The sequence below is a fragment of the Pseudomonas sp. genome, from assembly GCF_035277045.1.
Lineage (GTDB): Bacteria > Pseudomonadota > Gammaproteobacteria > Pseudomonadales > Pseudomonadaceae > Aquipseudomonas.
Map to the genome: position 1 here is coordinate 1 of NZ_DATELE010000145.1, position 56,071 is coordinate 56,071.

The 56,071-nt window shown below is 63.8% G+C and carries 49 protein-coding genes and 4 pseudogenes; 24 read left to right on the plus strand and 29 right to left on the minus strand.

The window, feature by feature from the left end:
- Positions 1–82 precede the first annotated feature (82 nt).
- Genes mksB through mksF form a run of 3 tightly spaced genes read left to right on the plus strand, consistent with a single transcriptional unit; the run spans position 83 to position 4,894 of the window.
- Positions 83–1,363: an Mks condensin complex protein MksB gene (gene mksB, locus VJS90_RS06390; RefSeq protein WP_178076666.1), complete on the plus strand. Its 1,281-nt coding sequence runs from the start codon at positions 83–85 to the stop codon at positions 1,361–1,363.
- Positions 1,353–2,066: an Mks condensin complex protein MksE gene (gene mksE, locus VJS90_RS06395; RefSeq protein WP_085715994.1), complete on the plus strand. Its 714-nt coding sequence runs from the start codon at positions 1,353–1,355 to the stop codon at positions 2,064–2,066. The genes mksB and mksE overlap by 11 nt, the downstream gene beginning before the upstream one ends.
- A complete protein-coding gene (gene mksF, locus VJS90_RS06400; protein ID WP_324120172.1) occupies positions 2,063–4,894 on the plus strand; it encodes an Mks condensin complex protein MksF in 2,832 nt (943 codons plus the stop codon). Before mksE ends, mksF begins: the two co-directional genes overlap by 4 nt.
- 132 nt (positions 4,895–5,026) lie before the next feature.
- Here mksF and VJS90_RS06405 read toward each other — a convergent pair whose 3' ends face one another.
- The 5 genes from VJS90_RS06405 to rplU all read right to left on the minus strand — a co-directional run bounded on the left by VJS90_RS06405 (position 5,027) and on the right by rplU (position 8,712).
- Positions 5,027–5,440, minus strand: a complete 414-nt coding sequence (locus VJS90_RS06405) for a CreA family protein (RefSeq protein ID WP_324120255.1) — start codon at positions 5,438–5,440, stop codon at positions 5,027–5,029.
- Positions 5,441–5,493: 53 nt separating this feature from the next.
- Positions 5,494–6,612 (minus strand): glutamate 5-kinase, encoded by a 1,119-nt coding sequence (gene proB, locus VJS90_RS06410; RefSeq protein WP_324120174.1) that lies wholly within the window; start codon positions 6,610–6,612, stop codon positions 5,494–5,496.
- Positions 6,613–6,696: 84 nt separating this feature from the next.
- Positions 6,697–7,917: an Obg family GTPase CgtA gene (gene cgtA / locus VJS90_RS06415; RefSeq protein ID WP_324120175.1), complete on the minus strand. Its 1,221-nt coding sequence runs from the start codon at positions 7,915–7,917 to the stop codon at positions 6,697–6,699.
- 190 nt (positions 7,918–8,107) lie between these two features.
- Positions 8,108–8,365, minus strand: a complete 258-nt coding sequence (gene rpmA, locus VJS90_RS06420) for a 50S ribosomal protein L27 (RefSeq protein ID WP_101316402.1) — start codon at positions 8,363–8,365, stop codon at positions 8,108–8,110.
- 35 nt (positions 8,366–8,400) lie between these two features.
- The gene (gene rplU, locus VJS90_RS06425) at positions 8,401–8,712 is read right to left on the minus strand and encodes a 50S ribosomal protein L21 (RefSeq protein ID WP_158460469.1); all 312 of its coding nucleotides are present in this window, start codon (positions 8,710–8,712) and stop codon (positions 8,401–8,403) included.
- Positions 8,713–8,959: 247 nt separating this feature from the next.
- Between rplU and VJS90_RS06430 the strand changes: the two genes are divergently transcribed.
- From VJS90_RS06430 to VJS90_RS06440, 3 genes are all read left to right on the plus strand, one after another.
- Positions 8,960–9,928 carry a polyprenyl synthetase family protein gene (locus VJS90_RS06430; RefSeq protein WP_324120178.1) on the plus strand — a complete coding sequence of 323 codons (969 nt, stop codon included), beginning with the start codon at positions 8,960–8,962 and terminating at the stop codon, positions 9,926–9,928.
- 98 nt (positions 9,929–10,026) lie between these two features.
- A complete protein-coding gene (locus VJS90_RS06435; protein ID WP_324120181.1) occupies positions 10,027–10,368 on the plus strand; it encodes a zinc ribbon domain-containing protein YjdM in 342 nt (113 codons plus the stop codon).
- Positions 10,369–10,458: 90 nt separating this feature from the next.
- The gene (locus VJS90_RS06440; RefSeq protein WP_324120183.1) at positions 10,459–10,704 is read left to right on the plus strand and encodes a hypothetical protein; all 246 of its coding nucleotides are present in this window, start codon (positions 10,459–10,461) and stop codon (positions 10,702–10,704) included.
- 43 nt (positions 10,705–10,747) lie between these two features.
- Here VJS90_RS06440 and VJS90_RS06445 read toward each other — a convergent pair whose 3' ends face one another.
- The 5 genes from VJS90_RS06445 to VJS90_RS06465 all read right to left on the minus strand — a co-directional run bounded on the left by VJS90_RS06445 (position 10,748) and on the right by VJS90_RS06465 (position 15,423).
- A complete protein-coding gene (locus VJS90_RS06445) occupies positions 10,748–11,365 on the minus strand; it encodes an FKBP-type peptidyl-prolyl cis-trans isomerase (RefSeq protein WP_324120184.1) in 618 nt (205 codons plus the stop codon).
- Between the two features lie 85 nt (positions 11,366–11,450).
- The gene (locus VJS90_RS06450; RefSeq protein WP_324120186.1) at positions 11,451–11,756 is read right to left on the minus strand and encodes a DUF6482 family protein; all 306 of its coding nucleotides are present in this window, start codon (positions 11,754–11,756) and stop codon (positions 11,451–11,453) included.
- 133 nt (positions 11,757–11,889) lie between these two features.
- A complete protein-coding gene (locus tag VJS90_RS06455; protein WP_324120188.1) occupies positions 11,890–12,378 on the minus strand; it encodes a TIGR00645 family protein in 489 nt (162 codons plus the stop codon).
- A gap of 106 nt (positions 12,379–12,484) precedes the next feature.
- Positions 12,485–12,826 (minus strand): hypothetical protein, encoded by a 342-nt coding sequence (locus tag VJS90_RS06460; RefSeq protein ID WP_324120190.1) that lies wholly within the window; start codon positions 12,824–12,826, stop codon positions 12,485–12,487.
- A 158-nt stretch (positions 12,827–12,984) separates the two neighbouring features.
- Complete coding sequence (locus VJS90_RS06465; RefSeq protein ID WP_324120192.1) at positions 12,985–15,423, minus strand: Lon protease family protein; 2,439 nt, start codon at positions 15,421–15,423, stop codon at positions 12,985–12,987.
- Positions 15,424–15,659: 236 nt separating this feature from the next.
- On the opposite strand from VJS90_RS06465, the gene VJS90_RS06470 reads away from it, so the two are divergent.
- The 3 genes from VJS90_RS06470 (at position 15,660) to VJS90_RS06480 (ending at position 18,741) form a co-directional block, all read left to right on the plus strand.
- The gene (locus VJS90_RS06470) at positions 15,660–16,148 is read left to right on the plus strand and encodes a DUF3015 domain-containing protein (protein WP_324120194.1); all 489 of its coding nucleotides are present in this window, start codon (positions 15,660–15,662) and stop codon (positions 16,146–16,148) included.
- Between the two features lie 78 nt (positions 16,149–16,226).
- Entirely contained in the window at positions 16,227–18,080 is a 1,854-nt protein-coding gene (locus tag VJS90_RS06475; RefSeq protein WP_324120196.1) for a DUF4105 domain-containing protein, read from the plus strand.
- Between the two features lie 160 nt (positions 18,081–18,240).
- Positions 18,241–18,741 (plus strand): GreA/GreB family elongation factor, encoded by a 501-nt coding sequence (locus VJS90_RS06480; RefSeq protein ID WP_324120198.1) that lies wholly within the window; start codon positions 18,241–18,243, stop codon positions 18,739–18,741.
- Here the strand turns inward: VJS90_RS06480 and gdhA are convergent.
- From gdhA to VJS90_RS21815, 3 genes and pseudogenes are all read right to left on the minus strand, one after another.
- The gene (gene gdhA, locus VJS90_RS06485; RefSeq protein WP_324120200.1) at positions 18,738–20,078 is read right to left on the minus strand and encodes an NADP-specific glutamate dehydrogenase; all 1,341 of its coding nucleotides are present in this window, start codon (positions 20,076–20,078) and stop codon (positions 18,738–18,740) included. The two genes, VJS90_RS06480 and gdhA, sit on opposite strands and share 4 nt — an antisense overlap.
- Positions 20,079–20,296: 218 nt before the next feature.
- On the minus strand, positions 20,297–21,964 hold the full coding sequence (gene ettA, locus VJS90_RS06490; protein WP_324120202.1) for an energy-dependent translational throttle protein EttA: 1,668 nt from the start codon (positions 21,962–21,964) through the stop codon (positions 20,297–20,299).
- A 339-nt stretch (positions 21,965–22,303) separates the two neighbouring features.
- A pseudogene (locus VJS90_RS21815) lies at positions 22,304–22,486 on the minus strand (hypothetical protein); the annotation flags it as partial.
- Positions 22,487–22,722: 236 nt separating this feature from the next.
- Between VJS90_RS21815 and VJS90_RS21820 the strand changes: the two are divergent.
- The 3 genes and pseudogenes from VJS90_RS21820 to glyA form a co-directional block, all read left to right on the plus strand.
- Positions 22,723–23,041 (plus strand): annotated as a pseudogene (locus tag VJS90_RS21820) (hypothetical protein); the annotation flags it as partial.
- A gap of 533 nt (positions 23,042–23,574) precedes the next feature.
- Positions 23,575–26,559 (plus strand): annotated as a pseudogene (locus VJS90_RS06500) (sensor domain-containing protein); the annotation flags it as partial.
- Between the two features lie 122 nt (positions 26,560–26,681).
- Positions 26,682–27,935, plus strand: coding sequence for a serine hydroxymethyltransferase (glyA, locus tag VJS90_RS06505; RefSeq protein WP_324120208.1), 1,254 nt, complete (start codon positions 26,682–26,684; stop codon positions 27,933–27,935).
- Positions 27,936–28,095: 160 nt separating this feature from the next.
- Here glyA and yjiA read toward each other — a convergent pair whose 3' ends face one another.
- The 3 genes from yjiA to VJS90_RS06520 form a co-directional block, all read right to left on the minus strand.
- A complete protein-coding gene (gene yjiA / locus VJS90_RS06510) occupies positions 28,096–29,067 on the minus strand; it encodes a GTPase (protein WP_324120210.1) in 972 nt (323 codons plus the stop codon).
- Positions 29,068–29,153: 86 nt separating this feature from the next.
- Entirely contained in the window at positions 29,154–29,351 is a 198-nt protein-coding gene (locus VJS90_RS06515; protein WP_324120212.1) for a YbdD/YjiX family protein, read from the minus strand.
- A 17-nt stretch (positions 29,352–29,368) separates the two neighbouring features.
- Positions 29,369–31,435 (minus strand): carbon starvation CstA family protein, encoded by a 2,067-nt coding sequence (locus tag VJS90_RS06520; protein WP_324120214.1) that lies wholly within the window; start codon positions 31,433–31,435, stop codon positions 29,369–29,371.
- Positions 31,436–31,605: 170 nt separating this feature from the next.
- Between VJS90_RS06520 and VJS90_RS06525 the strand changes: the two genes are divergently transcribed.
- Both VJS90_RS06525 and VJS90_RS06530 read left to right on the plus strand, forming a co-directional pair.
- On the plus strand, positions 31,606–31,971 hold the full coding sequence (locus VJS90_RS06525; protein WP_324120216.1) for a PilZ domain-containing protein: 366 nt from the start codon (positions 31,606–31,608) through the stop codon (positions 31,969–31,971).
- Between the two features lie 259 nt (positions 31,972–32,230).
- A complete protein-coding gene (locus VJS90_RS06530; RefSeq protein ID WP_324120218.1) occupies positions 32,231–33,748 on the plus strand; it encodes a nucleobase:cation symporter-2 family protein in 1,518 nt (505 codons plus the stop codon).
- A 25-nt stretch (positions 33,749–33,773) separates the two neighbouring features.
- On the opposite strand, the gene radA is transcribed toward VJS90_RS06530, so the two are convergent.
- Positions 33,774–35,141 carry a DNA repair protein RadA gene (gene radA / locus VJS90_RS06535; RefSeq protein WP_324120220.1) on the minus strand — a complete coding sequence of 456 codons (1,368 nt, stop codon included), beginning with the start codon at positions 35,139–35,141 and terminating at the stop codon, positions 33,774–33,776.
- Positions 35,142–35,317: 176 nt separating this feature from the next.
- Here radA and mscL point away from each other — a divergent pair, with 176 nt between their 5' ends.
- Positions 35,318–35,737: a large-conductance mechanosensitive channel protein MscL gene (gene mscL / locus VJS90_RS06540; RefSeq protein ID WP_324120222.1), complete on the plus strand. Its 420-nt coding sequence runs from the start codon at positions 35,318–35,320 to the stop codon at positions 35,735–35,737.
- Between the two features lie 153 nt (positions 35,738–35,890).
- Here mscL and VJS90_RS06545 read toward each other — a convergent pair whose 3' ends face one another.
- Positions 35,891–36,667 carry a ferredoxin--NADP reductase gene (locus VJS90_RS06545; protein ID WP_324120224.1) on the minus strand — a complete coding sequence of 259 codons (777 nt, stop codon included), beginning with the start codon at positions 36,665–36,667 and terminating at the stop codon, positions 35,891–35,893.
- 225 nt (positions 36,668–36,892) lie between these two features.
- Between VJS90_RS06545 and VJS90_RS06550 the strand changes: the two genes are divergently transcribed.
- On the plus strand, positions 36,893–38,017 hold the full coding sequence (locus tag VJS90_RS06550) for a methyltransferase (protein ID WP_324120226.1): 1,125 nt from the start codon (positions 36,893–36,895) through the stop codon (positions 38,015–38,017).
- Between the two features lie 52 nt (positions 38,018–38,069).
- On the opposite strand, the gene VJS90_RS06555 is transcribed toward VJS90_RS06550, so the two are convergent.
- The 3 genes from VJS90_RS06555 to VJS90_RS06565 are packed head-to-tail and all read right to left on the minus strand — an operon-like array spanning position 38,070 to position 40,679.
- Positions 38,070–38,219: a DUF2474 domain-containing protein gene (locus VJS90_RS06555; protein ID WP_324120229.1), complete on the minus strand. Its 150-nt coding sequence runs from the start codon at positions 38,217–38,219 to the stop codon at positions 38,070–38,072.
- Between the two features lie 12 nt (positions 38,220–38,231).
- The gene (gene cydB / locus VJS90_RS06560) at positions 38,232–39,239 is read right to left on the minus strand and encodes a cytochrome d ubiquinol oxidase subunit II (RefSeq protein ID WP_324120231.1); all 1,008 of its coding nucleotides are present in this window, start codon (positions 39,237–39,239) and stop codon (positions 38,232–38,234) included.
- A gap of 3 nt (positions 39,240–39,242) precedes the next feature.
- Positions 39,243–40,679: a cytochrome ubiquinol oxidase subunit I gene (locus VJS90_RS06565; RefSeq protein WP_324120233.1), complete on the minus strand. Its 1,437-nt coding sequence runs from the start codon at positions 40,677–40,679 to the stop codon at positions 39,243–39,245.
- Between the two features lie 352 nt (positions 40,680–41,031).
- Between VJS90_RS06565 and VJS90_RS06570 the strand changes: the two genes are divergently transcribed.
- The 3 genes from VJS90_RS06570 (at position 41,032) to trmA (ending at position 44,841) form a co-directional block, all read left to right on the plus strand.
- Positions 41,032–42,294 carry an MFS transporter gene (locus tag VJS90_RS06570; RefSeq protein WP_324120238.1) on the plus strand — a complete coding sequence of 421 codons (1,263 nt, stop codon included), beginning with the start codon at positions 41,032–41,034 and terminating at the stop codon, positions 42,292–42,294.
- A gap of 169 nt (positions 42,295–42,463) precedes the next feature.
- Positions 42,464–43,759 (plus strand): NCS2 family permease, encoded by a 1,296-nt coding sequence (locus VJS90_RS06575; protein ID WP_158460500.1) that lies wholly within the window; start codon positions 42,464–42,466, stop codon positions 43,757–43,759.
- Positions 43,756–44,841 carry a tRNA (uridine(54)-C5)-methyltransferase TrmA gene (gene trmA / locus VJS90_RS06580; protein WP_324120240.1) on the plus strand — a complete coding sequence of 362 codons (1,086 nt, stop codon included), beginning with the start codon at positions 43,756–43,758 and terminating at the stop codon, positions 44,839–44,841. The genes VJS90_RS06575 and trmA overlap by 4 nt, the downstream gene beginning before the upstream one ends.
- A gap of 109 nt (positions 44,842–44,950) precedes the next feature.
- On the opposite strand, the gene pcaG is transcribed toward trmA, so the two are convergent.
- Together pcaG and pcaH are read right to left on the minus strand one after the other, a co-directional pair.
- A complete protein-coding gene (gene pcaG / locus VJS90_RS06585; protein WP_324120241.1) occupies positions 44,951–45,556 on the minus strand; it encodes a protocatechuate 3,4-dioxygenase subunit alpha in 606 nt (201 codons plus the stop codon).
- Between the two features lie 11 nt (positions 45,557–45,567).
- Positions 45,568–46,287: a protocatechuate 3,4-dioxygenase subunit beta gene (gene pcaH, locus VJS90_RS06590; protein WP_324120242.1), complete on the minus strand. Its 720-nt coding sequence runs from the start codon at positions 46,285–46,287 to the stop codon at positions 45,568–45,570.
- Between the two features lie 200 nt (positions 46,288–46,487).
- On the opposite strand from pcaH, the gene ypfJ reads away from it, so the two are divergent.
- The 3 genes and pseudogenes from ypfJ (at position 46,488) to VJS90_RS21830 (ending at position 49,428) form a co-directional block, all read left to right on the plus strand.
- Positions 46,488–47,366, plus strand: a complete 879-nt coding sequence (gene ypfJ, locus VJS90_RS06595; protein WP_324120243.1) for a KPN_02809 family neutral zinc metallopeptidase — start codon at positions 46,488–46,490, stop codon at positions 47,364–47,366.
- 277 nt (positions 47,367–47,643) lie between these two features.
- Positions 47,644–48,573: pseudogene (locus VJS90_RS21825) on the plus strand (methyl-accepting chemotaxis protein); the annotation flags it as partial.
- Entirely contained in the window at positions 48,565–49,428 is an 864-nt protein-coding gene (locus VJS90_RS21830; RefSeq protein ID WP_414704901.1) for a methyl-accepting chemotaxis protein, read from the plus strand. The pseudogene VJS90_RS21825 and the gene VJS90_RS21830, both read left to right, overlap by 9 nt.
- 39 nt (positions 49,429–49,467) lie before the next feature.
- Here VJS90_RS21830 and ggt read toward each other — a convergent pair whose 3' ends face one another.
- The 3 genes from ggt to VJS90_RS06615 form a co-directional block, all read right to left on the minus strand.
- Positions 49,468–51,150: a gamma-glutamyltransferase gene (gene ggt, locus VJS90_RS06605; RefSeq protein WP_324120245.1), complete on the minus strand. Its 1,683-nt coding sequence runs from the start codon at positions 51,148–51,150 to the stop codon at positions 49,468–49,470.
- 118 nt (positions 51,151–51,268) lie between these two features.
- Positions 51,269–52,165 (minus strand): LysR family transcriptional regulator, encoded by an 897-nt coding sequence (locus VJS90_RS06610; RefSeq protein ID WP_324120246.1) that lies wholly within the window; start codon positions 52,163–52,165, stop codon positions 51,269–51,271.
- 67 nt (positions 52,166–52,232) lie between these two features.
- Complete coding sequence (locus tag VJS90_RS06615; RefSeq protein WP_324120247.1) at positions 52,233–52,823, minus strand: NAD(P)H-dependent oxidoreductase; 591 nt, start codon at positions 52,821–52,823, stop codon at positions 52,233–52,235.
- A 195-nt stretch (positions 52,824–53,018) separates the two neighbouring features.
- Between VJS90_RS06615 and VJS90_RS06620 the strand changes: the two genes are divergently transcribed.
- Positions 53,019–53,333, plus strand: a complete 315-nt coding sequence (locus tag VJS90_RS06620; RefSeq protein ID WP_324120248.1) for a putative quinol monooxygenase — start codon at positions 53,019–53,021, stop codon at positions 53,331–53,333.
- On the opposite strand, the gene VJS90_RS06625 is transcribed toward VJS90_RS06620, so the two are convergent.
- Complete coding sequence (locus VJS90_RS06625; protein ID WP_324120249.1) at positions 53,323–54,087, minus strand: sulfite exporter TauE/SafE family protein; 765 nt, start codon at positions 54,085–54,087, stop codon at positions 53,323–53,325. The two genes, VJS90_RS06620 and VJS90_RS06625, sit on opposite strands and share 11 nt — an antisense overlap.
- Before the next feature lie 160 nt (positions 54,088–54,247).
- Here VJS90_RS06625 and VJS90_RS06630 point away from each other — a divergent pair, with 160 nt between their 5' ends.
- Positions 54,248–54,592: a cupin domain-containing protein gene (locus tag VJS90_RS06630; protein ID WP_324120250.1), complete on the plus strand. Its 345-nt coding sequence runs from the start codon at positions 54,248–54,250 to the stop codon at positions 54,590–54,592.
- Between the two features lie 31 nt (positions 54,593–54,623).
- Here the strand turns inward: VJS90_RS06630 and mmsB are convergent, their stop codons facing one another.
- Positions 54,624–55,517, minus strand: coding sequence for a 3-hydroxyisobutyrate dehydrogenase (mmsB, locus tag VJS90_RS06635; RefSeq protein WP_324120251.1), 894 nt, complete (start codon positions 55,515–55,517; stop codon positions 54,624–54,626).
- Positions 55,518–55,528: 11 nt separating this feature from the next.
- A partial coding sequence (locus VJS90_RS06640; RefSeq protein WP_324120253.1) for an aldehyde dehydrogenase family protein occupies positions 55,529–56,071 on the minus strand: 543 nt, incomplete at its 5' end.

A 56,071-nucleotide genomic window follows, 5' to 3' on the forward strand; every position in this document is an offset into this window, starting at 1 on the left:
ACAGCCCGTCCCGAGAGTGAATCGCATTGCCCCCGATGCAGTACAATCGCGGCTTTTAATCGCCAACCAGCCGGCCATTCCGATGATCGAACCCAAGCGCGTCTTGCGCGCCCTCGCTGAACACTGGGCACTTCTGGAGCCTCTGTGCGAGCACTTCGACCAAGGCACACTGAGCCTGAACGAACTGCGCACGCAACTGGCCGCCCAGCAACTCGACAGTACGCCGCAGGACATCACCAGCCTGCTCGACGTGTGGATTCGCCTCGACATCCTGGTTCCCGTGGCCAAAAGCCCGAACCGTTTCGAGCTCAATGCGCAGATTCACGACTTCCTCGCCTATCTGCGCCGTGAACACCGGCTGGGCCTGTGCCTGGAGATTGAAGCCTACCTGCGCCACCTGGAGCGTCTGGCCGGTTATATCCAGGACGCGTTCGATATCCGCGACGGCAATGACCTCGCCCGCCAGTTGCGCCTGCTCGACATGCGCGTGCGTGACGTGCTGAAAAAGCTCGATAACGACGAACAGGCACTGGTGGCCGTCGCCGAACGGGCGAAAACCAGCGACCGGCAGATTCCGTTGCGCCAGCGCTACGCCGAAGTGCTGGCGACCTGGGACGAATACGTCGAGCCGATGATTGATCTGGTGAACGCCGACGGCGCCTTCGAACAAGGTGTACGCAAGGTCGAAACCGTCTTGCTGAAAATGCTCAGCGAACAGCAACGCCTCGGCCACCTGGTCGACGACGACATGCTGCTGCGCACCCACGCACGCATCCTCGAAATGCAGACCAGCGCCCAGTTGACCCTGCGTCATGCCCGCGAACTGCTGCTGCCGCTGCGTGAAGAAGCCCGCCGGCACAACGCCGTGACCCGTGGCGCGGCGCTGGCCTTGTCGATGATCCGTCGCAAGGGCCTCGACGCGGTGCCACAAGCGGCGATGCCGATGTTCACCCGCCCGCAAAGCACCTTCCTCGGCAGTGCCAGTCAGGTCGAAGCCTACGTTTATGCCCTGGCGCGTTTCGAACCGAAACCGGCGCGTTTCCCCAAGGCGCACAAGTCTCACAAGGGCGGCGATGCACCACGGGCGCCGCGCACGGTTCGGGAAATGCTCGAACGCTGCGAAGACGCCTTGCCGATGCCGGACCTGATGACCTGGCTGCTGGAGCAGGAACCAGACGGCGCCACCGACGAATTGCTGTACTGGTTCTCGCGCCTGTCGCGGGAAAAACGCTTCACTCGCGAGCGTCTGGAACGTCGCGAATACCATACTCACGAGCATCAGGTCAGCCTGCGCTCCTTCGCCCTGCTCTCGGTCAGCGATGACGCCGCCGAGAATTCTGCGAGCACCCCAAATGCATCTTGATCTTTCCGAACTGTCCCAACTGGCGCCGATCTTTCGCGAGCTGTTCAAGGGTTACCACGTCAGCCGCCGCGATCCGGAACTGTACGCACAGTTGTCGAACTTCCAGGACCAGTACCGCACGCTGTTCAAGGCCCTGGGCTTTGAACTGGTCTGCGACACCCGCGGCTTCTACTACTTCGTGCCGGACCTCGCGGCAGCGGCGGTGAACAAGACCGCCCAGCGTCTGGCCCTGTTCACCTTCATCCTCGTTGAGCACCTGGCCGATCAGGGCCGCGACCCGATCGCCGTGCTCGACGGCGGCAGCCTGGGGCGCGATGAGTTGCCGTCGCTGCTGGAAAAATACCGCGACCTGTTCATCCAGGCCGAAGTGCAGACCCAGGACGAGCTGGAAGAAAAGATCATGCGGCGCATGACCCAGCTCGGTTTCGCCAGCGAAGAAAACGGCATCTACCGTTTCCTGCCGCCGATGCACCGTTTCCTCGATGTGTGCCTGTCGGTGCAGCAGGACCGCGATCTGGCCGCCAGCCTGCACAGCGTCCTGCCGTTGCCGGTGCCGGTACTGATCGACGAAGACAGCGACGAAAAACTGCTGCAGACCGATGACCCACTCGACCTCGCGGGTTTTGAAGAAGACAGCGAAGATGAAAGCGAAGAAGACGCCTTAGCCCGGGCCATTGCCGAAGAACAGGAGCTCGACGCATGAGCAAGGAACGTTACGGCATCCGCCGCTTTGCCCTTTTGAATACCGCCGGCTACAGCCTTGGCCTGTTCCCGCTGGAAGAGCCGCTGTCGGTGTACGGCGCAAACAACCTCGGTAAGTCCGCCTCGATCAACGCCTTGCAGTTCCCGATCCTGGCGCGCATGTCCGACATGAGCTTCGGCAAGTACAGCCTGGAGCAGTCGCGGCGCTTCTACTTCGCCACCGACACCAGCTACATCCTCTGCGAAGTCAGCCTGCCCCATGGCCCCCACGTGATCGGCGTGGTCGGCCGGGGCCCGGGGGGCGGTTTCGGTCATCAGTTTTTCGCCTACGCAGGCGAACTGGACCTGGCGCACTACCAGAAGGACGATACCTGCCTGCGCCAGAAAGAGCTGTTCACCAACCTTGAACGCAACGGCCTCAAGGCCTACGAGCTCAAGCCCGACGAGTTGCGCCGGCTGCTGGTCGGCGGCCATACCTCGGTACCGCTGAACCTGACCCTGATCCCGCTGCGCTCGACCAGCGAGCAGAGCCTGAAGACCTTCCGCGCGCTGTTCATCAACCTGCTGCACATGCGCGAGATCACCGCAGCCAAGCTCAAGCAGCTGTTCCTCGATGCGTTCGAGCACAGCCTGCGCTCGGGCAGTGTCGACTACATCGCCGCCTGCGATGAGGCCTTCCGCGACGTGCGCCGCATGGAGCAGGACTACAACGCCCTGGTGTCCGCAGGCCCTCTGGTCGAGGCGCTGGCCAATGGCGTGGCGCAGCGCGACATCCTGCGCGGCAAGCTGCACCGCATCTCGCCGCTGCTCGACACCCTGCTGGGTACCTGGCAGGACTACGCCCTGGCGCGCAAGGAAGAGCTGCTGATCCAGGTCGAGCACTACCAGAACCAGCAGGACAGTCTGCAGAACACCCAGCGCAACGGTACCCAGGAGCTCATGCGCCTGGAGCGCGAGATCACCGGCATCCAGCGCTGGCTGGGCGAGCTCTCGGTGCTCAAGCACCGCTTCGCCCTGGTCAGTGACGTGAAGGTGCTGGAGCAGCAGTTGCTGGCCGCCAAGGACGCCCACGACGAGCTCGCCGGCGCCCTCGCCCAGTCGCGCCAGTTCAGCGCCGAGGACCTCGACGAGCGCCTGCGCGACCTGTCGCAGCGCCTGCGTTCGGTCAGCCAGCAGCTCGACCACGCCGACAACAACAGCTACGCCCGCCTGCGCGAGGAGTTCTCCCAGCCGGATGTCGAGCGTCTTATGCGCCTGTTCAACGGCGCGCTGTTCAGCCTGCCCCCGGGCGAACATGGCATCTCGCTGGACGATGACGACAAGTGGGTCAAGTCACTCGAAGCGGTACTGGCCGGCTTCAAGGGCGAGCGCTTCGAAGTGCCCGGCCTGTCCATCGACCTGTCGCACATCGACCCGCCTGCCCTTCAGGCCCTGGCCGATCGCGCCGGGCTGCGCGACCAGAAGGAGCGCCTGGAAAAAGAGCTCAAGCAGCTGCGTACCCAGCAGGCCGTGGCCGCCGACCGCGCCGCCAGCAAGACCCAGACCGAAACCCTCTACCAGCAGGTACTCGACGCGCAGAAAGCCCTCGAGGACTTCCGCCGCACCCAGACCCTGGCCGCCGAAGAACCCGACAAGCTCGAGCAACTGGCCCAGCTCGAAGCCAGCCAGGATGAGCTCAAGCGCTCAAGCGATGCGTTCACCGAGCGCGTCCAGCAGCTGTCGGTCAAGCTGCAGCTGGCCGGCCGGCAGATCGCCGACATGGAGGCCAAGCAGCGCACCCTCGACGACGCTCTGCGCCGCCGCCAGCTGCTGCCGGCCAACCTGCCCTTCGGCACGCCGTTCATGGAGCCGGTGAATGACTCGATGGACAACCTGCTGCCGCTGCTCAACGACTATCAGGACAGCTGGCAAGGCCTGCAGCGTGTCGACGGGCAGATCGAGGCGCTATACGCCCAGGTGCGCCTCAAGGGCGTGGCCAAGTTCGACAACGAAGACGACATGGAGCGCCGCCTGCAGCTGTTGATCAACGCCTACGCGCACCGTACCGATGAAGCCCTGACCCTGGGCAAGGCGCGCCGCGCGGCGGTCACCGACATCGCCCGGACATTGCGCAACATCCGCAGCGACTACGACAGCCTCGAGCACCAGCTGGCGCTGTTCAACCGCGAGATCAACAAGCGCCAGGTTTCCAACCTTGCAAGCTTCCGTATCGTGCTGGCGCCAAACAAGGAAGCGCTCAAGCATATCGACCAGATCATCCACAGCGCCGGGCAGTACGAAGAAGGCGAGACGCTGTCGGTGTTCGACCTGAGCCAGAGCGCCGAACAGGACAACAGGAACGAAGAAGCCAAGGAGTACCTGGCGCGGCTGGTGGCGGCCAACCACAACCAGCTGGGCCTGAAGGACCTGTTCGAGCTCGCCTTCGAGATCACCAAGGTCAATGGTCAGCCAGTGATCCATACCGACATCGATGGCGCGGCGTCCAACGGCACCACCATGACCATCAAGGCGCTGACCAACATGTACCTGTTGCTGCACCTGATGGACCGCGACCAGGCCGGCCGTGTGCGCCTGCCCTACTACCTGGACGAAGCGGCCGACATCGACGAACGCAACCAGGCCGCGTTGCTCGAGACCAGCCAGCAGCTGGGCTTCGTGCCGATCCTGGCGAGCGTGAAGCCGCAGGTGTCGGCGCATGTGGCGATCGACCTGGAAGGCGGGAGCGGGCCGAATGGCATCTACATCGATGAGGATGACTGGAAGTACATCAGTCGGCTGGAGGAGTTGAAGGTCGAGGTGCCGGAAGAAGAAGCCGAGCCGGCGGTGTAATGCCGCTGGACCGCGGCGGCCCTTTCGCGGGCAAGCCCGCTCCCACAGATCTGGCGGCGTCCTCGAGAGCAGGACCGTACCTGTGGGAGCGGGCATGCCCGCGAAGACGTCACTACAAATGCCGGATCCGGATCACTGCGCCCAAGGCAGAATCGGAATCGCCGTCACCGCATTCTGCGGGCTGCCTTCGATCAACCGGTCGCTATACACCAGGTACACCAGCGTATTGCGCTTCTTGTCCAGGAAGCGCACTACCTGCATGGTCTTGAACACCAGCGAGGTGCGCTCCTTGAACACGACCTCGCCGTCCTTGAGCTCCCCATCGAACCGGATCGGCCCAACCTGGCGGCAAGCAATCGACGCCTCCGCACGGTCCTCGGCAAATCCCAGCCCGCCCTTGAGCCCGCCCGTCTTGGCCCGCGACAAATAGCACGTCACCCCTTGGACCTTGGGATCATCGAACGCCTCGACCACGATGCGATCGTTGGGCCCGACGAACTTGAACACGGTCGAGACCTGGCCGATCTCCTCGGCGCCCGCCAGCATCGGCACGGCCAGCGCGGCGACGGCAAGCAGCCGTTTCAGCACCTTGACGCCACTCACACCAGCACCAGATTATCGCGATGGATCAGCTCCGGCTCGGCGCTGTAGCCGAGCAGGCTTTCGATCGCCTCCGACGACTGGCCAATGATCTTCTGCGCCTCCAGCGCGCTGTAGTTGGCAAGGCCACGGGCCACTTCAAGACCATCGGGGCCGACGCAGACCACCATTTCGCCACGCCGGAAGCTGCCCTGCACGGTCTTGACGCCGACCGGCAGCAGGCTCTTGCTGGCTTCGCGCAGGGCGCGCACGGCGCCGTCGTCGAGCACCAGGGTGCCGCGAGTCTGCAGGTGCCCAGCCAGCCACTGCTTGCGCGCCGCGATCATGCCGCGCTCGGGCGAGAGCAAGGTACCCAGTTGCTCGCCGGCCTTCAGGCGATCGAGCACGCGCTCCAGACGGCCGCCGACAATGATGGTGTGAGCGCCCGAACGGGCCGCCAGGCGCGCGGCGCGCAGCTTGGTCTGCATGCCGCCACGGCCGAGGGCGCCGCCGGTGCTTCCGGCCACGGCGTCGAGGCTCGGGTCATCGGCACGGGCCTCGGAAATCAGCTGGGCATCGGGGTTGTTGCGCGGGTCGGCGTCGAACATGCCGTCGCGGTCAGTGAGGATGACCAGCAGGTCGGCCTCGACCAGGTTGGCCACCAGCGCCGCCAGGGTGTCGTTGTCGCCAAAGCGGATCTCGTCGGTGACCACGGTATCGTTTTCGTTGATCACCGGCACCACGCCCAGCTCCACCAGCGTGCGCAGGGTGCTCCGGGCGTTGAGGTAACGCTTGCGGTCGGACAGGTCGTCGTGGGTAAGGAGGATCTGCGCGGTGTGCTTGCCGTGCTCGGCAAAGCTCGATTCCCAGGCCTGCACCAGGCGCATCTGGCCCAGCGAGGCGGCCGCCTGCAGCTCGTTCATCGCGCTCGGTCGCTTGGTCCAGCCGAGCTGGCTCATGCCGGCCGCCACCGCCCCGGAGGACACCAGCACCAGCTCGACGCCCGCCTCGCGCAACGCCACCATCTGTTCGACCCATACGGCCATCGCCGCCCGGTCAAGGCCCTTGCCATCGCCCGTCAGCAGGGCGCTGCCGATCTTGACCACCCAACGCCGCGCACCCGTCACCTTGCTCCGCATCTTCTTCCAACCTATGTCGATCTGTAGATACCGTAGATACAAAAACGCCGCTCGAAAGAGCGGCGTTCAGTGTACTGCAACCGGTCAGTCGCGCACGTAAATGATTTCCGGACCGTCTTCGTCGTCCTCGTCATCCCAATCGTCATCGTCGCCGATGTCGTGCACGCTCTTGACGCCGGTACGGCGCAGGGCGCGGGCGTCATCCAGTGCCTGCAACTGGGCACGGGCTTCGTCTTCGATGCGCTGGTCGAGCTCGGCCAGCTCCTCGGCGTAGGCCGGGTCGTTGGCGAGGCGGTCGGCGCGGTCTTCGAGGTAGCGCATGATGTCGCGGCTGAGCTGCTCGGTGCCCTGCTTGGAGATGGCCGAGATCACATGGACCGGCCCTTCCCACTGCAGGCGCTCGACCACTTCCTTGACGCGCTCGTCTCGCTCGTCGTCCATCAGCATGTCGGTCTTGTTAAGCACCAGCCAGCGGTCGCGCTCGGCCAGCGACGGGCTGAAGCGGGTCAGCTCGTTGACGATGACTTCGGCGGCATCGGCGGAGCTGCTTTCATCCAGCGGCGCCAGGTCGACGAGGTGCAGCAGCAGGCGGGTACGCGCCAGGTGCTTGAGGAAGCGGATACCCAGGCCGGCACCGTCGGAGGCGCCTTCGATCAGGCCGGGGATGTCGGCGATGACGAAGCTCTTCCAGCGGTCGACGCTGACCACGCCCAGGTTTGGCACCAGGGTGGTGAACGGGTAGTCGGCAACCTTCGGCTTGGCGGCCGAGACCGAGCGGATGAAGGTGCTCTTGCCAGCGTTCGGCAGGCCGAGCAGGCCGACGTCGGCCAGTACCTTCATTTCAAGCTTCAGGTCACGCTGGTCGCCCGGCTTGCCTGGCGTGGTCTGGCGTGGCGCACGGTTGGTGCTGGACTTGAAGCGGGTGTTGCCCAGGCCGTGCCAGCCGCCTTGGGCGACCATCAGCTTCTGGCCCGGGGTGATCAGGTCACCGATCACTTCCTGGGTGCTCGCATCGATCACGGTGGTGCCGACCGGCACGCGCAGGAACAGGTCTTCGCCTTTCTTGCCGGTGCAGTCGGTGCTGCCACCATTGGCGCCACGCTGGGCATCGAAATGCCGGGTGTAACGATAGTCGACCAGGGTATTGAGGTTGTCGTCGGCCACCAGGAACACCGAGCCACCGTCGCCGCCATCACCGCCGTTGGGGCCACCGTTCTCGATGAACTTCTCGCGACGGAAGCTCATGCAACCGTTACCACCGTCACCGGCCTTGACCCGGATCGATACTTCGTCAACAAACTTCATAAAAAAACCGCCTCTCGTCGGGTGACGAGCTCAATGACTCAAAGACATAAGGCTCTTGCAAAAATGAGCGCGGCGGCCCCCGTTCGACCGTAGATCCAGCGCCGGCAGCCCATACAAACAGCTTTGCAAGAGACTCACCACAAACGAAAAAGCCCCGTCGCATGACGGGGCTTCTCCAGCGACAGCGCGATTAGCCCGCGACGACGCTTACATAACGGCGGTTGAACTCGCCTTTCTTCTCGAACTTGATCACGCCTTCGATTTTCGCGAAGAGGGTGTGATCCTTGCCCATGCCAACGCCGTAGCCAGCGTGGAACTGGGTGCCGCGTTGGCGAACGATGATGTTGCCGGCCTTGATGACCTGGCCGCCATACATCTTCACGCCAAGGCGTTTCGATTCTGAGTCGCGACCGTTACGGGTACTACCACCAGCTTTTTTGTGTGCCATGGTTCAATTCTCCAAAGATTGGGGATTAAGGCTAATTAAGCCTGAATACCGGTGATTTTGATCTCGGTGAACCACTGGCGGTGGCCCATACGCTTCATGTGGTGCTTACGGCGACGGAACTTGATGATGCGCACTTTATCGTGACGGCCTTGCGACACGACTTCAGCGACAACCGTGGCGCCAGCAACGACAGGAGCGCCGATGTTCACGTCGTCACCATTGGCGACCAGCAGAACGCGATCGAAGGTCACGGATTCGCCAGTGGCGATTTCCAGTTTTTCGATCTTCAGGTATTCACCTTCGGCGACTTTGTACTGCTTGCCACCGGTAACAATTACTGCGTACATGGGGTATATCTCCGTTAATCCTGCTCACCCAGCTCTTTATAAGAAGAGTATTGGCTGGCATGGCTGCATGGGGCTGGAACGGCCCGGTGCATTGCGTAAGGCAGGTGATGCCCAGGGAAGTTCAGGGTGCGCGATTGTACGCAAGGCGCCAACCCCTTGCAAGTCCCGCCCAGGCCCCACGGGCACCGCGCCTTGACACACCGGGACCCGCGACCTAGCATGCCGCGCAACCTCAATGGAGCAGCCGATGCAACCCCAAGCTTTCTACCGCGCGGTAGCTGAAGATTTCAGCGCCGTCGACGAGATCATCAAGAAGCAGCTGACCTCGCGCGTGCCGCTGGTATCGAAGATCGGCGACTACATCACCTCGGCCGGCGGCAAGCGCCTGCGCCCGCTGCTGGTGCTGCTCTGCGGCAAGGCCCTGGGCCGCGAAGGCGATGACCTGCGCCTGCTGGCCGCGACCATCGAGTTCCTGCACACCGCGACCCTGCTGCACGACGACGTGGTCGACATGTCAGGCATGCGCCGCGGCCGCGACACCGCCAATGCCAAGTGGGGCAACGCCCCGAGCGTGCTGGTCGGCGACTTTTTATATTCGCGCTCGTTCGAGATGATGGTCGAGCTGGGCTCCATGCCGGTCATGCAGATCCTCTCCAAGGCCACCCGGGTGATCGCCGAGGGCGAGGTGCTGCAGTTGACCAAGGTGCGTGACGCCAGCACCACCGAAGAGATCTACATGGACGTCATCCGCGGCAAGACCGCGATGCTGTTCGAGGCCTCGGCCCACAGCGCCGCCGCCCTGGCCGGGGCCAGCGACGAGCAGCTCGCCGCCCTGCGCACCTTCGGCGATCACCTGGGCGTGGCCTTCCAGCTGGTCGACGACCTGCTCGACTACAAGGGTGACGCGCAGACCCTGGGCAAGAACGTCGGTGACGACCTGGCCGAAGGCAAGCCGACCTTGCCGCTGATCTACACCATGCGCGAAGGCACCGCCGAGCAGGCCGCCCTGGTGCGCCAGGCGATCCAGAAAGGCGGCATCGAAGACCTCGAGAGCATCCGCGCCGCCGTCGAGGCCTCGGGCGCCCTGGACTACACCGCCCGCCAGGCCCGCGACTACGCGGCCCGCGCCATTGCCTGCCTGGAAGTGCTGCCGGCCAGCGAGTACCGCGATGCCCTGGTAGAGCTCAGCGAATTCGCCGTCGCTCGCACGCACTGATCCCTCCTGGCCCATCCCTCGATGGGCCTGTTTTCCTATTGACCGGCAAAACCCTATACAATGTGGGTCTTATTTTCTGCCTGTCCTGAGGAACCGTAGTGAGCACTTTGCCACCCTGCCCCAAATGCAACTCCGAATACACCTACGAAGACGGCGCCCAGCTGATCTGCCCTGAGTGCGCCCACGAGTGGTCGGCCAGCGGCGAAGCCGAAGCGGCCAGTGATGACGTGGTGAAGAAGGATTCGGTGGGCAACGTTCTGCAGGATGGCGACACCGTGACCGTCATCAAGGACCTGAAGGTCAAAGGCTCGTCCCTGGTCGTCAAGGTCGGCACCAAGGTCAAGAACATCCGCCTGTGCGACGGCGATCACGACATCGACTGCAAGATCGACGGGATCGGCGCGATGAAGCTGAAGTCGGAATTCGTGCGCAAGGTCTGACCTGCGGCTTTAAAAATTCCGCCGACAGGCTCTTGCTATTTTGATAATAAGAATTATTCTCACTGGAGTTCGAATCCAAGGAGAATAGCCATGACTTATCTGATAGACGCCTGGCTTGACCGCCCCCAGCCCTACCTGCGCATCCTGCACCGGGAAACCGGTGAGGTGTGTGCGGTGATCGAGGAAGACGCGCTCGATGAGCTGCGAGACCAGGGCGATCTGGACCTCAGCGGGCTGAATTCGTGTGAGCCCATCGTGCTGAAGGAGCTGGTGCGAAACCTGTTTCTGTTCTGTTATGCCCGGGCATTGCGTCCGGGTGGAGCACAGTTGCATTGAGCAGGTGGGCTCTGGGGCCGCTGCGCAGCCCCAGATAGCGACGTTACAGAACGTCCAGCAGCTCTACATCGAACACCAGCACGCTGTGCGGCGGGATGCTGCCAACGCCTTGGGCGCCGTAGGCCAGCTCGCTTGGCACGTACAGGCGCCATTTGCTGCCGGCATTCATCAGCTGCAGGGCTTCGGTCCAGCCAGCGATGACGCCACCGACCGGGAACTCGGCCGGCTGGCCGCGCTCGTACGAGCTGTCGAACACGGTGCCGTCGATCAGGGTGCCGTGGTAGTGGGTACGCACGCTGTCATCACGCGATGGCTTGGCGCCCTCGCCCGCGGTCAGCACTTCGAACTGCAGGCCCGAAGCCAGGGTGGTGATACCGTCGCGCTTGGCGTTCTCAGCCAGGAAAGCCTTGCCTTCGCCAGCCGCTGCTTCAGCCTTGGCCGCGGCTTCACGCTGCATGATGTCGCGAATCACCTGGAAGCTGGCCGACAGTTCGGCTTCGCTGACGCGGCTCTGCTCGCCGTTGAAGGCATCGGTCAGGCCAGCCAGGATGGCCTCGAGGCTCACGCCCGGTGGCGGGTTGTCACGCAGCTGGCCACCCAGCTGACGGCCGATGCCGTAGCTGACGCGGGTTTCGTCGGTAGACAGGTTGAGTTCGGACATTTGCTTGCTCCGCAGCAGGGCGCGCGACAGCGGCGCCCTTCATGAAAAGGGCGAGCAGCCTAGCACACTGCGGCGCAGCCTTCAGCTACCAGGCCGAACGCCGGGAAATGGGGACTTTGAGGTCTTCGCCAGGATGGCTGCCCAGGCCACACATCTCATCCTGGACGGACCAGTGCACCAGGTTCATCGACACCAGCGGCACGTCTTGCAGCAACAACCGCGCATCCTCCACCGAATGCACGCGCAGGCGTTGCCCACGGCCGTCGGCAAGCGGATGAGGACGCCCGTGGATACGGGCTTCAAGCAGGTAGTCGCCACCTTCGATGGCAATCAGGTTGAGCTCTTCGACACGGCCCGCCCGGGCCTCCCCGTTCAGTTCATGCAAGTTCATGTGAGCACCTCGCGATGGGAGTCACGCGTGAATGCTCATTTTTTCTACGTCGCTGGCAAAAGCACAAGGCACAAACGCAACCGCCCGTCCGTTTCGCAACGTACGGGCGGCATGTACCCGCCGAAGGCGCCGGTCAGTGCTTGGTCAGCTTGTCCAGATAGCCCATGGCGAAGGCGGACACCACGAAGGTCATGTGGATGATCACATACCACATCAGGTAGTCGGTGGAGATGTTCTGCGCGTCCATGAACACCCGCAGCAGGTGGATCGAGGAAATCGCCACGATCGAGGCGGCGACCTTCATCTTCAGCGACGAAGAGTCCATCTTGCCCAACCAGCTGAGCTTCTCCTTGCTGTCATCGATATCCAGCTGCGAGACGAAGTTCTCGTAGCCAGAGAACATCACCATGACCAGCAGGCCGCCCACCAGCGACATGTCGATCAGCGAAAGGATCACCAGGATCAGGTCCGCCTCGCTCAGGGCGAAGACATTGGGCAGGACATGGACGATTTCCTGGAAGAATTTCAGCGCCAGCGCGAGCAGGCCCAGGGACAAACCGAAATAGATGGGTGCGAGTAGCCAGCGCGAGGCATACATCGCGTTTTCGAGAACACGTTCCATGGGATAAAAGACTCATCTGATGGCGAAAAAGCGAGCGCGAGTATAGCCAGCCTGCCATGACAGATAAAAGCCCGCGACAGCGCGTCGCAGGGAGCATTGGCGCGGTTCAGGGCTCAGGGTGGAACTGGTAGTCCCCCACGTTGTGGATGCGCTCGCCATTGATCTTGCGCAGTTGCGCTTGCAGGTGCAGGGACCAGATCTGCGGGCCGCTGGCGACCTGGTAGCCGTGCAGGGTCAGGCTGTCGACAATCGCATTGAGCACGGATTCGGCAACCAGTGGCCCATGAAAAGGGCCCTGGGCCTTGATGGCGGACGGTTGCTCGCCGGCCATGCCGGCGGCAAAGAGCAAGGTCCACATGCCGGTGTCACCCGCCAAGGGGCGAATACTGCATTCGATACGGGTCACCAGGCCGAGGCACTGGCGGGTGAGGCTGAGGCTGCGCGGCATGGGGGCCACCCCTTGATGAAGCGCTGTTCAGCCCGTCAGCGACGGGCTGTCTCCATCCTGAACCTGATGCTCTCCTGAATTTCAGCATAGATGACGCAGCGAGAGATAGAAAACCGGCGCCGAACGGTAGCAAAATGCCGCTGCGCCGGTTTCTTGACTTAGACAGGCTTGGCCTGGGCCAGTACCTCTTCAAGACGGTCCTTCTCGGCTTCCTTGATATCCTCTTCGCTGACCATCTCGGCGATGAAGCTCAACCGCTCCACTACCCGCGCATTGACGCTGCCTTCCGGGAACTGACCCTCCGCGTCCGGCGCCCCGGCGGGCTCGCCCACCAGCAGGCTCAGCGCCTCGTCGGCCTGGCTGACCGCATAGACATGAAACTTGCCTGCTTCCACCGCTCGCAACACGCGCTCATCAAGCATCAGTGTCGCCACGTTGGGACGCGGAATGATCACGCCCTGATCGCCCGTGAGCCCGCGGGCTTCGCAGAGCCGGAAGAAGCCCTCGATCTTCTCGTTGACCCCACCAACCGCCTGCACCTCGCCAAACTGGTTGATGGAACCGGTGATGGCGAAGCACTGCTTGAGCGGCGTTCTGGAGAGCGCCGAGATCAGCGTGCAGACCTCGCCCAGCGAGGCGCTGTCGCCGTCGACGTAACCGTAGGACTGCTCTAGGGCGATGCTCGCCGAGATCGCCAGCGGGAATTCCTGGGCATAGCGGCTGCCCAGGTAACCCGTGAGGATCATCACCCCCTTGGAGTGAATAGGCTGGCCAAGGTTGACCTCACGCTCGATGTCGACGATGCCGCTGCCGCCTGGATAGACAGTGGCCGAGATCCGCGCTGGCACGCCAAAGGCCGAGTCGCCCACCTCCAGCACCGTCAGCCCGTTGCACTTGCCAATGGCCGCGCCTTCGGTGTCGATCAGGATGATCCCGGCGAGCATGTCATCGAGAATGCGCGCCGACACCCGGCCGGTGCGCGTGGCCTTGGCACGCAGCGCGCGCTCGATATGGCCCGCGTCGGTCATCTCGTCGCTGGCGAGCTGGCGAATGAAATCGGCTTCGCTCACCAGCTGGAACAGGTCACCGATACGCGCCGACAAGCGCCCCTGGTGCTCGGCCAGTCGCGCGCTGTAGGTGGCCAGCCGCGCCACGGCGTCGGCGGTGAGCGGCGCCATGCCCTCCTCGTTGGTGCGGGTCTTGAGCAACTGGGCGAACTGCTCCAGGTTCTCGTCGACCATGGGGATGTCTTCGTCGAAGTCGACCAGAACGCGGAACATCTCCTGGAAGTCCGGATCGTGGTCCTGCAGCGCGTAGTACAACTGCCGCGAGCCGATGATCACCAGCTTGACGTTCAGCGCGATCATCTGCGGGTTGAGGGTGATGGCCGAGACGCGGCCCAGCTCGCCCAGCGGCGATTCCATCTTCAGCTTGCGCGATTGCAGGGCGCGTTTGAGCGCATCCCACACGAAAGGCTCACCCAGCATCTTCTCGGCTTCAAGGATCAGGAATCCGCCGTTGGCCTTGTGCAAGGCGCCCGGGCGCAGCTGGCGGTAGGAGGTGTACAGCGCGCCCTGGTCGGTGCTGTACTCGATGCGCCCGAACAGGTTGTCGTAGGTCGGGTGCGGCTCGAACACCACTGGCGCGCCGCCGTGGGCGTGATGGCCGACCACCAGGCTCGGCGCGTACTGCTCCTCGAGCAGCTTGCGCGCCACGGCATCGGTCTTGCTATCGTCGACCAGCTGTTCGACCACGGTCCGCAGCAGGTTGAGCTGCATGGACTGCAGGTAGGCACAGACCACCGCGTTTTCGGCGTACTTTTCCGACAGTGGCGCCAGCAATGGCTCCAGTGCCAGGGTGATGGTCTCCTCGTTGAGCTGGCGCAGCTGGTTGCTCGACTCCCGCTTCCACTGGGGCAGGCTGGCCAGCTCCTCGTTCAGGCGTTCCTCGAGCGCCGCGATGTCGTCATGAAAGCGCTCGCGTGCCTCGTCAGGCAACTGCGCGAACTCGGCTTCGTCCAGCGCCTTGCCGTCGCTCATCGGGGTAAAGGCGACGTTGTTGCTGTCACGGTACAGGGCCACGTCCTTTTCCAGCGACGCACGCTCGATCACATCCAGAGCGCGGTCATAGCGCTGGTTGAAGGCGCGGTCGATGGCGCTTTTCTTCTGCTGGTAGGACGGGTGCTCGAACACCGCAGGAAAGGTCGCCAGGAGGTTGTCGATCAGCCCGTTCATGTCGGCGCAGAACTCGCCCGCGGTACCGGCCGGCAGCTCTAGTGCGCGTGGTTCGCGCGGGTCGTCGAAGTTGTTGACGTAGAGCCGGTCGGACGGGGTCTGCTGACGCTTGCCCTCGGCCTTGAGGTAACGTTTGACGAACGAGAAGCGCCCGGTGCCAGGTTCTCCCATGACGAATACGTTGTACCCGGGGCGCGGCATGGCCACGCCGAACTGCAGGGCCTCGACGGCACGCTCCTGGCCCAGCACACCACGGAAAGGCTCCAGGTCATCGGTGTTGGTGAAGGCAAACTGTTCAGCGGAAAAACGCCGGGTCAGGGCTTCAGGCGCAAGACGCAGGCTCGCAGCGACAGGATCGGGCATTGGGCTTCCTTACTTCGGCGGGGCAGATGTCGGCATTCTGGCGCCGCCTCGACGCGGGTTGCAAGGCCCCAACGCGATGCAGGCGCACGCGTTCATCCCTGCAATTTTTCGCAATAAGCCACGCAACCTTTGGATCGTGCCTAAACTCCAAGCTGCGCGGGTGGGTGCTTTGCATCCCCGACCTGGCAGCCGTATCGCCAGAAAACCCTGTCCTTTGGCAAAAAGAGAACAAAGCTATGAAACGGATTCTTCTGGGTACTCTGTTCACCGCGGTTTCCCTGAACGCAATGGCCCAGGCGCCAGGCGGCCCGGACTGCGGCTGGGGCAACATGCTGTTCGAGGGCCAGCGCGGCACGCCGGCCCACTTCCTCGCTTCCACCACCAATGGCACGTCCGGCAACGCCACTTTTGGCATGACCTCCGGCACCAACGGCTGCTCGACCAACGCCTCGCTGACCTATGGCGGCAAGTCCTGGTTTGCCATGAACGGCATGATGAACGAGCTTTCCGAAGACATGGCCAAGGGCCAGGGCGAAGCCCTGACGACCTACGCCGTGGTGCTTGGCGTGGCGCCCGAGGACCGCGCGCACTTCGCTTCGGTCACTCACCAGCACTTCCAGCAGATCTTCAACAGCGCCGAGGTGACCGCCGAAGACGTTCACAGCAACACCCTCGCCGTCCTCAAGAACGACCCACGCCTGGCCAAATACGCCACCCAGGCCTGAGTCCGGCGCGCCCTGCCCCCACGGGGGCGGGGTATTGCCTACCCTTCTTTCGGCATCATTCAGACGTAGTTGCCCGATATGCTCAAACGCCTTGCCTGCCTGGCGCTCTGTGCCAGCGCCCCGCTTCATGCTGCCCAACCGCCGGACCCCGCGCGCCTGCAACAGCTGGCCAACGACCGCTACTGGATTGCGATCGGACATTACGAGACCGGCAAGCTCGGGGGCTGGCGCAGCTATGTCGATGACGAGCGTTTCTTCCTTGCCCAGGACGGCGCCCACCATCCCGATCGCGAGCTGCGCGCGACCCTGGACGCCCTGTACGCGCCGGCAAGCCTGGGCGACAAGCATGCCCAGTGCGTGTTCCCCGCACGCGCGCGCTGGCTGAAAGAACAGTTGCAGCTCACCGGCCTGCCGCAACCGGACTGCCAGGCGTATCAACGCTGGTATCAGGACGTCTCGCCTGACAGCGCCGTGCTGGTGTTTCCCGCGGCCTACCTGAACAGCCCGTCCTCGATGTTCGGCCACACCCTGCTGCGTATCGACCAGGCCGCGGCCAAGCGCGACGAAACCTCGCTGCTCAGCTACGCGATCAACTTCGGCGCCTATGTCGAGGGCAGCGACAACAGTATCCTCTATGCCTGGAAAGGCCTGATGGGTGGCTATCCCGGCCTGTTCGCCATGGTCCCCTACCAGGAAAAGCTCTCCGAATACCGCAGCCTGGAGAACCGCGACCTGTGGGAGTACCAGCTGAACCTGACCCCCGAGGAAACCGGGCGCATGGTGGAGCATGTCTGGGAGCTCAAGCAGATCCGGTTCGACTACTTCTTCTTCGACGAAAACTGCTCGTACCGCCTGCTGGAGTTGCTGCAAGTGGCACGGCCCAGCCTTGACCTGACATCGCAGTTCGCACTGACCGCCATCCCCACCGACACGGTGAAGGCCGTCAAGCAGGCCGGTCTGGTGGAGAGCACCCGCTACCGCCCTTCGCGTGAGCGAGAACTGCTGGCCCGCGCCGAACCCCTCGACGGCGCCGAACAGCAGCAGGTGCTGGCCCTTAGTGCCGACACCGCCAGGCTGCAGGCCCCCGAGTTCACCGCCCTGCCCCGGGACCGCCAGGCCTTGGTGCAGGACGCGGCTTTTCGACTGGAACGCTACCGCGCGACCGGCCAGGAACGGGATCCTGCACGCGCCAAACGCAGTTTCGAGCTGCTCCGGGCGATCAACCGCAATCCGCCGCCGGCGCTGGATATCGAGCGCCCGGGGCTGCCCGAAAACGGTCATCAATCGCGCACGTGGCAGTTGGGCGTGGGGACCCGTGAAGACCGCGCCTTCGCCGAGTACGGCCTGCGCATGGCCTACCACGACCTTAATGACAACGCCTACGGTTTCCCCTTGGGCGCGCAGATCGAGATCCTTCAACTCAAGCTGCGCCAGTACGAAGGCAATGACTGGCAGGTGCAGCGCCTGGACCTGGCTACCATCCGCTCGCTGACCCCGCGTAACGAGCTGCTGCAGCCCTGGTCGTGGCAGGTGGCGGGCGGCCTTGAGCGCGTGCCGGGCAAGCACGCTGATGAAGTGCTGGTCAGCCACGTCAATGGCGGTGCCGGTGGCACGTGGGAACTGGCCGATGGCCTGCTGGGTTTTGCGCTGGGCACCGTGCGCGTCGAGCACCACAACGATTTCGCCCAGTTCATCGCACCGGCGGCGGGGTTCAATACCGGCGTGCTGTGGCGGAACGGGCTAGGCAACCTGAGTCTTGAAGCCAAGGGGGACTACTTCACCAATGGCGAAGTGCGCCGTAGCCTGAGCCTCAACCAGCAATGGGAAGTGTCGCGCGACCTTGGGATCCGGTTGAGCGCCACGCGTGAGTTCAGCCAACTGGCGAGTGCGCAGAACGAAGTGATGCTGGAGCTGAAGTGGTACAACTACTAACGTAGACCGATCTGGCCATGCCAGCCCGGCGATGCCGGACCGAGAGTAATCAGGTGAAGACAGTTGCTCACGACCATGTGAACCACAGTCTGAGCTCCATCTGGCACATCATTGCAACCTGCCGCCCGCTCTTGGGGTCCTCTGCAAAAGGAGGCCTTCCATGAGCCGAGCATTTGTCAACGAAGACCACGCCGCCGCCCAGGCCAGCCAGCCTGTGGAGCGCCGGGTCAGCGCGCAACCCAATCATGTCACCGCCAGTGGCCTGGCCTTGCTGCAACAGCGGGTAGCAGGGCTTGACGCGCTGCGCAGCGAACTGGCCGCACTGGGCGATCGCGCCGACAAGCAGCGCTTGGCCGACATCGACCGTGACCTGCGTTATTTCCGCGCGAGGGTGCAAAGCGCAGTGGTCGTCCCCCCCGCCACCTCGCAGGAGAAGGTGCAGATCGGCAGCCGGGTACGTTACATCGATGAGAACGACCAGGAGCACACCGTGCAGTTGGTGGGCGAGGATCAGGCCAACGCCTCGCGCGGCCTGGTCAACTGGGGCTCGCCGCTGGGCCGGGCGCTGCTTGGCGCCGGCCCCGGTGATGAAGTGCTATGGCAACGACCGGCAGGCAATCAGATGATCGAGGTCGTTACCGTCGGGCCAGGCGAGGACTAGACCACGCCTTGGGCCAGCATGGCGTCGGCAACCTTGACGAAGCCTGCGATGTTGGCGCCCTTCACGTAGTTGACAGTACCGTCGGCCTCTTGCCCGTAATGAACGCAGGCATGGTGGATCGACTGCATGATGTGGTGCAGCTTGCTGTCCACCTCACCCGCGGTCCACGACAGACGCATGGCGTTCTGCGACATCTCCAGCCCGCTGACCGCCACGCCGCCCGCGTTCGAGGCCTTGCCCGGGGCAAACAGGGTGCCAGCCTCGATGAAGATATCCACCGCGTCGAGCGTAGTCGGCATGTTGGCGCCTTCCGCCACGCACAGGCAGCCATTGCACAGCAGGACGTGGGCATCTTCGGCGTTGAGTTCGTTCTGCGTCGCGCATGGCAGGGCGATTTCGCAAGGCAGGCTCCACGGGGTCTCGCCCTTGCGGAACTCGAGTCCGAAACGCTCGGCCAGCTCGCTGATGCGTCCACGCTTGACGTTCTTGAGCTCCATCAAAGCGTCCCACTGCTCATCGTTCAAGCCCGCCTCGCAGTACAGGGTGCCTTCGGAATCGGACAGCGAGATCACCTTGCCGCCCAGGTCCATGACCTTGCGTGCGGCGTACTGGGCCACGTTGCCGGAACCCGAGATGGCCACGCGGCGCCCGTCGATACGCTTGTCCTGGCGCTTGAGCATCTCTTCGGCGAAGTACACGCAGCCGTAGCCGGTGGCCTCGGGACGGATCAGGCTGCCGCCGTAGTTCATGCCCTTGCCGGTCAGCACCGAGGTGAACTGGTTGGCCAGGCGCTTGTACTGGCCGAACATGAAGCCGATTTCCCGGGCGCCCACACCGATATCACCGGCGGGCACGTCCACATCGGCTCCGATATGCCGATACAGCTCGCTCATGAACGCCTGGCAGAAACGCATCACCTCGGCGTCGCTCTTGCCCCTCGGATCGAAATCCGAACCGCCCTTGCCGCCGCCCATGGGAAGCGAGGTCAGGGAGTTCTTGAGCACCTGCTCGAAGGCCAGGAACTTCAGCACGCTCAGGTTCACCGAGCGGTGGAAGCGCAGGCCACCCTTGTAGGGGCCTATCGCGCTGTTCATCTGGATGCGATAGCCGCGGTTGACCTGGACCTTGCCCTGGTCATCGACCCACGACACGCGGAACAGCACCGCGCGTTCAGGCTCGACCATGCGGTCGAGGATGCCGGCTTGCAGGTAGTGAGGATTGGCTTCGAGGAACGGCCACAAGCTGCGCAGGACTTCTTCCACAGCCTGGTGGAATTCAGCCTGGACAGGATCGCGTTGCTTGAGGCGCGTGAGGAAATCGTCGACGGATTCGATCATGAAAAGATTCACCAGATTATTGGACTTATAGGAATTTTCTCCGGACTCTATCAAGAATTAGTCGCACTGGAACAGGGCGATATGTCGTATTTATGAATATTTTTGGTGCATTTATGTTCGTGTATACAAAGCTGGCGCTGAAAATCGGGGCAATCGCTGAAATTCAGGCACAAAAATGGGGCCGCTGAGGGCCCCATTCCTGTGCATCCAAAACCGGCTTACTGGGCCAGCTTCTTGTGGCGTACGCGATGCGGCTGGGCGGCGGCATCACCCAACCGCTTCTTGCGATCGGCTTCATACTCGGTGTAGTTGCCCTCGAAGAACAATACGTTCGAGTCATCCTCGTAGGCCAGAATGTGGGTGGCCACGCGGTCCAGGAACCAGCGGTCGTGGGAGATCACGATGGCCGCGCCCGGGAAGTCCAGCAGGGCTTCCTCGAGCGAACGCAGGGTCTCGACGTCGAGGTCGTTGGACGGTTCGTCGAGCAGCAGGACGTTGCCGCCCTCCTTCAGGGTCAGGGCCAGGTGCAGGCGGCCACGCTCACCACCGGACAGGTCCTTGACGAACTTCTGCTGGTCGCCGCCCTTGAAGTTGAAACGACCGACATAGGTGCGCGACGGGATCTCGTAGTTGCCGATGCGGATCTGGTCCGAACCGTCGGAGATCTGCTGGAACACGGTCTTGCCACCGTCCAGGTCCTCGCGGCTCTGGTCGACGCAGGCCAGTTGCACGGTATCGCCGATCTCGATGCTGCCCGAGTCAGGTTGTTCCTTGCCCATCAGCATGCGGAACAGGGTCGACTTACCGGCACCGTTACCGCCGATAACGCCAACGATAGCGCCCTTGGGCATGGCGAACGACAGGTTCTCGATCAGGACGCGATCGCCATAGCCTTTGCTGACGTTCTTGAACTCGATGACCTTGTCGCCCAGGCGCGGACCGGCCGGGATGTAGATCTCGTTGGTCTCGCTGCGCTTCTGGAATTCCTGCGACTGCATTTCCTCGAAGCGCGCCAGGCGGGCCTTGGACTTGGACTGGCGGGCCTTGGCGCCTTTGCGCACCCACTCAAGTTCCTCTTTCATGGCCTTTTCGTGGGCGCTCTGCTGCTTGGATTCCTGCGCCAGACGGTCCGACTTGGCCTCCAGCCAGCCCGAGTAGTTGCCTTCGTACGGGATACCGGCGCCGCGGTCGAGCTCGAGGATCCAGCCAGCGACGTTGTCGAGGAAGTAACGGTCGTGGGTGATCGCCACCACCGTGCCCGGGAAGTCGTGCAGGAAGCGCTCGAGCCAGGCCACCGAATCGGCATCCAGGTGGTTGGTCGGCTCGTCGAGCAACAGCATGTCGGGGGCCGACAGCAGCAGGCGGCACAGAGCCACACGGCGCTTCTCGCCACCGGACAGGTGCTCGATCTTGGCTTCCCAGGCCGGCAGGCGCAGGGCGTCGGCGGCGACTTCGAGCTGGCGCTCGAGGTTGTGGCCGTCGGCGGCCTGCAGGATGGCTTCGAGCTTGGCCTGTTCGGCGGCCAGCTTGTCGAAGTCGGCGTCAGGATCGGCGTAGGCCGCGTAGACCTCGTCCAGGCGGGCCTGGGCGTCCTTGATCACGCTGACCGCTTCCTCGACCACCTCGCGAACGGTCTTGCTCGGGTCGAGTTGCGGCTCCTGGGGCAGGTAGCCGACATTGAGCTCGGGCATCGGACGCGCTTCGCCGTCGAATTCCTTGTCGACGCCGGCCATGATCCGCAGCAAGGTCGACTTGCCGGCGCCGTTGAGGCCGAGCACGCCAATCTTGGCGCCCGGTAAGAACGACAACGAAATGTTCTTCAGGATTTCCCGCTTCGGCGGCACGACCTTGCTCAGCCGATGCATGGTGTAGACGTATTGAGCCAAAACCAAGCCCTCTATCAGATATGGGGTAAAGACATCGACGAAAAACCGCGGCAGGCTCTGCGACAGCGCCTGCCGATCAGATGCCGGGGCTATCCGATGATGTGTTCACGGGGTGTCATTGAACAAAGGCGACCATTCTACGCCAAGACGCGGCGTTGCGCAGAAGGGCAGATGGCAGGCCATGCCGGCAAAGCCGGCACAGCGCCAGGAAGATCAGACGTGGGACTGTCTGGCCATGCCACGAGGCAGGCGGCAGCGATCGGACTGCGCGGACAGGCGCTCGCGCCAGCTGGACTTGGCGCAGAAGGTACTCGCCTGTCGAGGCTTGCGGGTGGACTTGCGCAACTCAGCCAACGAAGGGCTCTTGCGCACGCCAACCAGGGCAGCGGCGCCATCGGACTTGGCCAGCGAACGCTGGCAGGACTTGCACGAAACCTCGGCGGCCTGCGCCGTGCTGACCAGGGACTGACTGTTGCGACCACAGGCAGAATCGCTGCCGTTGGTGGAATAGTGGATAACCAAAACCTTACATCTCCAAAGCATTTAAATGAAGCGAACGCATTTTCGCACAGGTTGCCGGCCGATGCCGACCGATGCGCCGGCAAGGGCCGCGACCCCTCATCGACACCACTGGCACTTTGCCACGTTTGCGGGCATGCTAGCCGGCCTCGACCGCCGGGCTTATAGTGCGCCCGCCCGGCACGACCCATGCATCCGGTTCATCCCTGCCATCGCCAGCCTTATCGCAGGATCAACGCTTGACCAATCTCTCTTTGCCGCCGCTATTGCGTACCGAGCCCGGCGCCTCTGCCGCGGCGGCGCCCCTGCGCGGCTCCCTGAAAGGCGCGCTGGCGCTGCTTGCGTTGATTCTGCTGGGTTTGCTGCTGTGGCAACTGTTCGCCCAGTTCCGCCATACCCAGGCTGACCTGCGTCGCCAGAGCGTGGAGGCCACGGCGGAGCTGGCCGATCACCTGTCCCTGAACATGGCGCTCAAAGCCCAGCAGGCGCTGAACCTGGTCCAGCTCCACGTCAAACCGCCGGCGCCATCGGCCCTGCCTGCCCTTCTCCAGACCTTGCAGCGTCAGATGCCCATGCTGCAGGGCATTGTCTGGCTGGATGCCGATGGCCGGACGCTTGCCGACAGCCAGCCTGGCGCGCCAGCACGCCAGCTGTTTGACGAATATCTGCAGAGAGATCCAGGCCGCGCCTATTTCTATGGCAATAGCCCGGGCAACCAGGCTATCCAGCTGCTGCTGCTCCAGCCCGGCGAGCAACGCCCCGGCTATTGGCTGCTGCAGTTTTCCGCCGATTACCACCAGGAGCTTGCCCGCCACCTGGATGGGCCTTACCGGCCGCATTGGGTGCTGGAGAACGTGCGCAGCGCCGAGGTGGTAGGCCGTCATGTACCGGCGGTGGCCAACGCCGAGCCGTTGCAAAGCGTGCTGCTGGCGCATATCGACAACAGCAGCTGGCAGGTGCGTGGCCTGTTCGATGCGGGCCAGGTGCGCCAGCAACTGCTGCCCCCGTTGCTCGGCAAATGCCTGCTTGTGCTGATCTGCGCGCTGCTGCCGGTACTGGCGCTGGTCAACATGCGGCGCCGCCAGCAGGCCCTGCAGGAGGATCGGCGGCGTTACCAGGAAATTTTCGAAGGCACAGGCGTCGCCCTGTGCGTGCTTGATCTCTCCAGCCTGCCAGGCCAGCTCGATCGCCATCACCTGCGCAACCGGGCTGCGCTCAAGCAGAGCCTGGCGCTGGACCCGGCCCTGCGCCGTACCTTGCTGCAAGAGCTGAAGATCACCGAAATCAACCAGGTGACCCGGCAACTGCTCAACGTCAATTGCCACCAGGGCGCCTGGGAGCGCCTGATCGACGGCAGTGGCGACGGTCGGGAAAGCGTGGGCATGCAACTGATCGATGCCTTGATCGGGCAGCGCTCGCACCTCGAGCTCGAGGTGCGTCTTGGCGCGCCGACGGGCGGTGACCTGCATCTGTGGCTGATGGCCCGCCTGCCGCAGCAGCGCCGCGACTTCCAGGCCGTGATCCTGAGCATCAGCGACATTACCAGCCGCAAGCAGGTGGAGCTGTCGTTGCTCGAACGCGAGCGCTTCTGGTCGGATGTTGTGCGCACGGTGCCCGACCAGCTCTATGTGCAGGACGTGCACAGCCAGCGGATGATTTTCAGCAACCGTCATCTGGGCCAGACCCTGGGCTATGACCGCGCCGAACTCACACAGATGGGCGACCGCTTCTGGGAATTGCTGCTGCATCCGGAGGATGCCGAGCACTACCGCCAGCTACGCCAGCAACAACGCGACACTGGCCATGGCCAGGCGTTGCACTGCCAGCTGCGATTCCGTCACCGTGAAGGTAGCTGGCGCTGCTACGACATCCGCGAGCAAGTGCTGACCCGCGACGCCGAGGGCCTGGTGACCCGCGTGGTCGGCGTGGGCAAGGACGTGACAGTGCAGATCGCCTCCAGCGAATCGCTGCGCGACAGCGAGCAGCGCTACCGCATGCTCGCCGAGAGCATCAGCGACGTGATCTTCTCCACCGACAACCAGTTGCAGCTCAACTACGTCAGCCCTTCCGTGCAAACGGTGCTGGGGTACACCTCCGAGTGGATCTTCCAGCATGGCTGGCAGTCGACCATCGCCAATCCGGCGCAGCTCAGCGGGCTGTACGAGCTGATGCAGCAGGTGCATGCGGTGCTGGGTGACAACCAGCAGCTGGCCAGGCTGCACAGCCAGATGCCGACCCAGTTTTTCCTGTTCGACTGTCTGCGCGCGGACGGGCGCAAGATCCCCATCGAGCTGCGCCTGGTCCTGGTGTGGGACGACCAGGAGCGCTTCGAGGGGCTGCTGGGCGTGGGCCGCGACATCAGCCAGCAACGCCGTGCCGAGAAGGACTTGCGCATGGCCGCGACGGTATTCGAGCACTCGACTTCGGCGATCCTGATCACCGACCCGGCAGGCTACATCGTCCAGGCCAACGAGGCTTTCAGCCGGGTCAGCGGGTATGCCGTCACCGACGTGCTCGACCAGTTTCCCAGCATGCTCACCGTCGATGACCAGCAACGGGCGCACCTGCGCTATGTGCTCAAGCAACTGCACCAGCGCGGGACCTGGGAGGGCGAGGTCTGGCTCAAGCGCCGCAGTGGCGAGCATTACCCGGCCTGGGTCGGCATCACGGCGGTGCTCGACGACGAAGGCGACCTGGCCAGCTACGTGTGCTTTTTCACCGATATCAGTGAGCGCAAAGCCAGCGAGCAGCGCATCCATCGCCTGGCCTACTATGATGCCCTGACCCACCTGCCCAACCGCACGCTGTTCCAGGACCGCCTCTACACCGCCCTGCAGCAGGCCGAGCGCAACAAGTCGTGGGTGGTGCTGATGTTCCTCGACCTGGACCGGTTCAAGCCGATCAACGATTCACTCGGCCATGCGGCGGGCGACCGCATGCTCAAGGACATGGCCGAGCGTCTGCTCGACTGCGTGGACGGCGACGATACCGTGGCGCGCATGGGCGGCGACGAGTTCACCCTGCTGCTGCAACCTCGCGCCTCGCGGGAGATGGCCCTGAACCGCGCGATCCACGTGGCCGAGAGCATCCTTGGAAGCCTGGTGCGGCCGTTCGTGCTGGAAAACCGTGAGTTCTTCGTCACCGCCAGTGTCGGCATCGCGCTAAGTCCGCAGGACGGCGACGAGCTGAGCCAGCTGATGAAGAACGCCGACACGGCGATGTACCACGCCAAGGAGCGCGGGAAGAACAACTTCCAGTTCTACCAGGCCGACATGAACGCCAGCGCCCTGGAGCGGCTGGAGCTGGAGAGCGACCTGCGCCATGCACTGGAGCAGGACGAATTCATCCTTTACTACCAGCCGCAGTTCAGCGGCGACGGCAAGCGCCTGACGGGCGCCGAGGCGCTGCTGCGCTGGCGCCATCCACGCCGCGGACTGGTGCCACCGGGTGACTTCATCCCGGTGATCGAAGAGCTGGGCCTGGTGGTCGACGTTGGCGACTGGGTGCTGCGCGAGGCCTGCCGCCAGCTCAAGGTCTGGCACGGCAACAAGGTGCGGGTCCCCAAGGTCTCGGTGAACATCTCGGCGCGCCAGTTCTCCGACGGCCAGCTGGACAGGCGCATCGCGACCATCCTCGACGAGACCGGGCTGGCGCCTGCGTGCCTTGAGCTGGAGCTGACCGAGAGCATCCTGATGCGCGAGGTCAACGAAGCCATGCTGATTCTCGACAGCTTGAAAAACCTGGGCTTGAGTATCGCGGTCGATGACTTCGGCACGGGCTATTCATCGCTCAATTACCTCAAGCAGTTCCCGATCGATGTGCTCAAGATCGACCGCACCTTTGTCGACGGCCTGCCTGAAGGCGAACAGGATGCGCAGATCGCCCGCGCGATCATCGCCATGGCCCACAGCCTCAATCTTGCGGTCATCGCCGAAGGTGTCGAAACCCACGAGCAGCTGGAGTTTCTGCGCGAGCATGGCTGCGACGAAGTCCAAGGCTACCTGTTCGGCCGCCCGATGCCCGCCAGCCAGTTCGAGGCGCAGTTCAGCAACGAGACGCTGTTCATGCTCGGATAACCGTGGGAGCGCGCCCGCGGCCATGAATCCCATTGGTCTGCGACATGACGCCGTTTCATATGCCAGGCCTCGAGCGATGGGGTAGAATGCCCCCCTTTTCTGCCCGATCCTTGAGGACCGCCATGTTCAGCCGTGATTTGACCATTGCCAAGTACGACGCCGATCTCTTTGCCGCCATGGAGCAAGAAGCCCAGCGCCAGGAAGAGCATATCGAGCTGATCGCTTCGGAAAACTACACAAGCCCCGCCGTCATGGAAGCCCAGGGTTCGGTCCTGACCAACAAGTACGCCGAAGGCTACCCGGGCAAGCGTTACTACGGTGGCTGCGAATACGTCGACGTGGTCGAGCAACTGGCCATCGACCGTGCCAAGGAACTGTTCGGCGCCGACTACGCCAACGTCCAGCCGCACGCTGGTTCCCAGGCCAACGCTGCCGTCTACCTGGCCCTGCTGTCGGCCGGTGACACCATCCTGGGCATGAGCCTGGCGCACGGCGGTCACCTGACCCACGGCGCGTCGGTCAGCTCTTCGGGCAAGCTGTACAACGCCATCCAGTACGGTATCGACGCCAACGGCCTGATCGACTACGACGAAGTCGAGCGCCTGGCCCTCGAGCACAAGCCGAAGATGGTTGTCGCCGGTTTCTCCGCCTACTCGCAGGTGCTGGACTTCGCCCGCTTCCGCGAAATCGCCGACAAGGTCGGTGCCTACCTGTTCGTCGACATGGCCCACGTGGCCGGTCTGGTCGCCGCTGGCGTCTACCCGAACCCGGTGCCATTCGCCGACGTGGTCACCACCACCACCCACAAGACCCTGCGCGGTCCACGTGGCGGCCTGATCCTGGCGCGCGCCAACGCCGACATCGAGAAGAAGCTGAACTCCGCTGTCTTCCCAGGCGCCCAGGGCGGCCCGCTGGAGCACGTCATCGCCGCCAAGGCCATCTGCTTCAAGGAAGCCCTGCAGCCTGAGTTCAAGGCTTACCAGCAGCAGGTCGTCGAGAACGCCCAGGCCATGGCCGAAGTGTTCATCGAGCGTGGTTTCGACGTCGTTTCCGGCGGCACCCAGAACCACCTGTTCCTGCTCTCGCTGATCAAGCAGGACATCTCGGGCAAGGACGCGGACGCTGCCCTGGGCAAGGCGTTCATCACCGTCAACAAGAACTCGGTCCCGAACGACCCACGTTCCCCGTTCGTCACCTCGGGCCTGCGTTTCGGCACCCCTGCCGTCACCACCCGTGGCTTCAAGGCTGCCGAGTGCCGCGAGCTGGCCGGCTGGATCTGCGACATCCTCGCCGACCTGAACAACGAAGCGGTGATCGACGCCGTTCGCGAGAAGGTCAAGGCCATCTGCAAGAAGCTGCCGGTTTACGGTAACTGACTGGCGACTGCCTGATCTGAAAAGCCCGGCTTGATGCCGGGCTTTTTTGTGGGTTCGCGGGGCGCTCGATATCCCCAGCGCCACAAGACCCCAAGCGCACATTCAGTGGTGCGCTGCGCTCACTCTCTTGGCCTCTACAAATCCCAAGGCATGCACTACCTCAGCTCAATGCCTCAAACCCCGCCCGGATCTTTTCCTCCGGCAGTTCATCGGCGATGAACACCATGACGCTCTCTCGCGGCTCGCCTTGTGCCCATTCGGTATCCCAATCAAAACCGTACAGCTTCAGAACCCCCTGGAACACCAGCCGGCGGTCTTCGCCGGCGATGTTGAGCACGCCTTTGTAGCGCAGCAGTTGCTTGCCATGGTCTTCGAGCAGTTCGTTCATGAAGTCGCTGAGGCGGTCGATGTCGAGCGGCGTACGGGTGCGCAGGACCAGGCTGGAGATGCGGTCGGGTGTAGCGGGCGCGCGCAGTGGGCGCAGGGTCGGGGCGAGGTTGGCGCCGAGGTCGTCGTTGAGGTTGAAACCGCGTACGTCGAGCAGTTCGGCGAGGTCGATGCGGCCATGCTCGACCACGCGGATCGCGGCGCGGCGGTTGATGCGGGTCAGCCGCTCGGTCAGGGCCTCGACGACGGCGGGCTCGACCAGGTCGGTCTTGCTGAGCAGCAGGCGATCGGCGAAACCGACCTGGGCCTGCGCGATGGACTGGGTCAGGTGCTCGTCGGCATGGGCAGCGTCGACCAGTGTGATGATGCCGTCGAGGATATAACGATCACGCAGCTCTTCCTCGATGAAGAAGGTCTGCGCCACCGGCGCCGGGTCGGCGAGGCCGGTGCATTCGATCACCAGGCGGTCGAAGGCGATCTCACCGGCGTCCAGGCGCTCGAGCAGAAGAAACAAGGCCTTGGTCAGGTCGGTGTGGATGCTGCAGCAGACGCAGCCGTTGGCCAGCGTCATCACTTGCACCGGCTCGTCACCCAGCAGCTGGGTGTCGATGCCGGCGTCGCTGAATTCGTTTTCGATCACGGCGATCTTCAGGCCGTGTTCAGCCTTGAGCAGGTGACGCAACAGGGTTGTCTTGCCGGCTCCCAGGAAGCCGCTGAGCACTGTGACGGGAATAGGTGCGTGCAAACGGAAAATCTCCTGTACGAAAAATGACTGTGGGAGCCCGGCATGCCGGGCTCCCACAGGTTTCAAACGCCCTCAGCAGCTGCGTTTCAACAGCACTTGGGCCCACCCTTGCCGCCGTAACGGGCTTCCTGGCGTTCGCGGAAGAACACCTCGTAGCTCATCACCGGCTTGTCCGGGTGCTTGGACTGCATGTGCTCGACGTAGGTGTCGTAGTCGGGCATGCCGACCATCAGGCGGGCCGCCTGCCCCAGGTATTTACCCAGCCGACCGAGGTCGTTGAACATCACTGCATTCCTCTTGGTTACGCGTCAGGCAAGGCCTGGAACGGGGTTTCCTTGTCGCTGCGCTCCTTGCGGCCCAGGGCGGCGTAGCCGACCTTGAGGGCGAAGAACAGGATGCTGAACACCACCACCAGGAACAGGATCGTCAGCCCGGCGTTGGTGTAGGCGTTGAAGATCACATGCTGCATCTGGCCGATGTCCTTGGCCGGAGCCAGTACCTGACCGGCGTCCAGCGCCACACTGTACTTGTTGGCCAGGGCCAGGAAGCCCACCGCCGGGTTCGGGTCGAACAGCTTGATCAGGCCCGCGGTGGTGGTGCAGATCAGCAGCCACACGGCCGGCAGCAGGGTGACCCAGACATAGCGCTGCCGCTTCATCTTGATCAGTACCACGGTACCGAGCATCAGCGCGATACCGGCCAGCATCTGGTTGGAGATGCCGAACAGCGGCCACAAGGTGTTGATGCCGCCCAACGGATCAATGACGCCCTGGTACAGCAGATAGCCCCACAGTGCCACGCAGCCCGCGGTGGCGAGCAGGTTGGCGCCCCACGATTCGGTGCGCTTGAGCGACGGCACGAAGCTGCCGAGCAAGTCTTGCAGCATGAAGCGCCCGGCACGGGTACCGGCATCGACCGCGGTGAGAATGAACAGCGCCTCGAACAGGATCGCGAAGTGGTACCAGAACGCCATGGTGTTTTCACCCGGCAGCACCTGGTGAAGGATCTGCGCGATGCCCACGGCAAGCGTAGGCGCACCGCCGGCGCGGGCCAGGACGGTATGCTCGCCAATGTCCCGGGCGGTCGCTTCGAGCTGCTCAGGGGTGATGGCGAAGCCCCAGCTGCTGACCGTCTGGGCCACCGATACGACATCGCTGCCGACCACGGCCGCGGGGCTGTTCATGGCAAAGTACACGCCCGGCTCGATCACCGAAGCCGCGACCATTGCCATGATGGCCACGAACGACTCCATCAGCATGCCGCCGTAGCCGATGTAGCGGGCGTTGGTTTCATTGTCCAGCAGCTTGGGCGTGGTGCCCGAGGAGATCAGGGCATGGAAGCCGGAGACCGCGCCGCAGGCGATGGTGATGAACAGGAACGGGAACAGCGTGCCCTTCCAGACCGGGCCAGTGCCATCGGTGAACTGCGTCAGCGCCGGCATTTTCAGCTCCGGCGCCAGCACCAGGATACCGATCGCCAGCGCCACGATGGTGCCGATCTTGAGGAAGGTCGAGAGATAGTCCCGCGGCGCCAGCACCAGCCAGACCGGCAGCACCGCCGCGACGAAGCCGTAGCCCACCAGCATCCAGGTGATCTGCACGCCGGTGAAGGTGAAGGCAGGCCCCCAGGCGGGGTCGGCCGCGACCAGGCCGCCTGCCCAGATCGACAGCAGCAGCAGGACCACGCCGATCAGCGAAATCTCGCCGATCCGGCCGGGGCGGATGTAGCGCATGTAGATGCCCATGAACATGGCGATCGGGATGGTCGCCATGACGGTGAACATGCCCCACGGGCTTTCGGCCAGGGCCTTGACCACGATCAGCGCCAGCACCGCGAGGATGATGATCATGATCAGGAAGCAGCCAAACAGGGCGATGGTGCCGGGTATGCGGCCCATTTCCTCGCGCACCATGTCGCCCAGGGAGCGGCCGTTACGCCGGGTGGACAGGAACAGGACCATGAAGTCCTGCACCGCACCGGCCAGCACCACGCCGGCAATCAGCCACAGCGTGCCGGGCAGGTAGCCCATCTGCGCGGCAAGCACGGGACCGACCAGGGGGCCGGCGCCAGCGATGGCGGCGAAGTGGTGACCAAAGAGAATGTGCTTGTTGGTCGGCACGTAGTCCAGACCATCGTTGTTGAGCACCGCCGGGGTCGCCCGGCGCGAGTCCAGTTGCATCACCTTGGTGGCGATGAACAGGCTGTAGTAGCGATAGGCGACCAGGTAGATGGCGACCGCCGCGACCACGATCCACAAGGCATTGATGGCCTCGCCGCGGCGCAGGGCAACCACCCCGAGCGCAGCGGCCCCTAGGACTGCCACCACCAACCACGGAATGTGGCGTAGCAGGCTATTATTGTTGTTCATGGTTAGCTTCCAGCTGGAGAATTGGAAAGACCGCCCATCGAGTCTAGGGCCAGTCAGGGCGCATTGCCACATCTGCTTTGGTCTAGAGCCTTCGCAGCCAGGTAGGCGGTATCCGTATCGCACAGGTGTTCAACTATAGTCAGGACGTAGCCCAGAGGGATTTACCGATGATGAGCGATCACGACGAACGCCGCCGTTTCCAGCGCATTGCCTTCGACGCGCCGACCGAGCTCTGTCAAGGCCAGCGGTGCTGGCCAGTGAAATTGCTGGACCTGTCCCTGAAGGGCATTCTGATCAGACGTCCGGAACCCTGGGATGTCGACCTTACCCAGGATTTCGAAGCCATTGTCCACCTGAGTCCCCAGGCGAGGTTGCAGATGCAGGTGGAACTGCGCCATGAAGAACCCGACCGGCTGGGCTTTGTCTGCCTGCACATCGACCTCGACTCGCTGAGCCACTTGCACCGTCTTGTGGAACTCAACCTGGCCGACAGCACCGAAATGATGCGAGAGCTGCGCGAACTTATCGAAGTTTGAAATCTCTTAGCCGACTAACTAACTCTCCTTGATGTGTTTCCTGTCTACCCAGACAGCTTCGTGGCGGCTGGGTAGCAGGTTGTGCACACCCCTCTAGGCCAGCCACTGGCAGTTGGAACGCTATCTGCATACAGATCTGTCGAGACCTGTAAGCTCGGGCATTCACGCTTGAATCAAAATATTGTATACAATTTTGATGGCAAATCATTGCAGGTCCTGTCTACAGTAGTGTCACAACAATAAACAGAGAGCCTGCGCAATGACTACGTCCACGAGTACGTCATCACCCCAGCGTCCTGAAGACGAGAACCTGGGTCTCGGCGCCAACCTCGCTTATGGCCTGCAGCATGTGCTGACCATGTATGGCGGGATCGTCGCGGTCCCCTTGATCCTCGGCCAGGCGGCCGGCCTGAGCCCGGCCGACATCGGCCTGCTGATCACCGCGTCGCTGTTCGCCGGCGGGCTGGCTACGCTGCTGCAGACCCTGGGCCTGCCGTTTTTCGGGTGCCAGCTGCCACTGGTGCAGGGCGTGTCGTTCGCCGGGGTAGCGACCATGGGAGCGATTCTCGGCACCCAGGGCGGCGGCGGTCTCCCGAGCGTGCTGGGGGCGGTCATGGCGGCCTCGCTGATCGGTTTTCTGATCACCCCGGTGTTCTCGCGCATCACCCGGTTCTTTCCACCGCTGGTGACCGGCATCGTCATCACCACCATCGGCCTCACCCTGATGCCCGTCGCCGCGCGCTGGGTGATGGGCGGCAACAGCCAGGCCCCGGACTTCGGCAGCATGGCCAATATCGGCCTGGCCGCCGCGACTTTCGGCACCGTGCTGCTGCTGAGCAAGCTGGGCAGCGCAAGCATTTCGCGCCTGTCGATCCTGCTGGCGATGATCATCGGCACGTTGGCCGCGTGGGCACTGGGCATGACCGATTTCAGCAAGGTCGGCGAAGGCCCGCTGATGGCCTTCCCCTCCCCGTTCCACTTCGGCATGCCAACCTTCCACATCGCCGCCATTCTCTCCATGTGCATCGTGATCATGGTGACGCTGGTGGAAACCTCGGCGGACATTCTCGCGGTGGGCGAGATCATCGATACCAAGGTCGACTCAAGGCGCCTGGGCAATGGCCTGCGCGCCGACATGGCATCGAGCATCCTGGCGCCGGTGTTTGGCTCATTCACCCAGAGTGCCTTCGCCCAGAACGTAGGGCTGGTGGCGGTGACCGGGGTCAAGAGCCGGTACGTGGTGGCCACGGGCGGGGTGATCCTGGTGGTGCTCGGCCTGCTGCCGGTGATGGGCCGGATAATTGCCGCGGTGCCGCCCTCGGTATTGGGGGGCGCAGGTATCGTCCTGTTCGGGACCGTGGCCGCCAGTGGTATCCGGACCCTGTCAAAGGTCGAGTACAAGAACAACATGAACCTGATCATCGTCGCGGCCTCGCTGGGCTTTGGCATGATTCCCATCGCCGCGCCGAACTTCTACCACCAGTTTCCGGACTGGTTCGAGACCATCTTCCACTCGGGCATCAGCTCGGCGGCGATCATGGCGATCACCCTGAACCTGGCATTCAACCACTTCAAGGCCGGCAACTCGGACCAGCAGTCAGTATTTGCCGCGGGATATGAGCGCACCATCCATTTCTCGGACCTTTCAGCCCTGCGCGATGGCGACTACTTCAAGGATGGCAAACTGTTCGACTGCGAAGACAAGGAAATACCGGTGCTCGACGATGCCCAGGGCGAGGCGCCGGTGAAACGCAAGGCGGCTGCGGCGGAGCACTGAGCTCCAGACTGCAGGAGCGGGCTTGTCACTCGAACAACGCATCCAGCGCCTGCTCCAGGCGGGTCACGGCAATCACCTGCAACCCTGCCGGCGATTCCTTCGGCGCGTTGCCCTTGGGCACGATGGCGCGCTTGAAACCGTGCTTGGCGGCTTCCTTGAGGCGCTCCTGACCGCTGGGCACGGGGCGCACTTCACCCGACAGGCCGATCTCGCCAAACACCAGCAGGCCATGGGGCAGCGGGCGGTTGCGCAGACTCGACATCACCGCCGCCAGCAACGCCAGGTCAGAGGCCGTCTCCAGCACCTTTACCCCGCCAACGACGTTGAGGAACACGTCCTGGTCATGGGTCGGGATGCCGCCGTGGCGGTGCAGCACCGCCAGCAGCATCGCCAGGCGGTTGGGGTCCAGGCCGAGCGTCACGCGGCGCGGGTTGGACAGGTGACTGTCGTCAACCAGCGCCTGGACCTCGACCAGCATCGGCCGGGTGCCTTCCCATGTGGCCATGACCACGCTGCCCGGCACTTCCTCCTGGGCGCGATTGAGAAAGATCGCCGAGGGGTTGGATACCTCTTTCAGGCCCTTGTCGGTCATGCCGAACACACCCAGCTCGTTGACCGCGCCAAAGCGGTTCTTCACCGCCCGCAGCAGGCGCAGGCGGCCATCGGACTCCCCTTCGAAATACAGCACGGTGTCGACCATGTGCTCGAGCACGCGAGGCCCTGCCAGCGCGCCTTCCTTGGTGACGTGGCCGACCAGGAAGATCGCCGTGCCGCTCTGCTTGGCGTAGCGCACCAACAAGGCCGCGCTCTCGCGCACCTGCGCCACGCCGCCGGGCGCCGATTGCAACTGCTCGGTGAAGATGGTCTGGATCGAGTCGATGACCATCACCCGCGGTTTTTCCAGGCGCGCGGTGGCAATGATCGTCTCGATGCAGGTCTCGGTCATGACCCGCAGCTTTTCCTGCGGCAAGCCCAGGCGCCGTGAACGCATGGCCACCTGCTGCTGGGATTCCTCGCCCGTGACGTACAGCGCCGGCATGCCCTCGGCGACGTTGCACAACGTCTGCAGGAGGATGGTCGACTTGCCGATTCCGGGGTCGCCGCCGATCAGCACCACCGAGCCGTCGACCAGACCGCCACCCAACACCCGGTCGAGCTCGGAGCTGCTGGTGCTGAAGCGTGGGATCTCCTCGACGCTGACCTCGGCCAGGGTCTTGATCTGCGCCTGCTGTCCGGTCCAGCCGGCGCGACCGCTGGGCGCCGCGGCCGCGCCGCTTTCAATCATGGTCTCGACCAAGGTATTCCAGGCGCCGCATTCGCTGCACTGCCCGGCCCATTTCGGAAAGGTCGCGCCGCACTCGGTGCAGCCGTACAAGCGCTTGGCCTTGGCCATGGGACAGTCTCCTGGAAAAAGCCGCCATCATAACCGACCCGGCGTTTGACCGAGTCAAAGGCAAGTCGACAAAACTATTCAGTATATGGGCAGTCACTAAAAGCAGTGCGCAGCGTCATGCACGATGCTGAATTACACTGCGTTAACCTTCACCATTTGTAACAAGGAATATTCCCATGGGCATGCTGAAAGAGTTCAAGGCCTTCGCGGTCAAAGGAAACGTCGTGGACATGGCGGTCGGTATCATTATCGGCGCCGCGTTCGGCAAGATCGTCTCGTCCTTCGTGGGCGACGTGATCATGCCACCACTGGGGCTCCTGATCGGTGGCGTGGACTTCAGCGACCTGGCCATCACCCTCAAGGCGGCGCAAGGCGACATACCGGCGGTGGTGCTGGCCTACGGCAAGTTCATCCAGACCGTCATCGACTTCATCATCGTGGCCTTCGCCATCTTCATGGGCGTCAAGGTGATCAACCGCCTCAAGCGCGAAGAAGCCGTCGCGCCAAGCGTGCCGCCGGCCCCGACTCCCCAGGAAACCCTGCTAACCGAAATTCGCGACCTGCTCAAGACCCAGCGCGACAACCGCCTGCCCTGAAGGCGCGACGGGTGGCACCTGCAGGGCGCCGCCCGCCCCCACCTCGTGAACAAAGTCTCTACGGCATGGCGTAGTTACAATCCTGTACGGACACTTTGATGGGTATGCCCACGCGGAACCTTTCAACACGCTCGGCATGCTGCAGGCCTGCCGTTACCAGTAGTTCTCCACCGCTACCTGCCCTGGCCGCCGGCTCAGGCTCAACTGCAGGTCCCTTGCCTTGAGCACCTTGCGCGTCTCATCGATCATGTCCGGATTGCCACACAGCATGATCCGTGAATGCTCAGGCGTCAGCGCCAGTCCCGCGGCCTTCTCCAGCCGGCCATTTTCGATCAGCGTGGTGATTCGCTCGTCCAGTGCACCCGGGTGCGGCTCGCGCGTGACAACCGGTATGAACTGCAGCTTGCCGGCATGCTCGGCCAGGTAGTCGCGCTGCTCAAGGCCGGCGATCAGGTCGACGTAGGCGAGCTCCCTGGCCTCGCGCACCGAGTACACCAGCTTGATGGACTCGAATCGCTCCCAGGCCTCGAAACCTTGCAGGATCGAGATGAAAGGCGCGATGCCGGTGCCGGTGGCCAGCAGCCACAGATCACGGCCGCCGGCAAAGCGGTCCAGGGTCAGGTAGCCAAAGGCCTGGCGATCGACCAGCAGTTGGTCGCCTTCGCCAAGGCGGCTCAGTTCACTGGTGAACTCCCCTCCCGGGACCACGATCGAGAAAAAATCCAGATGCTCGTCGTGGGGTGCCGACACCATGGAATACGCCCGCCAGACCACGCTGCCGTCGGCCTTCGTCACCCCCAGGCGCGCGAACTGCCCGGCGCTGAAGCGAAAGCCCGGGTCACGTGTGGTCCGCAGGCTGAACAGGTTGGGCGTCAACGGCTGCACGTCGAGCAAGGTCTGGCGGGTGAATTTCTCGGCGCTGGCGGTCATGGGGTGCTCCATCGATCAGATGGGTGCAAGTGTCGCGCAAAGCCTTGGCGATGAACACCGCTGGTTGGTAGGGCTATCCAGGGTACTGACGTGAAGGGGCCTTCAAAGGCGACGGACAGTGGCGCGCGCCCAGGCCAGGCTCACGCAGAGTGCAAAGCACGGTAGAATCGCGTCTTTGGCCTGCCGTTTCCTGTGGCGGGCATCTTTTGTACCCGAGCCGAACCCATGCCCCTGCTGACCAGCCCCTTTGCCGAACTCGACCTGATCCGCCAGCCGGAGCAGGCCAATGATCCCCTGCAAGCCTTCGACGCCGCCGATCAGTACCTGCTGGAGCACCTGGCTGGCCAGGCGCCGGCGGCCGACTGCAAGGTGTTGGTGCTCAATGACAGCTTCGGGGCGCTGGCCATCAGCCTGTCCGGCCAGCTCGAGGTGGTCAGCAGCGGCGATTCCCACCTGGCCCGCCTGGCATTGGAAAAAAATCTGCTGCGCAATGACCGAGCCTACGACAGCGTGCCGTTCGTCCCGGCCAGCGAGCCGTTTCTAGGCACTTTCGATCGGGTACTGCTACGTGTGCCCAAGACCCTGGCCTTGCTCGAGGAGCAACTGATCCGCCTGCACGGGCACCTGGCGCCAGGTGCGCAAGTGATCGCCGGGGCAATGATCAAGCACCTGCCGCGTGCCGCCGGCGACCTGCTTGAACAGTACATCGGCCCGGTGCAGGCCTCGCTTGCGCAGAAAAAGGCGCGGCTGCTCACCGCGACCCTGGCCGAACGTCCGCTGGCGCGCTCGCCCTACCCGACCCGCTACCGCCTCGACACCCCGCCGCTCGAGCTGCTCAACCACGCCAACGTGTTCTGCCGCGAAGGCCTCGATATTGGCACCCGCGCATTCCTCCCGCATCTGCCCCGCAATCTTGGCCAGGCGCGCGTGGCCGACCTCGGCTGTGGAAACGGCGTGCTGGGGATCGCCTGTGCCCTGGCCAATCCCGAGGCGCATCTCACCTTGCTCGATGAGTCATACATGGCCGTGCAGTCCGCCAGGGAAAACTGGCGAGCCGCACTGGGTGATCGCCCTGCCCTCATCGAGGCAGCCGATGGCCTGGCCAGCCAGGAGAAACAATCGCTCGACGTCGTGTTGTGCAACCCGCCGTTCCACCAGCAGCAGGTGGTCGGCGACCTGCTGGCCTGGCGCATGTTCCAGCAGGCCCGCGAGGCGCTGGTGGTCGGTGGTGCGTTGTACATTGTCGGCAACCGCCACCTGGGCTATCACAGCAAGCTGGCGCGCCTGTTCCGCGGGGTGGAGCAGGTAGCGGCGACGCCGAAGTTCGTGGTGCTCAGAGCACGAAAGTGAGATGACGGTGGCCCCCTCGATGATGCGAGGGGGCCTCATCGCAGGGCGGAGGTCAATGGGTGGTCAACCCTGCCGCCGCCATGAACATCCGCATCAGCCAGGCGAACACTCCCAGCGTCGCGACACTGGCGCACCAGATCAGCACCAGCCATCCCAGTCGCTGCCACAGCGGTTTCTGTTCGATCTCGTCCTTGCCGGTCATGGCCTCGGCCTCCTAGTGGTAGCCATCATCGTGGGTCACCTTGCCGCGGAACACGTAGTAGCTCCAGAAGGTGTACACCAGGATCAACGGGATGATGAACAACGTGCCCACCAGCATGAAGCCCTGGCTCTGCGGCGGTGCGGCGGCGTCCCAGATCGAGATCGACGGCGGGATGATATTCGGCCACAGGCTGATCCCCAGGCCGCTGTACCCCAGGAAGATCAGCACCAGGGTGAGCAGGAACGGCAGGTAGTTGGCCTTGCGCGCGACCGCGCGCAGCAGGCCGTAGAAGGTGACCATCACCAGCAGCGGCACCGGCATGAACCAGATCAGGTTAGGCATGCTGAACCAGCGGTCGGCGATGTTGGGGTAGGCCAGCGGCGTCCACAGGCTGACGATGCCGATGAACACCAGCAGCACCAGCGCGAGGGGCCGCGCCAGGTGATGCATGCGCCGCTGCAGGTCACCTTCGGTTTTCATGATCAGCCAGGTGCAACCGAGCAAGGTATAGGCGACGATCAGCCCCAGGCCGCAGAACAGGCTGAACGGTGTCAGCCAGTCCAGCGACCCGCCCGCGAAGTTGCGCTCGACAACCTCGAAGCCCTCGATGAAGGCCCCCAGCGCCACGCCCTGGAAAAAGGTCGCGACCAGCGAGCCGCCAATGAAGGCCTTGTCCCAGAGATGACGTTTCTCATCGCGTGCCTTGAAGCGGAATTCGAAGGCCACGCCGCGGAAGATCAGCCCCACCAGCATCAGCATCAACGGCAGGTACAGCGCCGACAGCACGACCGAGTAGGCCAGGGGAAACGCACCAAACAGCCCGGCGCCGCCGAGCACCAGCCAGGTCTCGTTGCCGTCCCATACCGGGGCCACGGTGTTCATCATGACGTCGCGGTCGCGCTCGCCCTGGACAAAGGGAAACAGCATGCCGATGCCCAGGTCGAAGCCGTCCATGACCACGTACATCATGATGCCGAAGATGATCACCACGGCCCAGATCAGCGGAAGATCGATACCCATGGCTCAGTTCTCCTTGCTGTGGCTGACGTTGTCGCCAACCGTCGACTCGTAGGACGCCGACAGCGGCCGCGCGGGCGTACGCTTCTGCCCAGGCCCTCCAGGGTTCTGCTCGTCGCCCTCGCCCGTGTGCGGGCCTTTGCGCACCAGGCGCATCATGTAGCCGAAGCCGGTGCCGAACAGCGCGAAGTAGACCACCACGAACATCACCAGGGTGATGCCGAGCTGGGCATAGCTGTGGTTCGAGACCCCGTCGGCGGTACGCATCAAGCCGTAGACCACCCACGGCTGACGGCCGATCTCGGTGGTGAACCAGCCCGCGAGGATCGCGATCAGGCCCGACGGCCCCATCCACATCACGAAGTACAGGAACGGCCGGCAACTGTGCAGCGTGCCGCGCTTGCGCAGCCACAGGCTCCACAGGCCCGCGGCGATCATCAGCATGCCCAGACCCACCATCACGCGGAACGACCAGAAGATGATCAGCGAATTCGGGCGGTCTTCAGGCGCGAATTCCTTCATCGCCGGCACTTGCTTGTCCAGGCTGTGGGTCAGGATCAGGCTGCCCAGGGCGGGGATCTCGATCTTGTAGCGGGTGGTTTCGGCCTGCATGTCGGGAATACCGAAGAGGATCAGGGGTGTTGGCTCGCCCGGCTCGTTCTCCCAGTGCCCCTCGATGGCGGCGATTTTCGCCGGTTGATGCTCGAGGGTGTTAAGGCCGTGGAAATCGCCAATCACCGCCTGCACGGGCGCGACCAGCAGGGCCATCCACATGGCCATCGACAGCATCTTGCGGATCGCCGGGTTGTCACGCCCGCGCAGCAGGTGCCAGGCGGCCGACGCGCCGACGAAGAAGGCGGTGGCGACAAAGGCGGCGGTGGCCATGTGCGCCAGCCGATACGGGAAGGAGGGGTTGAAGATCACGGCCAGCCAATCCATGGGGATTACCCGGCCATCGACGATCTCGTGGCCCTGCGGCGTATGCATCCAGCTGTTGGACGCCAGGATCCAGAAGGTCGAAACCAGGGTGCCGAGCGCCACCATTGCCGTGGAGAAGAAGTGCAGGCCACGGCCGACGCGGTTCCAGCCGAACAGCATTACCCCCAGGAAGCCCGCCTCGAGGAAGAATGCGGTGAGCACCTCGTAGGTCAGCAAAGGCCCGGTGACGGCACCGGCGAAGTCGGAGAAGCGGCTCCAGTTGGTGCCGAACTGATACGCCATTACCAGGCCCGAAACCACGCCCATGCCGAAGTTCACGGCAAAGATCTTCGACCAGAAATGGTAGAGGTCACGGTAGACGTTGTTGCCGGTCTTGAGCCAGAGGCCTTCGAGCACTGCCAGGTAGCTCGCCAGGCCGATGGTGATGGCCGGGAACAGGATGTGAAACGACACGGTGAACGCGAACTGGATTCGGGCGAGATCTAGAGCCTCTAAACCGAACATAGTGCTTCCTCAGTCAGGTGATCCGGCACCAGGCATCAGGCCTCGAGCCTGCTACCCCCACGATTACGAGTACGACGTGGAGGAATTGTTCTGTTGGATCGCGGATGCGACGGCCTGGCGGCATCGTGGACAGCCGTGGCCGTACTGATCCAGGTCAACGACTGGTGAAAGCATAGTCCTGAAAGCCCCGCCTGGACGTGTGGTTGTTTGCCGCGTGGCCGGTTGCCTCACCCGTTTTGACCCCACATGAAATCGCATGCTGGCGCGTCTCGGAATGACGTTATCTGCAACCTCATGTTACAAACAGGTGATAACCTGCAGCGCCCACCGCCGCCATGGATCAGGTTTGCCGATGTCAGACGCCGCCCCGCTACTGTTGCGCCACCACCGTCCTTTCCTGGCCTTCTGGCTGGCCCGGGTGTTCACCGCCAGTGGCTTCCAGATGCTCACAGTGGCCATTGGATGGCATCTCTACCAGCTGACCGGCAATGTGCTGGACCTGGGCCTGGTCGGCCTGGTCGAGTTCGCGCCGCGGGTGCTGTTCATGCTGCACACCGGCCACGTCGCCGACCGCTACGACCGGCGCCGCGTCGCTGCCCTGTGCCAGACGCTGCAAGGGTTGATCGCCCTGGCGTTGGCGGTGGCCAGCGCGAGCGACAGTGTCAGCCGCGAGATGATCTTCATCCTGGCCTTCCTGCTGGGCGCGACCCGGTCGTTCGAGATGCCGGCCACCCAGGCGCTGCTGCCCAACGTAGTGCCGCCCGGGCTGTTTCCACGCGCGGTAGCGGCCTCGGCCTCGGCCACCCAGGCCGCGACCATCGTCGCGCCTGCGGTAGGCGGCTTTCTCTACGCCTTCGGCAGCCTTTGGGTATATGGCCCCACCGTCGTTCTCTACGCCATCGCCTGCGCGCTTACCCTGAGCCTGGATGCTCGCCAGCAGGTCGCCCAACGTGGCCGGGCGACCCTGGAGTCACTGCTGGCGGGGGTGCGCTTCATCCGCAGCCGCCCGGACATCCTCGGGGCGATCTCGCTGGACCTGTTCGCGGTGCTGCTGGGTGGCGCCACTGCCCTGCTGCCGGTGTTCGCCAAGGACATCCTGCTGACCGGTCCCTGGGGCCTGGGCCTGTTGCGCTCGGCGCCGGCGGTCGGGGCCTTGCTGATGTCGGTGTGGCTCGCGCGGTTCCCGGTGGAGCGCAAGGTCGGCCGGGTGATGTTCACCGCCGTCGGCGTGTTCGGCGTGGCCACCATCGGCTTTGGCCTGTCGACCTCGTTCTGGTTTTCCCTGGCGGTACTGGTGGTGCTGGGCGCGGCTGACATGATCAGCATGGTCATCCGCAGCGCCTTCGTGCAGCTGGAGACCCCAGACGAGATGCGCGGCCGGGTGAGCGCGGTCAACGGGCTGTTCATCGGTGCCTCGAATCAGCTCGGGGAGTTCGAATCGGGCGTCACCGCGCACTGGTTTGGCACAGTGCCGGCGGTGGTGCTGGGCGGTGTCGGCACGCTGGTGGTGACCGGGGTGTGGATCAGGCTGTTCCCGACCCTGGCAAACCGCGACCACATGCACAGCAAACGCCAGGACACACCCGCGCCGGTGCCGACAACAGCAGCGTCATGACGCGCTCGAGCAACGAATGGATCGCAACTCGCACTACCGCCTGGCAACCAGGCTGGTATGATGCGCGGCTTTTTTCACCCCGGATAAAACCACGGTGCCTGGTACGGTCTGTGCTTTGCTGATGGGGTCGATACATTTTCACGGCGCTGGAGCGCCATGGGGAGCGGGCATGCTGGAAAGGCTGTTTCAACTCAAAGCGCACGACACCAACGTGCGCACCGAGATACTTGCGGGTATCACCACGTTCCTGGCCATGGCCTACATCCTGTTCGTCAACCCGAGCATCCTCGGCGAGACTGGCATGGACAAGGGTGCGATCTTTGTCGCCACGTGCCTGGCCGCCGCCATCGGCTCGGTGACCATGGGCCTGATCGCCAACTACCCGATCGCGCTTGCGCCGGGCATGGGCCTGAACGCTTTCTTCACCTACACGGTGGTCCTGCACATGGGCCACACCTGGCAGGTGGCACTGGGCGCGGTGTTCCTCTCGGCGGTGCTGTTCTTCCTGCTGTCGATCTTTCGCATCCGCGAATGGATCGTCAACAGCATTCCACTGCCGCTGCGCTCGGCCATCGCCGCGGGCATTGGCCTGTTCCTGGCGCTGATCGCCCTGCACAACGCCGGTATCGTCGTGGATAACCCGGCCACCCTGGTAGGCCTGGGCGACCTCAGGCAGCCCGCGCCGATCCTGGCGACGCTGGGCTTCTTCCTGATCGTCGCGCTGGAGGCCATGAAGCTTCGCGGCGCCGTGCTGATCGGGATTCTCGCCGTGACCGTGGTGTCGATCGTGCTGGGCTTCACGCCGTTCGCAGGCGTGGTGTCGATGCCGCCATCACTGGCACCGACCTTCCTGCAGCTGGACATCATGGGTGCGCTGGACGTGGGCCTGGTGAGCGTGATCTTTGCCTTCCTGTTCGTCGACCTGTTCGACAACTCCGGAACCCTGATCGGCGTCGCCAAGCGCGCCGGCCTGATGGGCAAGGACGGCCACATGCCGAAGATGGGCCGCGCGCTGATCGCCGACAGCACCGCCGCCATGGCCGGCTCGCTGCTCGGCACCTCGACCACCACCAGCTACATCGAGTCGGCGGCGGGCGTGAGCGCCGGTGGCCGCACGGGCCTCACCGCCATCGTGGTCGCGGTGCTGTTCCTGCTGGCGTTGTTCTTCGCGCCGCTGGCTGGCAGCGTGCCAGCCTTCGCCACTGCCCCGGCATTGCTGTTCGTCGCCGTGTTGATGGCCTCCGGCCTGGCGGAAATAAACTGGGACGACGTCACCGAGGCGGCCCCCGTGGTGGTGACCGCCCTGGCCATGCCGCTGACCTACTCGATCGCCAACGGCATCGCCTTCGGCTTCATCGCCTGGACCGCCATCAAGCTGCTCTCCGGTCGCTACCGTGACCTGAATCCTGCGCTGGTGATCCTCTCCATCCTCTTCGTCATCAAGCTGGGCTGGTTCAACGCATGAGTGCTGTCTTCGACCCTTCGAACTATTCCGAGCAGCTGGACGCCAAGGCCGAACGCCTGCGCGAGCTGCTGGCGCCCTTCGATGCGCCGGAGCCTGCCGTGTTCGACTCGCCGCGCGAGCATTACCGGCTGCGCGCCGAGTTTCGCCTGTGGCGCGAAAACGAGCAGCGCCACTACGCGATGTTCGCCCCGGGGGACAAGTACACGCCGATCCTGATCGATGACTTTCCTATCGCCAGCCTGCAGATCAACGACCTGATGCCTCGCCTCAAGGCCGCCTGGCAGGCAAGCCAGGCGCTGAGCTTCAAGCTTTTCCAGGTGGAGTTCCTCACCACCCTGGCGGGCGATGCGATGATCACCCTGTGCTACCACCGCCCGCTGGACCAGGCGTGGGAAGCCGAGGCCCGGCAGCTGTCGGCCGACCTGGGCGTGAGCATCATCGGCCGTTCGAAGGGCAAGCGTCTGGTGATCGGCCGGGATTATGCCGTCGAGTCGCTCGAGGTCGCTGGCCGGACCTTCCGTTATCGCCAGCCGGAAGGTGCGTTCACCCAGCCCAACGGCACGGTGAACCAGAAGATGCTGGACTGGGCGTTCGAGGCCTTGGGCGAGCGTGAAGACGACCTGCTGGAGTTGTACTGCGGCAATGGCAACTTCACCCTGCCGCTGGCTACCCGGGTGCGCAAGGTGCTGGCCACCGAGATCAGCAAGACCTCGGTGAACGCCGCGCTGCACAACCTGGATGACAACGGCATCGGCAACGTGCGCCTGGTGCGCCTGTCGGCCGAAGAACTGACCGAGGCGCTTAACGAGGTGCGGCCATTCCGCCGCCTGGAAGGGATCGACCTGAAGAGCTACGACTTCGGCACCGTCTTCGTCGACCCGCCGCGTGCGGGGATGGACCCGGACACCTGCGAGCTGACCCGTCGCTTCGAGCGCATCCTGTACATCTCCTGCAACCCTGAGACGCTGGCGGCGAACATCGCTCAGCTGCAGGACACCCACCGCGTGGCGCGATGCGCGGTGTTCGACCAGTTCCCGTATACCCATCATATGGAAAGCGGAGTCCTGCTGGTCCGGCGGTAAGGCATCCGCTGGCAAGCCAGCTCCCACAAGCTCTAGCGGTGACGTCAGGGGCCGCGTGATTTCTTGTGGGAGCTGGCTTGCCAGCGAATAGCGGCAACGCGGTCTTCAATCAGAAATCAAAGAACACCGTCTCCCCCTCCCCCTGGATCCGGATATCGAACCGGTACGCCGTCTTCCCTTCCACCTCGCACCGCCGTGCGATCAGTGTCTCGCGCCGCTGTGGCTGCTCGATCAGGTTGAGCACCGGGCATTTGCCGTTGGCGTCGGCCTCGTCGTCGAAATACAGCCGCGTATGCAGGTGGATGTTGATCCCCCGGGCAAACAGGCTGACGTTGATGTGCGGCGCCATGGGTACGCCCGCGGCGTTGTTCACCACACCTGGCTTGACCGTGTGCAGTGCCCACTCGCCCGCATCGAACGTGGTGGCCGTGCGGCCAAAACTGTTGAAGGCGTTCTCGAGGTTGTAGTCATCGATGTATCGGCCCGACGCATCGGCCTGCCAGAACTCGAGAAACGAATCCCGCACCAGGTGCCCATTGCCATCATGGACATGGCCGATCAGCACGATGTGCTCGCCCGGCGCATCGTCGCGCGCCAGGCGATTCCAGATCTCCCGCTCGCGGGGTGGATTGCCCGCCGCTTCAAGCGCCAGGCCGATGTGCACATAGGGGCCAGCGGTCTGCGAAGGGGTTTCAGGCAGCAGTTCGATAGGCATGAAGGGCCTCCTCAGCAGTGTTCGAAGTGGGTCTGGCGCTGGCCGCGCAAGACGATGTCAAAGCGGTAGGCCAGGCAATCCATCGGGTTGGCGTTGCCCATGTCGAGCCTGGCGATCAGTTGCTGCACCGCCTCGGGGTTGGCGATGGACTTGACGATCGGGCACATCGGGATGAGCGGGTCGCCTTCGAAATACAGCTGGGTGATCAGGCGGGTGGCGATCGACGGGCCGCTGACCGAGACATGGATATGCGCCGGGCGCCAGTCGTTCGGACCGTTGCGCCATGGATAGGGGCCAGGCTTGATGGTGCGGAAGCTGTAGTGACCCTGGCTGTCGGTCAGCGTGCGGCCCACGCCGCCGAAGTTGGGGTCGAGCGGGGCCAGGTAACGATCGTTCTTGTGGCGGTAGCGGCCGCCGGCATTGGCTTGCCACATTTCCACCAGGGTGTTGGGCACGGGCTTGCCGTATTGGTCGCAAACGCGCCCGGCGACGATGATGCGCTCACCGATCGGCAGGCCGCCGTTGTTGAAGTTGAGCAGCAGGTCGTTGTCATGGCGGCCCAGGCCCAGGTGCGAAAAGTCGGGGCCGGTGCTTTCACTGATCGATTGCGGGATGCTGACCAGCGCCTGACGCGGGGAGCGCATCGTCGAGGTCTTGTAGTCAGGCGTCAGGGCCTTGGGGTGCCAGTTGCGATCACGGATCACAAAGCGGCTGGTGTCCTGGGCAGGCATGCCGGTTTACCTCTCTTGGAATTATGGGTTCACCTGTGCGTGGCAGGCGAGCGGGCAGTTTCAGGCATGTAGAGGGAGCTGAATACTGAAAACCGCTGTCGCATGCATAACCAACCGGTTATGTCACATGCACCCGCCTCCCAAGGGCGGCATCGCTGGGCTAATCTTTGATTCCATGATTCCTGTGCGGGAGAGCATCCATGCAATGGCGAAAAGGCAGGCGTAGCGACAATGTGGTCGATGCCCGTGGCGAGGGCGGTGGCGGCATGCGCTTCGGCGGTGGCAAGGGCCTGGGCATCGGTGCCATCCTGCTGATCGTCGGCATCGGCTGGATCACAGGCCAAGACCCCTTGCAGATCCTTGGGCAGCTCACCGGGCAGATGCAGCAACAGGGCGCGACTTCGGGCAGCACCGGCCAGGCACCGCCTGCCAACGATGAGCAGGCCGAATTCGTGGCCTCGGTGCTCGGCGATACCGAAGACACCTGGAAAGCCCTGTTCGCCCAGGGCGGGCGGCAGTATCGCGACCCGACGCTGGTGCTGTTCAGCGGCCAGGTCAATTCTGCCTGCGGCTTCGCCTCCTCGGCCGTCGGTCCGTTCTATTGTCCCGCCGACCAGAAGGTCTATCTGGACATGACCTTCTTCCGCGAGATGGAACAGCGCTTCTCCGCCGCTGGCGATTTCGCTCAGGCGTATGTGATCGCCCACGAGATCGGCCATCACGTGCAGACCTTGCTGGGGGTCTCCGAGCAGGTCCAGGCCGCCCGCCAGCGTGGCCAGCGCATGGAGGGCAGTACAGGCTTGCTGGTGCGCCAGGAACTGCAGGCCGACTGCCTGGCAGGTGTCTGGGCATTCCAGGCGCAGAAACGCCTGAACTGGCTGGAACCGGGCGATGTCGAGGAGGCGCTCAACGCCGCCAACGCCATTGGCGATGACCGCCTGCAGCAGCAAGGCCAAGGCCGCGTGGTCCCGGACTCCTTCACCCACGGCACTTCAGCCCAACGGGTGCGCTGGTTCAAGACCGGTTTCGCGACGGGAGAGGTGACCGACTGCGACACGTTCAGCGCCCGGAGTCTCTGAACCGGGGAAAACAATCGAAAAAAGCGTTTCAGCTTCCGCGACACCCGCCGATAACAGCTGCACGAAATCAGCGGGCTCTCAAGAAGAAAAAATCGCCCAGCAGATCAAGATCAAGTGAGCGAAAACATTCTGGAGAGCGTGCATGAACAGCTGGTTTGCCAACATCAGCGTCAACCTTAAACTGGGCCTGGGCTTCGGCCTGGTGCTCGTGCTGACCGGGCTGCTGGCCCTCACGGGCTGGACCAGCCTGGGCAGCCTGATCAACCGCAGCAACTGGATGAGCGATATCAGTCAGCTCAACAATGACCTGACCAACCTGCGCATCACCCGCCTGCAGTACATGATCGCCAATGGCGACGACGCGGCGGCCGCGACCGTCAAGGACAGGCTCGATACCTTCAGCGCGCAGCAGCAGAAACTGCTGGCCAGCTTCGTCAGCCCCGAGAACGTCAAGCTGCTGCGTGAGCTGGGTGATGTCATCAGCCAGTACAAGGTATCGCTGGAGAAGATGCGTGCCGGGTACAAGACCCGCCAGGCGTTGCGCGAGAACATGGTTCAGATCGCGATCCGTGCTGATCGGGCACTCGATGCCGTCGGCCAGGCCGTGCTCGAACAGCCTGAAACCGATGCGGTCCGCCTGCAGCAATACCAGCTGGTCAGCACTGCGAAACAACAGCTGAGCCAGGTTCGCCTGGAAGCTCGCACCTACATTGCCGACGCCAGCACCAGCGCCGAGCAGGCCGCGGTGACCCAGCTGGAGACCGCGCTGGTGGGCATCGACGTCTTGAGGCGCCAGTTGCCCAACGAAGCGGCGCGCGTGCAGCAGTTTGAAAACGAGCTGGTCGCCTTCCGGGATACCCTGCGCCAGTACCGCGAAACCCTTGCCCTGATCGCGCAAGCACGCGAGGAAATGACCGTGGAGGGTGCCAGCATTGTCAAGTTCAGCGGCCAGCTCTACCAGATCCAGCTCGATCGCCGTGACAGCGAAAGTGCCGAAGCCCGCATGCTGCAGATTATCGCCACCCTGCTCGCCCTGCTGTTCGGCGTGCTGGCTGCCGTGGTGATTACCCGCCAGATCACTCGCCCGCTGCGCGAGACCCTGGAAGTGGTCGATAAAATCGCCGCTGGCGACCTCACCCATGATTTGCGTGTTACCCGTCGCGACGAGCTGGGCGTGCTGCAACAGGGCATTGGTCGGATGGGCACCACCCTGCGCGAACTGATCTCCGGGATTCGCGATGGCGTGACCCAGATCGCCAGCGCGGCCGAAGAGCTGTCGGCGGTGACCGAGCAGACCAGCGCCGGCGTCAACAGCCAGAAGGTCGAGACCGACCAGGTCGCCACCGCCATGCATGAAATGGCCACCACCGTGCAGGAAGTCGCGCGTAACGCCGAAGAGGCTTCGCAGGCCGCGACCGAGGCCGATGGCCAGGCGCGTTCCGGTGACCGCGTGGTAGGCGAGGCGATCAGCCAGATCGAGCGTCTGGCGCAGGAAGTCAACCGTTCCACCGATGCCATGGAGCTGCTGCAGCAGGAAAGCCAGAAGATCGGCAGCGTGATGGACGTGATCAAGTCGGTGGCCGAGCAGACCAATCTGCTGGCGCTCAATGCCGCGATCGAAGCGGCGCGTGCCGGCGAGGCCGGTCGCGGCTTCGCCGTGGTGGCCGATGAAGTGCGTGGCCTGGCCCAACGCACCCAGAAGTCCACCGAGGAGATCGAGGAACTGGTTGCCAGCTTGCAGAACGGCACCCAGCAGGTGGCCAATGTGATGCTCGGCAGCCGTACCCTGACCGACAGCAGCGTCGAGCTGACCCGCAAGGCCGGCGCTTCGCTGGAGAGCATCACTCGCACGGTGTCGAACATCCAGTCGATGAACCAGCAGATCGCTGCCGCCGCCGAGCAGCAAAGCGCCGTGGCCGAGGAAATCACCCGCAGCATCCTCAACGTGCGTGATGTCTCGGAGCAGACGTCAGCGGCGAGTGAAGAGACCGCCGCCTCCAGCGTCGAGCTGGCGCGCCTGGGCAATCAGCTGCAGTCCATGGTCAGTCACTTCCGCGTCTGACCGCGAACCACCGGGGCCGCCACGCGGCCCCGGACCGTTCTACCTGACCACCATGCCGACCCCACGCCCGCGCGGATCCGACGCGGTCTCCAGCGCCGTGCCATTGACCCGGATCGCCTGGATATCACCCATCTCCCAGCCTTGGTCCTCCAGGGTGTAGCCCATCTTCTTCAGCTCATCGGCCACCGCACCGGTCAGCGGCGCGAAGGCATCGAAGTAGATGGTGTCCTTGGGCAGCAACTGATGGTGCACGCGCTGCGCCGCCACGGCCTGTTCCAGCGGCAGGTTGTAGTCGTAGAGGTTGTTCATCACCTGGAAGATCGAGGTGAAGATCCGTGAACCGCCCGGGGTGCCCAGCACCAGGGTCACCTGGCCGTCCCGGGTGACCAGGGTCGGGCTCATGGACGAGAGCATGCGCTTGCCTGGGGCGATCGCATTGGCATCGCCGCCAACCACCCCGAACGCATTGGCCACGCCCGGCTTGGCGCTGAAGTCGTCCATCTCGTCATTGAGCAGGAAGCCCGCGCCCTTGACCACCACTCCGCTGCCATAGTCGAGGTTGAGCGTGTAGGTGTTGCTCACCGCATTGCCCTGCTTGTCGACGATCGAGAAGTGCGTGGTCTGGTGGGGCTCCAGGCCCGGGCGGACCTTGTCGGTCTCGGAAATCGCCGTCGGGTTGACCTGCAAGGCGCGCTTGGCCAGGTAGTCCTTGGCCACCAGCCGGTCCGACGGGACCTTGGTGAACGCCGGGTCGCCCAGGTAGTCGGCGCGGTCCGCGAACACGCGCTTCTCGATCTCGGCCAACAGGTGGATGTAGCGCGCGGAGTTGAGCTCGACGCCCTTGAAGTCCGCGGCACGCAGCTCCTTGATGCCCAGCAGCTGCGCCAGCGCGACACCGCCCGAGCTTGGCGCGGGCGCGGTGTAGACGGTATTGCCACGCCAGTCGATGGCAATGGGATCACGCCACACGGCCTTGTAGTCCTTGAGGTCTTCCTTGGTGATGAGGCCCTTGTCAGCCTGCATCTGCGCCACCAGCAGGTCGGCGGTCCGGCCTTGGTAGAACTCGCTGACGCCTTTGTCGGCAAGGCGCTCCAGCGTCTGCGCAAGCTCAGGCTGTTTGAAGGTTTCGCCGACCTTCATGCTGCCGAAGTAATCGTTGAAGTTGGTGCTGGTCTTGAACAGGCCCAGGGCATCGTCGCGGTACTGGTACTGCTTGGCGGCGATCTTGAAGCCGTTCTGCGCATAGCCGATGGCGGGCGTCAGCAGCTCGGACCACTTGAGCTTGCCGAACTTCTGGTGCGCCTCCCACATGCCCATCACCGTGCCGGGCACGCCCGCGGCGCGCACGCCGACCAGGCTCAGGTTCTCGATGATCTCGCCTTTGTCATCCAGGTACATGTTGCGGCTAGCGGCCTTGGGCGCGACTTCGCGGTAATCGAGGAAGTACGGCTTGCCGTCCATGTACAGGGTCATGAAGCCACCGCCGCCGATGTTGCCAGCCTCGGGATAGGTCACGGCCAGGGTGAAGGCCGTGGCCACGGCGGCATCCACCGCATTGCCGCCCTTTTTCAGGATATCGGCGGCTACCTGCGCAGCATATTGATCGGGCGCGGCCACCGCACCCCCGTCCAGGGTCACCGCGAAGGCGGCTGAACTGCTCAGGATCATGGCCCCGAGCGCAACGGCTGCGCAGGCATTGGATCGGAACATGACGATTCGCATGAGGACATCCTTGGCGTTGTTTTTGTTGATCAGTCATTAAGGCTCAGGCCTTGCGACTTGGCAAACATCACGCGGGATTCGCGCCGCCCATGGACAGGCGCTGTCGCTGGCGAGCAACTCAGCAGGCGTAAGCCGACAGCTTGTCCTGGATGAAGTCGAGGAAGCACTGGATACGCAGCGCCAGCTGGGTATTGCGGTAGTACACCGCGTGGACTGGCTGGCGATAGCCGTTGTTGGCACCCGCCAGCAGCACCTGCAGGCGGCCGGCGCGGATGTCCTCATGGGTCATGAAATGCGACAGGCAGACGATCCCTTCGCCGGCCAGGGCCAGCTGGCGCAGGGTTTCGCCGCTGGAGGCCAGCAGGTGCGGGCGGATGCCCCAGCGGTCGCCCTGGGCATGGCGCAGCGGCCATTGATTGAGGCTCTCGGGCGCGCTGAAGCCGAGCAGGCAGTGCTGGTCGAGGTCTTCGACGTGCCGGGGTGCGCCGTGACGTTCAAGGTAGGCCGGGCTGGCCAGCACTTGCAGCGGACTGCAGCCGAGCGAGCGGGCATGCAGGCTGGAGTCGGCCAGCTCGCCAATGCGGATGGCCACGTCGGTGCTCTGTTCGAGCAGGTCGATGATCAGGTCGTCGGTGTTGAGCTCAAGCTCGATGTCCGGATACCGGCGGCGAAACTCGCCGATCCATGGCACGATGGCGTGCAGCATGAAAGGTGCGGCGGCGTTGATCCGCAGCCGTCCGGAGGGCGTCTGGTGGTGCAGCGCCAGGCGCTCCTCGAGGTCATCCATCTGTTCGAGGATGGCCTTGGCCCGCTCCAGGAAAAACCGCCCTTCCTCGGTCAGGTCCATGCGCCGGGTGGTGCGGTTGATCAGTGTGGTACCGAGCTTGGCCTCCAGCCGCGACAAGGTGCGGCTCACGGCCGAGGGCGTCTGCCCCACCTGCTCGGCTGCGGCGGAGATCGACCCGCAGTCGATCACCGAGACAAATACCTGCAATTCATCCGAACGGGTTTTCAAGCGTCGATCCTGATCATGGCGATTGCCGTGATTGATAGCCGCTCCCCGCCCCGCACGCAAGCGCGCGTTACTCAGTCTTGCCAAAGACCTGGGCCAGGTGGTCCTCGTAGGCGGCCAGGGTGGCCTCGACGTTCGGCCTTTTCATCACATCGACCGCCAGGAAAGTCGGCAGACCGCTCATGCCCAGAAACTGGTTGGCCTTGTGGAAGGGGAAGTACACCGCATCCACGCCCTTGCCCTCGAAGAAGTCGCTGGGGTCGTCGAAGGCTTGCTGCGGCGCGTTCCAGGTGAGCGAGAGCATGTACTGCTTGCCGTGCACCAGGCCGCCGCTGCCGTATTTCTGCGAAGCGTCGGAACGGGTGCGGCCGTCGTTGGCGTAAAGGCTGCCGTGGCCTGCGGTGAAGACGTCGTCCAGGTACTGCTTCACCGTCCAGGGCGCGCCCATCCACCAGCCTGGCATCTGGTAGATCACCACGTCGGCCCAGAGGTATTTCTCGACCTCTTCCCGGGCGTCGTAGCCGCCATCGATAAAGGTCTGGCGCACATCGAAACCGGCGCGGTCGAGATAGGCCAGGGCCGCGTCGTGCAAGGTCTCGTTCAGGCGGCCATCGGAGTGGGCGAAGCGTTTGCCGCCGTTGAGCAGAAGGATCTTTTTCATGCGGGCCTCATCGGGAGTGGGGTCCGGGCTTTGCAAGCCGGCGGACCGCGTCAAGTTGGATGGCCGGCAGATTAGGCATTTGCAGGCGTGGGAAACAGCTCTGCCTGCTCAAAATACATTTGATTCAGAATCACGAATAGCCAATCTATTGTTGCCTTAGAATTACTTTCACCCTCTATCCATACAGGTCATCCCATGAGCGCACCTTACGCCTTCATTCTCAAAGCCAAGACCCATCCCGATAAAGCCGAGGCGTTCGAGGCCCTGTTCAGCGCCTACGTCGAGCCGAGCCGCCAGGAGCCGGGCTGCATCGAGTACCACATGCTGCGCGACCAGCAGGACCCGACCCTGTTTGTGTTCTTCGAAGTGTGGGCGAGCAAGGCGGCCCTGGATGTGCATTCTGCCCTGCCCCACATGCAGCAGTTCTTCGAGCAGCGCATGACATACCTAGAGCGCGACTTCGATATCCAGTTGATCGAGATGCTGAGCCGCTCTTCGGCTAGCCGTTAAGCAGCAGATGCCCGCCCAGCACGGCCAGGCCGATGAAGAAGCAGCGCTTGAACAGCGCCGGGCTGATGCGCTGGCGTAGCCACTGTCCGCCGATCATGCCGAGCAGTGCGGGCGCCAGCATCAGCAGTGACGCGCCCAGTTCCGCACCGCCAAGCGCGTCTTGGCCCGCGAGGCCGATCGCCAGGGCAACGGTCGAGACCGTGAACGACATACCGAGGGCCTGGACCATTTCATCGCGGGTCAGTCCCAGGCTCTGCAGGTAGGGCACGGCCGGCATGACGAAGACCCCGGTCGCTGCGGTGACCACGCCGGTTGCCAGCCCGCACAGCGGGCCAAGCCAGCGCTCTCGCGCAAGCGGCGTTCGCAGGCCCGGGCCTGCCAGGCCGTAGAGCGCGTAGGCGACCAGCGCCGCACCCAACGCATGCGCCGCCCACGGGCCGCTGTCGATGCCGAGCCAGGCACTGCCTAGCAATGTGCCGGCGAAGATCATCAGCAGCATCGCGCCCAACCGGCGTAGCAGCGCGAGCAGGTGTCCCCCTGCCGCCAGTTGCCAGAGGTTGGTGAGCGTCGACGGCACGATCAGCAAGGCCGCTGCCTGTGCCGGGTGCATCGCAAGACCCAGCAGGCCCATGGCGATGGTGGGCAGACCGAGGCCGATCACCCCCTTCACCGCTCCCGCCAGCACGAACGTCAGGACCACGAGCAGTGAAAGCGCAGGGCCGATCTGATGATAGAAGTCAAAGACTGTGGTCACACGCGGCAATCCTTTGGATAGGTCGCTGCTGTGATACCACAGGGACAGTGTCCGGGAGAACCATTGCGCGCGCAGACAGCTGGACGTCGAGCCCAGGCAACTGCTGGCGGGCCGTAGCGCCTATGGTGTCGGCTCGAACCCTTACTCGTCTGGAGCCAGCATGTCCGATTTCATCACTGTCCTGCGCGAAACCTGCCCCACCCCGGTCGTGGATGCAACCAAATGGAAGCGCATCGGCGGCGATCCGCATACCGTCAACCTGAACGCCTACCTGTCGCAGGACGGCAGCAAGATCATGGGCACCTGGATCTGCACCCCCGGCAAGTTCGAAGTCAACTACGACAAGTGGGAATTCTGCCACTTCCTTGATGGCTACTGCATCATCACTCCCGAAGGTGAAGAGCCCAAGCACCTGAAGGCCGGTGACGTGTTCGTGATCGAGCCCGGCATGAAAGGCACCTGGGAAGTGGTCGAGACAGTGCGCAAGTATTTCGTCTTCGCGTAAGGCTGACTCGGCCCCGTACAGGAGCGCGGCGCTACTGCGCCGCTTTTTTCCTGTAGCCCTCGACGATGGCCGAAAAATCCTTGCCGCCGTCCCCGCGCAGGCTCATGGCCTGGTACAACTGCTGCGCCACCGCGCCCATGATCACCGGCTGATGCGCCTGGCGGGCAGCTTCGGTCGCCAGGCCAAGGTCCTTGAGCATCAGCTCGGCGCCAAAGCCTCCGGTATAGCCGCGTGAAGCCGGTGCGGTCGCGACGATCCCCGGCCATGGATTGTAGGTGTCCGAACTCCAGCAACGGCCCGTCGAAGTGTTGATGATGCTGGCCAGCACCTGCGTGTCGATGCCCAAGGCACTGCCCAGCGCCATGGCTTCGGACACGCCGATCATCGAAATCCCCAGCAGCAGGTTATTGCAGATCTTGGCGATCTGCCCGGTCCCGACCTCACCGCAATGCACGATGTTGCGGCCCATCTGCTCGAGCACGGGCTTGAAGGTTGCGAACAGCGCAGGCGTGGCACCGACCATGAAGGTCAAGGTCCCTGCCGCCGCGCCACCGGTGCCGCCGGACACCGGCGCGTCGCCCATGTCCACGTCCTTGGCCGCTGCAGCCCGGGAGACATCGCGCGCGGTCTGCGGATCGATGGTGCTGCAGTCCAGCACCGGGGTACCGGCACGCACGCCAGCGAGCACGCCATCTTCGCCCAGGTACACGCTGCGCACGTGCTGCGCGGCCGGAAGCATGGTGAGGACCAGCTCGCTGCTGGCGGCCGCGTCCCTGGGCGAGGAGCTGATCTGCCCGCCAAGCTCGGCGAGCTCGGCCAGGATGCTCTGGTTGAGGTCGAACAGGTTCAGTTCATGCCCGGCCTTGATCAGGTTGCGGGCCATGGGCGCGCCCATGTTGCCCAGCCCGATGAATGCAATACGCATGGTGAGTCTCCTTAGCGCAGGCTGATGGTGGTATTTACACCGTCATTGACGCTGTCATCGTCGAACCAGCGCGCGGTGACGGTCTTGGTCTGAGTGTAGAACTGCACCACCTGCTTGCCGTACGGGCCCAGGTCGCCGAGCTTGGAGCCGCGCGAGCCGGTGAAGCTGAAATACGGCACAGGCACCGGGATCGGGATGTTGATGCCTACCTGGCCGACGTCGATCTCGTTCTGGAACTTGCGCGCGGCCGCCCCGCTCTGGGTGAAGAGGCCGGTGCCATTGCCGAACGGGTTGCGGTTGATCACGGCGATGGCCTCGTCGAGGGTGTCGACCTCCAGCACCACCAGCACGGGGCCGAAGATTTCCTGGGTGTAGATCTGCATCTCGGTGGTCACCCCGGAAAACAGGGTCGGGCCGACGAAGTTGCCTTGATCGAAGCCCGGTACCTGCACACCGCGGCCATCGAGCTCGAGTTTCGCGCCCTCCTGGACGCCCTTCTCGATCAGGCCCAGCACACGCTCCTTGGCACGCTTGGAAAACAGCGGTCCGACATC

Bases quoted from the DNA above. Each gene is read 5' to 3' on its own strand.
- VJS90_RS06430 (WP_324120178.1), top strand. From the start codon at position 8,960: ATGCAACCCCAAGCTTTCTACCGCGCGGTAGCTGAAGATTTCAGCGCC.
- VJS90_RS06515 (WP_324120212.1), bottom strand. From the start codon at position 29,351: ATGTTCAACGACCTCGGTCGGCTGGGTAAATACCTGGGGCAGGCGGCC.
- cydB (WP_324120231.1), bottom strand. From the start codon at position 39,239: ATGGGTATCGATCTTCCGCTGATCTGGGCCGTGGTGATCATCTTCGGC.
- rpmA (WP_101316402.1), bottom strand. From the start codon at position 8,365: ATGGCACACAAAAAAGCTGGTGGTAGTACCCGTAACGGTCGCGACTCA.
- ggt (WP_324120245.1), bottom strand. From the start codon at position 51,150: ATGCGAATCGTCATGTTCCGATCCAATGCCTGCGCAGCCGTTGCGCTC.
- mksB (WP_178076666.1), top strand. From the start codon at position 83: ATGATCGAACCCAAGCGCGTCTTGCGCGCCCTCGCTGAACACTGGGCA.
- VJS90_RS06555 (WP_324120229.1), bottom strand. From the start codon at position 38,219: ATGACCGGCAAGGACGAGATCGAACAGAAACCGCTGTGGCAGCGACTG.
- radA (WP_324120220.1), bottom strand. From the start codon at position 35,141: ATGGCCAAGGCCAAGCGCTTGTACGGCTGCACCGAGTGCGGCGCGACC.
- rplU (WP_158460469.1), bottom strand. From the start codon at position 8,712: ATGTACGCAGTAATTGTTACCGGTGGCAAGCAGTACAAAGTCGCCGAA.
- glyA (WP_324120208.1), top strand. From the start codon at position 26,682: ATGTTCAGCCGTGATTTGACCATTGCCAAGTACGACGCCGATCTCTTT.
- VJS90_RS06620 (WP_324120248.1), top strand. From the start codon at position 53,019: ATGAGCGCACCTTACGCCTTCATTCTCAAAGCCAAGACCCATCCCGAT.
- VJS90_RS21830 (WP_414704901.1), top strand. From the start codon at position 48,565: ATGGGCACCACCCTGCGCGAACTGATCTCCGGGATTCGCGATGGCGTG.
- mmsB (WP_324120251.1), bottom strand. From the start codon at position 55,517: ATGCGTATTGCATTCATCGGGCTGGGCAACATGGGCGCGCCCATGGCC.
- mscL (WP_324120222.1), top strand. From the start codon at position 35,318: ATGGGCATGCTGAAAGAGTTCAAGGCCTTCGCGGTCAAAGGAAACGTC.
- VJS90_RS06630 (WP_324120250.1), top strand. From the start codon at position 54,248: ATGTCCGATTTCATCACTGTCCTGCGCGAAACCTGCCCCACCCCGGTC.
- VJS90_RS06450 (WP_324120186.1), bottom strand. From the start codon at position 11,756: ATGAACTTGCATGAACTGAACGGGGAGGCCCGGGCGGGCCGTGTCGAA.
- VJS90_RS06575 (WP_158460500.1), top strand. From the start codon at position 42,464: ATGCTGGAAAGGCTGTTTCAACTCAAAGCGCACGACACCAACGTGCGC.
- trmA (WP_324120240.1), top strand. From the start codon at position 43,756: ATGAGTGCTGTCTTCGACCCTTCGAACTATTCCGAGCAGCTGGACGCC.
- VJS90_RS06440 (WP_324120183.1), top strand. From the start codon at position 10,459: ATGACTTATCTGATAGACGCCTGGCTTGACCGCCCCCAGCCCTACCTG.
- gdhA (WP_324120200.1), bottom strand. From the start codon at position 20,078: ATGATCGAATCCGTCGACGATTTCCTCACGCGCCTCAAGCAACGCGAT.
- VJS90_RS06525 (WP_324120216.1), top strand. From the start codon at position 31,606: ATGAGCGATCACGACGAACGCCGCCGTTTCCAGCGCATTGCCTTCGAC.
- pcaG (WP_324120241.1), bottom strand. From the start codon at position 45,556: ATGCCTATCGAACTGCTGCCTGAAACCCCTTCGCAGACCGCTGGCCCC.
- VJS90_RS06565 (WP_324120233.1), bottom strand. From the start codon at position 40,679: ATGTTCGGTTTAGAGGCTCTAGATCTCGCCCGAATCCAGTTCGCGTTC.
- proB (WP_324120174.1), bottom strand. From the start codon at position 6,612: ATGCGGAGCAAGGTGACGGGTGCGCGGCGTTGGGTGGTCAAGATCGGC.
- VJS90_RS06570 (WP_324120238.1), top strand. From the start codon at position 41,032: ATGTCAGACGCCGCCCCGCTACTGTTGCGCCACCACCGTCCTTTCCTG.
- VJS90_RS06475 (WP_324120196.1), top strand. From the start codon at position 16,227: ATGCTCAAACGCCTTGCCTGCCTGGCGCTCTGTGCCAGCGCCCCGCTT.
- VJS90_RS06405 (WP_324120255.1), bottom strand. From the start codon at position 5,440: ATGCTGGCGGGCGCCGAGGAGATCGGCCAGGTCTCGACCGTGTTCAAG.
- VJS90_RS06470 (WP_324120194.1), top strand. From the start codon at position 15,660: ATGAAACGGATTCTTCTGGGTACTCTGTTCACCGCGGTTTCCCTGAAC.
- VJS90_RS06480 (WP_324120198.1), top strand. From the start codon at position 18,241: ATGAGCCGAGCATTTGTCAACGAAGACCACGCCGCCGCCCAGGCCAGC.
- VJS90_RS06615 (WP_324120247.1), bottom strand. From the start codon at position 52,823: ATGAAAAAGATCCTTCTGCTCAACGGCGGCAAACGCTTCGCCCACTCC.
- VJS90_RS06455 (WP_324120188.1), bottom strand. From the start codon at position 12,378: ATGGAACGTGTTCTCGAAAACGCGATGTATGCCTCGCGCTGGCTACTC.
- mksF (WP_324120172.1), top strand. From the start codon at position 2,063: ATGAGCAAGGAACGTTACGGCATCCGCCGCTTTGCCCTTTTGAATACC.
- pcaH (WP_324120242.1), bottom strand. From the start codon at position 46,287: ATGCCTGCCCAGGACACCAGCCGCTTTGTGATCCGTGATCGCAACTGG.
- cgtA (WP_324120175.1), bottom strand. From the start codon at position 7,917: ATGAAGTTTGTTGACGAAGTATCGATCCGGGTCAAGGCCGGTGACGGT.
- VJS90_RS06465 (WP_324120192.1), bottom strand. From the start codon at position 15,423: ATGCCCGATCCTGTCGCTGCGAGCCTGCGTCTTGCGCCTGAAGCCCTG.
- VJS90_RS06550 (WP_324120226.1), top strand. From the start codon at position 36,893: ATGCCCCTGCTGACCAGCCCCTTTGCCGAACTCGACCTGATCCGCCAG.
- ypfJ (WP_324120243.1), top strand. From the start codon at position 46,488: ATGCAATGGCGAAAAGGCAGGCGTAGCGACAATGTGGTCGATGCCCGT.
- VJS90_RS06445 (WP_324120184.1), bottom strand. From the start codon at position 11,365: ATGTCCGAACTCAACCTGTCTACCGACGAAACCCGCGTCAGCTACGGC.
- VJS90_RS06460 (WP_324120190.1), bottom strand. From the start codon at position 12,826: ATGCCGCGCAGCCTCAGCCTCACCCGCCAGTGCCTCGGCCTGGTGACC.
- mksE (WP_085715994.1), top strand. From the start codon at position 1,353: ATGCATCTTGATCTTTCCGAACTGTCCCAACTGGCGCCGATCTTTCGC.
- VJS90_RS06530 (WP_324120218.1), top strand. From the start codon at position 32,231: ATGACTACGTCCACGAGTACGTCATCACCCCAGCGTCCTGAAGACGAG.
- VJS90_RS06520 (WP_324120214.1), bottom strand. From the start codon at position 31,435: ATGAACAACAATAATAGCCTGCTACGCCACATTCCGTGGTTGGTGGTG.
- VJS90_RS06545 (WP_324120224.1), bottom strand. From the start codon at position 36,667: ATGACCGCCAGCGCCGAGAAATTCACCCGCCAGACCTTGCTCGACGTG.